General features: G+C 71.8%; 50 protein-coding genes and 1 tRNA gene. 28 read left to right on the forward strand and 23 right to left on the reverse strand.

The genetic code is table 11. The annotated features are described in order from the left end of the window. Window positions 1–60: 60 nt before the first annotated feature. On the reverse strand, window positions 61–1,029 hold the full coding sequence (dapD, locus tag ITJ54_RS12605; protein WP_194628822.1) for a 2,3,4,5-tetrahydropyridine-2,6-dicarboxylate N-succinyltransferase: 969 nt from the start codon (window positions 1,027–1,029) through the stop codon (window positions 61–63). Window positions 1,030–1,070: 41 nt separating this feature from the next. Here dapD and dapE point away from each other — a divergent pair, with 41 nt between their 5' ends. Continuing rightward, window positions 1,071–2,153, forward strand: a complete 1,083-nt coding sequence (gene dapE, locus ITJ54_RS12610) for a succinyl-diaminopimelate desuccinylase (RefSeq protein ID WP_194628825.1) — start codon at window positions 1,071–1,073, stop codon at window positions 2,151–2,153. Next, window positions 2,138–3,442, forward strand: a complete 1,305-nt coding sequence (locus ITJ54_RS12615) for a hypothetical protein (RefSeq protein ID WP_323741708.1) — start codon at window positions 2,138–2,140, stop codon at window positions 3,440–3,442. Before dapE ends, ITJ54_RS12615 begins: the two co-directional genes overlap by 16 nt. Here the strand turns inward: ITJ54_RS12615 and ITJ54_RS12620 are convergent. Then, window positions 3,421–4,650, reverse strand: a complete 1,230-nt coding sequence (locus tag ITJ54_RS12620; RefSeq protein WP_194628828.1) for an AI-2E family transporter — start codon at window positions 4,648–4,650, stop codon at window positions 3,421–3,423. The two genes, ITJ54_RS12615 and ITJ54_RS12620, sit on opposite strands and share 22 nt — an antisense overlap. A 127-nt stretch (window positions 4,651–4,777) precedes the next feature. Here ITJ54_RS12620 and ITJ54_RS12625 point away from each other — a divergent pair, with 127 nt between their 5' ends. Next, on the forward strand, window positions 4,778–4,948 hold the full coding sequence (locus ITJ54_RS12625; protein WP_017887054.1) for a DUF3117 domain-containing protein: 171 nt from the start codon (window positions 4,778–4,780) through the stop codon (window positions 4,946–4,948). Between the two features lie 137 nt (window positions 4,949–5,085). Next, window positions 5,086–5,841, forward strand: coding sequence for an AAA family ATPase (locus ITJ54_RS12630; RefSeq protein ID WP_323741709.1), 756 nt, complete (start codon window positions 5,086–5,088; stop codon window positions 5,839–5,841). A 14-nt stretch (window positions 5,842–5,855) separates the two neighbouring features. Here ITJ54_RS12630 and ITJ54_RS12635 read toward each other — a convergent pair whose 3' ends face one another. Continuing rightward, window positions 5,856–6,488, reverse strand: coding sequence for an O-methyltransferase (locus tag ITJ54_RS12635; protein WP_071271693.1), 633 nt, complete (start codon window positions 6,486–6,488; stop codon window positions 5,856–5,858). Between the two features lie 60 nt (window positions 6,489–6,548). Between ITJ54_RS12635 and ITJ54_RS12640 the strand changes: the two genes are divergently transcribed. Next, window positions 6,549–6,923 (forward strand): twin-arginine translocase TatA/TatE family subunit, encoded by a 375-nt coding sequence (locus ITJ54_RS12640; protein WP_194628830.1) that lies wholly within the window; start codon window positions 6,549–6,551, stop codon window positions 6,921–6,923. Between the two features lie 77 nt (window positions 6,924–7,000). Here ITJ54_RS12640 and ITJ54_RS12645 read toward each other — a convergent pair whose 3' ends face one another. The 4 genes from ITJ54_RS12645 to ITJ54_RS12660 all read right to left on the reverse strand — a co-directional run bounded on the left by ITJ54_RS12645 (window position 7,001) and on the right by ITJ54_RS12660 (window position 11,488). Continuing rightward, entirely contained in the window at window positions 7,001–8,308 is a 1,308-nt protein-coding gene (locus ITJ54_RS12645; protein WP_228509398.1) for a carbohydrate-binding protein, read from the reverse strand. 160 nt (window positions 8,309–8,468) lie between these two features. Further along, window positions 8,469–9,635, reverse strand: a complete 1,167-nt coding sequence (locus ITJ54_RS12650) for an Mrp/NBP35 family ATP-binding protein (protein ID WP_323741710.1) — start codon at window positions 9,633–9,635, stop codon at window positions 8,469–8,471. Beyond that, the gene (locus tag ITJ54_RS12655) at window positions 9,628–10,125 is read right to left on the reverse strand and encodes a DUF1003 domain-containing protein (RefSeq protein WP_071272063.1); all 498 of its coding nucleotides are present in this window, start codon (window positions 10,123–10,125) and stop codon (window positions 9,628–9,630) included. Before ITJ54_RS12655 ends, ITJ54_RS12650 begins: the two co-directional genes overlap by 8 nt. Window positions 10,126–10,171: 46 nt before the next feature. Continuing rightward, on the reverse strand, window positions 10,172–11,488 hold the full coding sequence (locus tag ITJ54_RS12660) for a magnesium transporter MgtE N-terminal domain-containing protein (protein ID WP_194628832.1): 1,317 nt from the start codon (window positions 11,486–11,488) through the stop codon (window positions 10,172–10,174). Between the two features lie 80 nt (window positions 11,489–11,568). Here ITJ54_RS12660 and ITJ54_RS12665 point away from each other — a divergent pair, with 80 nt between their 5' ends. Then, a complete protein-coding gene (locus ITJ54_RS12665; RefSeq protein ID WP_194628834.1) occupies window positions 11,569–12,486 on the forward strand; it encodes a general stress protein in 918 nt (305 codons plus the stop codon). A gap of 100 nt (window positions 12,487–12,586) precedes the next feature. On the opposite strand, the gene ITJ54_RS12670 is transcribed toward ITJ54_RS12665, so the two are convergent. Continuing rightward, entirely contained in the window at window positions 12,587–13,063 is a 477-nt protein-coding gene (locus ITJ54_RS12670; RefSeq protein WP_194628836.1) for a GNAT family N-acetyltransferase, read from the reverse strand. Next, a complete protein-coding gene (locus tag ITJ54_RS12675; RefSeq protein WP_194628838.1) occupies window positions 13,060–14,556 on the reverse strand; it encodes an aminopeptidase P family protein in 1,497 nt (498 codons plus the stop codon). Before ITJ54_RS12675 ends, ITJ54_RS12670 begins: the two co-directional genes overlap by 4 nt. Before the next feature lie 69 nt (window positions 14,557–14,625). Between ITJ54_RS12675 and ITJ54_RS12680 the strand changes: the two genes are divergently transcribed. Further along, on the forward strand, window positions 14,626–15,498 hold the full coding sequence (locus ITJ54_RS12680) for a PHP domain-containing protein (protein ID WP_194628839.1): 873 nt from the start codon (window positions 14,626–14,628) through the stop codon (window positions 15,496–15,498). 163 nt (window positions 15,499–15,661) lie between these two features. Here the strand turns inward: ITJ54_RS12680 and ITJ54_RS12685 are convergent, their stop codons facing one another. Beyond that, window positions 15,662–17,152, reverse strand: coding sequence for a DEAD/DEAH box helicase (locus ITJ54_RS12685; protein WP_194628841.1), 1,491 nt, complete (start codon window positions 17,150–17,152; stop codon window positions 15,662–15,664). Between the two features lie 83 nt (window positions 17,153–17,235). Between ITJ54_RS12685 and ITJ54_RS12690 the strand changes: the two genes are divergently transcribed. After that, window positions 17,236–17,952, forward strand: a complete 717-nt coding sequence (locus tag ITJ54_RS12690) for a ferritin-like fold-containing protein (protein ID WP_323741711.1) — start codon at window positions 17,236–17,238, stop codon at window positions 17,950–17,952. A gap of 45 nt (window positions 17,953–17,997) precedes the next feature. Here the strand turns inward: ITJ54_RS12690 and ITJ54_RS12695 are convergent, their stop codons facing one another. Both ITJ54_RS12695 and ITJ54_RS12700 read right to left on the reverse strand, forming a co-directional pair. Beyond that, window positions 17,998–18,303, reverse strand: coding sequence for a hypothetical protein (locus ITJ54_RS12695; RefSeq protein WP_194628843.1), 306 nt, complete (start codon window positions 18,301–18,303; stop codon window positions 17,998–18,000). Between the two features lie 17 nt (window positions 18,304–18,320). Beyond that, on the reverse strand, window positions 18,321–18,542 hold the full coding sequence (locus tag ITJ54_RS12700) for a DUF3107 domain-containing protein (protein ID WP_071271723.1): 222 nt from the start codon (window positions 18,540–18,542) through the stop codon (window positions 18,321–18,323). 124 nt (window positions 18,543–18,666) lie between these two features. Between ITJ54_RS12700 and ITJ54_RS12705 the strand changes: the two genes are divergently transcribed. Together ITJ54_RS12705 and ITJ54_RS12710 are read left to right on the forward strand one after the other, a co-directional pair. Next, window positions 18,667–21,822, forward strand: a complete 3,156-nt coding sequence (locus ITJ54_RS12705) for an ATP-dependent helicase (RefSeq protein WP_194628845.1) — start codon at window positions 18,667–18,669, stop codon at window positions 21,820–21,822. 14 nt (window positions 21,823–21,836) lie between these two features. Then, complete coding sequence (locus tag ITJ54_RS12710) at window positions 21,837–25,064, forward strand: ATP-dependent DNA helicase (protein WP_323741712.1); 3,228 nt, start codon at window positions 21,837–21,839, stop codon at window positions 25,062–25,064. Between the two features lie 124 nt (window positions 25,065–25,188). Here ITJ54_RS12710 and ITJ54_RS12715 read toward each other — a convergent pair whose 3' ends face one another. Further along, on the reverse strand, window positions 25,189–26,187 hold the full coding sequence (locus ITJ54_RS12715; protein ID WP_194628849.1) for a phosphotransferase: 999 nt from the start codon (window positions 26,185–26,187) through the stop codon (window positions 25,189–25,191). Window positions 26,188–26,306: 119 nt separating this feature from the next. Here ITJ54_RS12715 and nudC point away from each other — a divergent pair, with 119 nt between their 5' ends. Both nudC and ITJ54_RS12725 read left to right on the forward strand, forming a co-directional pair. Beyond that, the gene (gene nudC / locus ITJ54_RS12720; protein WP_194628851.1) at window positions 26,307–27,242 is read left to right on the forward strand and encodes an NAD(+) diphosphatase; all 936 of its coding nucleotides are present in this window, start codon (window positions 26,307–26,309) and stop codon (window positions 27,240–27,242) included. Next, window positions 27,239–29,002 (forward strand): ATP-dependent helicase, encoded by a 1,764-nt coding sequence (locus ITJ54_RS12725; RefSeq protein WP_323741713.1) that lies wholly within the window; start codon window positions 27,239–27,241, stop codon window positions 29,000–29,002. The genes nudC and ITJ54_RS12725 overlap by 4 nt, the downstream gene beginning before the upstream one ends. On the opposite strand, the gene ITJ54_RS12730 is transcribed toward ITJ54_RS12725, so the two are convergent. Together ITJ54_RS12730 and ITJ54_RS12735 are read right to left on the reverse strand one after the other, a co-directional pair. Next, window positions 28,893–29,750: a TOMM precursor leader peptide-binding protein gene (locus tag ITJ54_RS12730; RefSeq protein WP_194628853.1), complete on the reverse strand. Its 858-nt coding sequence runs from the start codon at window positions 29,748–29,750 to the stop codon at window positions 28,893–28,895. The genes ITJ54_RS12725 and ITJ54_RS12730 overlap by 110 nt on opposite strands. 111 nt (window positions 29,751–29,861) lie before the next feature. Then, the gene (locus ITJ54_RS12735; RefSeq protein WP_194628855.1) at window positions 29,862–31,277 is read right to left on the reverse strand and encodes a zinc-dependent metalloprotease; all 1,416 of its coding nucleotides are present in this window, start codon (window positions 31,275–31,277) and stop codon (window positions 29,862–29,864) included. Window positions 31,278–31,378: 101 nt separating this feature from the next. On the opposite strand from ITJ54_RS12735, the gene ITJ54_RS12740 reads away from it, so the two are divergent. The 3 genes from ITJ54_RS12740 (at window position 31,379) to ITJ54_RS12750 (ending at window position 35,863) form a co-directional block, all read left to right on the forward strand. Beyond that, window positions 31,379–32,488, forward strand: coding sequence for a PDZ domain-containing protein (locus ITJ54_RS12740; protein WP_194628857.1), 1,110 nt, complete (start codon window positions 31,379–31,381; stop codon window positions 32,486–32,488). Window positions 32,489–32,745: 257 nt separating this feature from the next. Continuing rightward, window positions 32,746–35,724, forward strand: a complete 2,979-nt coding sequence (locus tag ITJ54_RS12745) for a UPF0182 family protein (RefSeq protein WP_194628859.1) — start codon at window positions 32,746–32,748, stop codon at window positions 35,722–35,724. Window positions 35,725–35,786: 62 nt separating this feature from the next. After that, a tRNA-Met gene (locus tag ITJ54_RS12750) sits at window positions 35,787–35,863 on the forward strand. A gap of 166 nt (window positions 35,864–36,029) precedes the next feature. On the opposite strand, the gene ITJ54_RS12755 is transcribed toward ITJ54_RS12750, so the two are convergent. Then, on the reverse strand, window positions 36,030–36,968 hold the full coding sequence (locus tag ITJ54_RS12755; protein WP_194628862.1) for an aldo/keto reductase: 939 nt from the start codon (window positions 36,966–36,968) through the stop codon (window positions 36,030–36,032). 116 nt (window positions 36,969–37,084) lie between these two features. Between ITJ54_RS12755 and ITJ54_RS12760 the strand changes: the two genes are divergently transcribed. Both ITJ54_RS12760 and ITJ54_RS12765 read left to right on the forward strand, forming a co-directional pair. Beyond that, window positions 37,085–37,702, forward strand: coding sequence for a TetR family transcriptional regulator (locus ITJ54_RS12760; protein ID WP_194628864.1), 618 nt, complete (start codon window positions 37,085–37,087; stop codon window positions 37,700–37,702). Window positions 37,703–37,751: 49 nt separating this feature from the next. Further along, window positions 37,752–38,627 carry a carbon-nitrogen hydrolase family protein gene (locus ITJ54_RS12765; RefSeq protein ID WP_194628866.1) on the forward strand — a complete coding sequence of 292 codons (876 nt, stop codon included), beginning with the start codon at window positions 37,752–37,754 and terminating at the stop codon, window positions 38,625–38,627. Here the strand turns inward: ITJ54_RS12765 and ITJ54_RS12770 are convergent. After that, window positions 38,614–39,858 (reverse strand): aminotransferase class I/II-fold pyridoxal phosphate-dependent enzyme, encoded by a 1,245-nt coding sequence (locus tag ITJ54_RS12770; RefSeq protein WP_194628868.1) that lies wholly within the window; start codon window positions 39,856–39,858, stop codon window positions 38,614–38,616. The two genes, ITJ54_RS12765 and ITJ54_RS12770, sit on opposite strands and share 14 nt — an antisense overlap. A gap of 182 nt (window positions 39,859–40,040) precedes the next feature. On the opposite strand from ITJ54_RS12770, the gene ITJ54_RS12775 reads away from it, so the two are divergent. The 5 genes from ITJ54_RS12775 to ITJ54_RS12795 all read left to right on the forward strand — a co-directional run bounded on the left by ITJ54_RS12775 (window position 40,041) and on the right by ITJ54_RS12795 (window position 46,575). Next, window positions 40,041–42,050 (forward strand): S1C family serine protease, encoded by a 2,010-nt coding sequence (locus ITJ54_RS12775; RefSeq protein ID WP_194628870.1) that lies wholly within the window; start codon window positions 40,041–40,043, stop codon window positions 42,048–42,050. A gap of 467 nt (window positions 42,051–42,517) precedes the next feature. Next, on the forward strand, window positions 42,518–43,561 hold the full coding sequence (locus ITJ54_RS12780; protein WP_194628872.1) for a glycosyltransferase family 2 protein: 1,044 nt from the start codon (window positions 42,518–42,520) through the stop codon (window positions 43,559–43,561). 5 nt (window positions 43,562–43,566) lie between these two features. After that, window positions 43,567–44,394 (forward strand): CDP-alcohol phosphatidyltransferase family protein, encoded by an 828-nt coding sequence (locus ITJ54_RS12785; protein WP_194628874.1) that lies wholly within the window; start codon window positions 43,567–43,569, stop codon window positions 44,392–44,394. Then, window positions 44,391–45,299, forward strand: a complete 909-nt coding sequence (locus ITJ54_RS12790; RefSeq protein WP_194628876.1) for a glycosyltransferase family 2 protein — start codon at window positions 44,391–44,393, stop codon at window positions 45,297–45,299. The genes ITJ54_RS12785 and ITJ54_RS12790 overlap by 4 nt, the downstream gene beginning before the upstream one ends. A 43-nt stretch (window positions 45,300–45,342) precedes the next feature. After that, window positions 45,343–46,575 carry a CDP-glycerol glycerophosphotransferase family protein gene (locus ITJ54_RS12795; protein ID WP_194628878.1) on the forward strand — a complete coding sequence of 411 codons (1,233 nt, stop codon included), beginning with the start codon at window positions 45,343–45,345 and terminating at the stop codon, window positions 46,573–46,575. Between the two features lie 40 nt (window positions 46,576–46,615). Here ITJ54_RS12795 and ITJ54_RS12800 read toward each other — a convergent pair whose 3' ends face one another. From ITJ54_RS12800 to ITJ54_RS12815, 4 genes are all read right to left on the reverse strand, one after another. Beyond that, window positions 46,616–46,918 carry a hypothetical protein gene (locus ITJ54_RS12800; protein WP_071271762.1) on the reverse strand — a complete coding sequence of 101 codons (303 nt, stop codon included), beginning with the start codon at window positions 46,916–46,918 and terminating at the stop codon, window positions 46,616–46,618. A 120-nt stretch (window positions 46,919–47,038) separates the two neighbouring features. After that, entirely contained in the window at window positions 47,039–47,809 is a 771-nt protein-coding gene (locus ITJ54_RS12805) for an ABC transporter ATP-binding protein (protein WP_194628880.1), read from the reverse strand. Then, entirely contained in the window at window positions 47,809–48,633 is an 825-nt protein-coding gene (locus ITJ54_RS12810; protein WP_194628882.1) for an ABC transporter permease, read from the reverse strand. Before ITJ54_RS12810 ends, ITJ54_RS12805 begins: the two co-directional genes overlap by 1 nt. A 40-nt stretch (window positions 48,634–48,673) precedes the next feature. Beyond that, window positions 48,674–49,369, reverse strand: coding sequence for an NTP transferase domain-containing protein (locus ITJ54_RS12815; RefSeq protein WP_194628884.1), 696 nt, complete (start codon window positions 49,367–49,369; stop codon window positions 48,674–48,676). 339 nt (window positions 49,370–49,708) lie between these two features. Here ITJ54_RS12815 and ITJ54_RS12820 point away from each other — a divergent pair, with 339 nt between their 5' ends. Genes ITJ54_RS12820 through ITJ54_RS12830 form a run of 3 tightly spaced genes read left to right on the forward strand, consistent with a single transcriptional unit; the run spans window position 49,709 to window position 52,889 of the window. After that, window positions 49,709–51,040 carry an ABC transporter ATP-binding protein gene (locus tag ITJ54_RS12820; RefSeq protein WP_228509400.1) on the forward strand — a complete coding sequence of 444 codons (1,332 nt, stop codon included), beginning with the start codon at window positions 49,709–49,711 and terminating at the stop codon, window positions 51,038–51,040. Beyond that, entirely contained in the window at window positions 51,016–52,590 is a 1,575-nt protein-coding gene (locus ITJ54_RS12825) for an ABC transporter permease (RefSeq protein WP_194628887.1), read from the forward strand. Before ITJ54_RS12820 ends, ITJ54_RS12825 begins: the two co-directional genes overlap by 25 nt. Window positions 52,591–52,625: 35 nt before the next feature. Beyond that, window positions 52,626–52,889: a DUF3039 domain-containing protein gene (locus tag ITJ54_RS12830; RefSeq protein ID WP_194628889.1), complete on the forward strand. Its 264-nt coding sequence runs from the start codon at window positions 52,626–52,628 to the stop codon at window positions 52,887–52,889. Between the two features lie 4 nt (window positions 52,890–52,893). Here the strand turns inward: ITJ54_RS12830 and ITJ54_RS12835 are convergent, their stop codons facing one another. Further along, window positions 52,894–54,180, reverse strand: coding sequence for a nicotinate phosphoribosyltransferase (locus tag ITJ54_RS12835; protein ID WP_194628891.1), 1,287 nt, complete (start codon window positions 54,178–54,180; stop codon window positions 52,894–52,896). Between the two features lie 83 nt (window positions 54,181–54,263). Between ITJ54_RS12835 and murI the strand changes: the two genes are divergently transcribed. From murI to rdgB, 3 genes are all read left to right on the forward strand, one after another. Continuing rightward, on the forward strand, window positions 54,264–55,121 hold the full coding sequence (gene murI / locus ITJ54_RS12840; RefSeq protein ID WP_194628893.1) for a glutamate racemase: 858 nt from the start codon (window positions 54,264–54,266) through the stop codon (window positions 55,119–55,121). A gap of 74 nt (window positions 55,122–55,195) precedes the next feature. Next, the gene (gene rph / locus ITJ54_RS12845) at window positions 55,196–55,927 is read left to right on the forward strand and encodes a ribonuclease PH (protein ID WP_194628895.1); all 732 of its coding nucleotides are present in this window, start codon (window positions 55,196–55,198) and stop codon (window positions 55,925–55,927) included. Next, window positions 55,924–56,514 carry an RdgB/HAM1 family non-canonical purine NTP pyrophosphatase gene (rdgB, locus tag ITJ54_RS12850; RefSeq protein WP_194628897.1) on the forward strand — a complete coding sequence of 197 codons (591 nt, stop codon included), beginning with the start codon at window positions 55,924–55,926 and terminating at the stop codon, window positions 56,512–56,514. Before rph ends, rdgB begins: the two co-directional genes overlap by 4 nt. A 114-nt stretch (window positions 56,515–56,628) precedes the next feature. On the opposite strand, the gene ITJ54_RS12855 is transcribed toward rdgB, so the two are convergent. Then, complete coding sequence (locus ITJ54_RS12855) at window positions 56,629–57,315, reverse strand: DedA family protein (protein ID WP_194628899.1); 687 nt, start codon at window positions 57,313–57,315, stop codon at window positions 56,629–56,631. Between the last annotated feature and the right edge of the window lie 84 nt (window positions 57,316–57,399).

Raw genomic sequence — 57,399 nt, forward strand, 5'->3', positions numbered from 1 at the left:
CCCGGTGCCGGTCTCGTGGACCGGCACCGGGCCTCCAGGGAGTGCTCTGGGCGGCTCCCGCTACGCGTGGAGCGCGGTGTTGAGCTGGATGCCCTCGCCCTGGCGCTGCAAGGCCTCGACCGCGCCGGTCAGGCTGTTGCGGCGGAACAGGACGTTCGGGGTGCCGGAGAGCTCGACGGCCTTGACCGTGCGCGGGGTGCCGTCGGGGTTCGGGGCCGCGCCGACGAGGACGACCTTCGTGCCGGCGGTGACGTAGAGGCCGGACTCGACCACGGAGTCGTCGCCGAGGGAGATGCCGAGGCCGGCGTTCGCCCCGAGGAGCGCGCGCTCGCCGAGGGAGACACGGTGCGTGCCACCGCCGGAGAGCGTGCCCATGATCGACGCGCCGCCGCCGATGTCGGTGCCGGCTCCGACGACGACGCCCTGCGAGATGCGGCCCTCGACCATCGCGTCGCCGAGGGTGCCGGCGTTGAAGTTCACGAAGCCCTCGTGCATGACGGTGGTGCCGGGTGCCAGGTGCGCGCCGAGCCGGACCCGGTTGGCGTCGCCGATGCGCACCCGGTCGGGGACGACGTAGTCGACGAGCCGGGGGAACTTGTCGATCGCGTGGACGGCGATGCCCGCGCGCTGCAGCGACGGTCGGAGCCGGGCGAGGTCGTCGGGGTGCACGGGGCCGGCGTTGGTCCACGCGACGATCGGCAGATGTGCGAAGACCCCGTCCAGGTTGACCTCGTTCGGGCGCACGTGCAGGTGGCTGAGCAGGTGCAGGCGGAGGTAGGCGTCCGGGGTGCTCGTCGGGGCGGCGTCGATGGTGACCTCGGTGGTGACGGCCTCGATCCGGACCCCGCGGCGGGTGTCCTCACCGAGGTGCTCGAGCAGCGCGAGCGGGAACTCGGCGTCGGCGGGGAGCTCGCCGAGGTGGGTTTCGGGGTACCAGGTGTCGAGTTCCGCGCCGTCGGCGGTGACGGTCGCGAGGCCGTGGCCCCAGGCGTGGGTCGGGCGGGCGGAGGCAGCGGTCGTGTCGGTCACCGGACCAGGGTAGCGAGGCGTCGGGCGGTAGGCTTCAGCGCATGCCGGAGCAGCTCGACCTCACCGCCTCGTCCATCGACATCACCCGCGCCATCTGCGACATCGAGTCGGTGTCGGGCAACGAAGCCGCACTCGCGGACGCGATCGAGGCGGTGCTCGCACCGCTGCCGCACCTCGAGGTCGTCCGCGACGGCGACGCGATCGTGGCGCGGACGCACCTCGGGCGGGACCGCCGGGTGGTCATCGCCGGGCACATCGACACCGTGCCGCTGAACAGCAACCTGCCGACCGAGTTCCGCACCGCCGAGGACGGCACCGAGATCCTCTGGGGTCGCGGCACCGTGGACATGAAGGCGGGGTGTGCCGTGCAGCTCAAGCTCGCGTACGACCTCACCGACCCCTCCGTCGACGTGACGTGGGTCTGGTACGACCACGAGGAGGTGTCGGACGCGCTGAACGGCCTCGGTCGGCTCGCCCGCACCCGTCCGGAACTGCTCGCGGCCGACTTCGCGATCCTCGGGGAGCCCTCGGGTGCCCAGATCGAGGGCGGCTGCAACGGCAACCTCCGCGCCGAGATCCGCACGTACGGCAAGCGGTCCCACAGTGCGCGCAGCTGGATCGGCGACAACGCCATCCACAAGACCGCGCCGATCCTCGCAACGCTGGCGGCCTACGAGCCCCGCACGGTCGAGGTCGACGGGCTCGAGTACCGCGAGGGCCTGAACGCCGTCGGGATCAGCGGCGGTATCGCCGGCAACATCATCCCCGACGAGGCGATGGTGCACGTCAACTACCGCTTCGCCCCCTCGCGCTCCGCGGACGAGGCCGTCGCGCACATCCGCGAGCTGTTCGACGGCTACCAGGTGGACATCGTCGACCTGGCAGCCGGTGCCCGCCCCGGGCTGGACGCCCCGCTCGCCCAGGACTTCGTCGCCGCGGTCGGTGGCCCCGAGCCCCGCCCGAAGTACGGCTGGACCGACGTCGCCCGGTTCTCCGCACTCGGCGTCCCGGCCGTCAACTACGGCCCGGGCGAGCCCGTCTTCGCGCACCACGACGACGAGCAGGTCCCCGTCGCGCAGATCACCGCGGTCGAGGACGGTCTCCGCCGGTGGCTGACGGCCTGACGACGGCCGGGGCGGGGTCCCCGGACACCGGGTCCTCGCCGACGCTGCCCGCGGGGCGCCGGTCGTCCGGCGGTCGCGGGTCCTCTGCGGCCGTCACCCGGTGGCGCGCGCGGTACCGGCTGGTGCCGTGGTGGGTCCGCATCACCGTCGTGTACGTCCTCGCGCGGGTCGTCACGGGCGCGATGATGGGTGTCTACGCCGCCATGGAGACGGCGAACTCCTTCACCGGGCAGCATCCGCGGTACCTGGCGTTCGCGTCGATCTGGGACGGCGCCTGGTACCGCGTGATCGCCACCGCCGGCTACCCCTCGACGCTCCCCGTCGACGCCGCCGGCCACGTCACCGAGAACGCGTGGGCGTTCATGCCGGCGTACCCGTTCCTGGTGCGGGCGCTGATGACCGTCTCCGGGGCGTCGTTCGAGCTCGTCGCCGTGTCGGTCTCGCTCGTCGCCGGGTGGGGCGCCGCCCTGGTCTTCCGACGGCTGATGGGACGCTTCCTCGACCCGACCCGCGCGACCTTCGCCACGGTGCTGTTCTGCGTCGCGCCGGTCTCGGCGATGTTCCAGGTCGCCTACGCCGAGTCGATGGGCCTGTTCCTGCTCCTCGTCGCCCTGCTGCTGCTGGTCGAGCGGCGCTTCTGGACGATGCTGCCCGTGGTGCTGCTGCTCGGGATGACCCGGCCGACCGGACTCGCCTTCGCGCTGCTGATGGGCGCCTTCGTCGTGGTCTGGGTCGCCCGGCCGGCCTGGCTCCGGCACGACCACCGCCCGACGGTCCGCCAACTCGTTCCGCCGGTCGTCGTCGCCGCGGTGTCCGGCGTCGTCGGGCTGGCGTGGCCGGCCATCGCCTGGGCCGTGACCGGTGTGCCGCGGGCGTACACGGACACCGAGCTCGCGTGGCGGTCCTCGTACATCGGGTGGAAGGACCTGGTCCCCTTCGCGCCGTGGGTGCAGGGCTTCGGGTGGTGGTTCCGCCAGCCGGCTGGCAGCGTCCTGTTGGTGGTCGTGTTGGTGGGGTTCGTCGCGTTCGTGGTCATGCCGGCGTCGCGGCGCCTCGGCCTCGAGCTGCGGCTGTGGGCAGTCGCCTACCTCGTGTACCTGCTCGCCGTGTTCTTCCCGCAGTCGAGCACATGGCGGATCCTGCTGCCCATCGCACCGCTGCTCGGGATCGTGGCGCTGCCGCGGTCGCGGCTGTACCGGGTCGTCATCGTGGTGCTCTTCCTGGTGCTGCAGTGGGTGTGGCTCGACTGGTGCTGGTGGGTCGACGGCTACGACTGGACCCCGCCGTGATCGACGCCCCGCGCGGGGTCCGCCCGGCCTGACGCCGGCGTCGACGTCGACGTCGACGTAGCGACCGCCGAGGTGCTGGTCGTGGTCGCGACTGCGTCCCCGACTCCGTCCTCGGGGCGCCACTGCGCCGCGGCGAGCACCATCGCGTTGACCGTCGCGATGAACGGCACCGCGAAGAACGCCCCGACGACCCCGGCGAGCGTGGTGCCCGCGACGACCCCGAGCGCGACACCGAGCGGGTGCACCTTCACCGCGCTGCCGGTGAGGAACGGGTGCAGCACGTGGCTCTCGATCTGCTGCACCACGACCACGATGCCCAGCATGAACAGCGCGGTCACCCACCCGTTGAAGACGAGCGCGACGACGACGGCCACGGTCCCGGCGACGATCGCACCGACCACGGGGACGAATGCGCCGAGGAAGACGATCACGGCGATGGGCACCGCGAGCGGGACCTGCAGCGCGAGCGCGCCGATCGCCACGCCGAGGGCGTCGGTCACGGCGACGATGAGCTGGACGCGGATGAAGCTGGTGAGGGTGTGCCAGCCGGCGTCACCGGCGACACCGATCCGCGCGCGGGCTCGGCGGGGGAACAGCCGGACGACCCAGCCCCAGATGCGGCGACCGTCGATGAGGACGAACAGGGTCGTGAAGACCACGATGAACAGGCCCTCGAGGACGTGCACCGCGCCGGACCCGGCGGCCTGGAACCCGGACAGGATCGACGAGGCGTGCGCCTGCAGGTAGTCGGTGCCCTTCGACACCCACGAGTTCACGTCATGCACGGTGATGCCGAACGGCTGGCTGTCGAGCAGGGTCTGCAGTGACAGGACGCTCCGGTGCAGGCGGTGTTCCAGTGACGGCAGGTCGTAGCGGATCTGCGCGGTGACGACGAGCGCGAGGGTCCCGATCGCCAGGACCAGGACCACCAGGCTCGAGAGCACCGCGGTCCACTTCGGCCAGCGGTGCCGCTGCAGGAACGCCGAGATCGGGGCGAGCAGCGCGCACAGCAGCAGCGCGATGAGGAACGGCACGACGATGTCCTGCAGCACCACGACGAGCGCGACGACCACGGCGAGTGCGGCGGCGACGATGAGCAGCCGCCAGGAGAACGACGCCGCGATCCGCAGGCCCACCGGGACGGCGTCGGGCCCCTCTGGACGGGCCTCCTGAGGGCTCGGACGAGGCGTGGAGCGGATGATCGGCACGCGCACAGGCTAGGAAGTCGAACCGCGAGAACGACCCGATCCAGGCCCCTCGACCTGGGCGGTTTCGCAGATGACCCCTCCGTACGGGATAATGGGCGCGCATGTACTGCGCGAAAGGGGACATCTGATGGCAGCCATGAAGCCGAGGACCGGTGACGGGCCGATGGAGGCTGTTAAGGAGGGTCGACTCATCATCGTGCGGGTTCCGCTCGAAGGAGGAGGCCGCCTGGTCGTCTCGGTCAACGACGCCGAGGCCAAGGAACTCCACGACGCACTCGCCGAGGTCGTCTCGGCCTAGAGAAGTCGACGCTCCACAGCACCACGGCACGACAAGCACCACGCACCACAAGCACCACACGCACCAAGCACCACGGAAGAGGCCCGGGACATCATCGTTCCGGGCCTCTTGTCGTCCGTCGCCGCCATGATGGAGCCGTGCCCCGACCCCGCCGCCCTGTCCGCCGCGTCGAGGAGTACATCGCCGACCCGATGCCCCGCGACGTCTGGCCAGCGACGCTCGCTCCGGTGGCACAGCTGCTCGACCACGGTCTCGACCTCGACACGGTGACGGTCTTCGTCGGGGAGAACGGCGCGGGGAAGTCCACGCTCGTCGAGGCGATCGCGCTGGCGTTCGGCATGGGCCCGGAGGGCGGATCGACCAAGTCCGGCCACAGCACCCGGCCGAGTGAGTCGCCGCTGTGGGAGCACCTCGCGCTGCACCGCGAGCCCGGGGCGCCGAAGAGCGGCTTCTTCCTGCGGGCAGAGACCATGCACGGCCTGTTCACGTTCCTCGAGCAGCACCCCGGTGCCCGTCCCGAGCCGGTCTTCCACGAGCGCAGCCACGGGGAGTCGTTCCTCGACTTCGTCATCGACCGGTCGCAGTGGCCCGGCCTCTGGATCCTCGACGAACCCGAGTCGGCGCTGTCCTTCCAGGGCTGCCTGGCGCTCATCGGGCTGTTGCAGGCCATCGTCGACGACGGCCTCGGGCAGGTGGTCCTGTCGACGCACTCGCCCGTGCTGGCGGCGTTCCCCGGCGCGACGATCCACGAGGTCGGCGAGTGGGGGCTCCGGCGCAGCGCCTGGGCCGACCTGGACCTGGTGCGGAACCAGCGGGCCTTCCTGACGGCGCCGGAGCAGTACCTGCGCCACCTCGACGGCGACGCCGACGGCACGCAGCCGCCGACGCGCTGACGAGCGGCAGTCGCCTACGCGGTGACCTTCGTCATCTGCAACAGTCCGTCACCGGCGGGCGACAGGCTGCTGATGACCGCTCCGGACGTGGAGACCTCGGTCAGGAGCAGCCGGAAGTCCGTCGTGGCACGGTCGCGCTTCACCGGGTCCGCGACGCGTCCGCGCCACAGGGCGTGGGGGACGAGCACCGTCCCGCCGAGGCGCGCGAGCCGCAGCCCGTGCTCGACGTACTCGATGACGTGTTCGGGGTCGGCGTCGACGAGGACGACGTCGTAGGAGGCCTCGTTCATCCGGGGGAGCACCTGGTTCGCACGGCCCGGGATCAGCCGGACACGTGAGGGGGCGGTGCCGGCGGCGATGAAGGCGTCACGCGCGTACTGCTGGTGGTCCACCTCGACGTCGATCGTCGTCAGCGTCGCCTTCGGCGCCCCGCCGAGCAGGTACAGCCCGGAGACGCCCAGACCGGTCCCGATCTCGATGATGCCCGTGGCCCGCGAGGCCGCCGCGATGACACCGATCTGCGCACCGATCGCCGGCGAGATCGCCTCGACGCCCAGCTCCAGGGAGTGTTCCCGCGCTCGGGCGATCGCCTCGGACTCGGAGACGATGTCCTCCGCGAACTTCCAGTTCGACTCTTTCTCTGACACGCACACTCCTCGGTGCACAACTCTAGGTGAGCGTGCGGTGTCAGGCGTTACGCTCGGTGCGTGTCCATCGACTTCAACAAGATCCTGATCATCGGGATCATCGCGGTGCTGCTGCTCGGACCGCAGCGCCTGCCGATGTACGCACAGAAGCTCGCGGAGTTCGTCAAGGCCGTCCGTCGGTTCGCCGACACCGCGAAGGACCGCATGCGCGACGAGATGGGTCCGGACTTCGACGACGTCGACTGGCAGAAGCTCGACCCGCGCCAGTACGACCCGCGGCGCATCATCCGCGACGCCCTCATCGACTCCGCCACCGGCTCCGGCATGGCCGACGCCGCCCCGACGCAGGTCACCGCCAGCAAGGTGCGCGCACCGTCCCCGGTGGTGCCGCTCGCCGCCGGCGAAGCCGCGCCCTTCGACGTCGAGGCCACCTGACGCGCGTCACCTGAGCACAGGACGGACAGGAGGCTCGGTGCCAGCTGGCACCGGGCCTCCTGTCCGCATCCGGGCCGCTACTTCAGGTCGGCGAGGAACCGGTCGGTCCAGGCCAGCGCAGCGGTGCCGCTGACGGAGCTGCACGTCGCCGACGCGGTGCTCGTCGGGGTGGCGCAGGGAGTGTCGCGGTCGAGCGACCAGGTGTGCACGCCGGCCAGCCCGTGCGACTTCGCGTACGTGGAGACCGTGTCGACGTCGGCGAGGGTGAAGACCTCGTCGGAGGCGTCGTTCACACCGAGCATCGGCGTGACCTCGATCTTCGCGGAGGCGATGCCGTACGTGTGCTGCAGGTTCGTGACGGCCTGGATCGTCGACTGGCCCATCTGGCAGGTCGAGCCGACGATGACGCAGTTCGCCGAGGTGGCCCGGCCGAAGTCCATCGTCATGAGGTTGACGGTGTAGTTCGTCAGGGTGGAGGCCTTGATCGCCTTCACGGTGACGTCACCGGTGCTGTTCAGCCCGCCGTACGAGCCGTCCGACGCCGCGAGGGTCGCCAGCGTGAACGAGAACCGCAGGCCCGGGTACTTCGCCTGTGCCAGTGCTGCCGCGTTCACGAGGTTCTGCACGTCGGCCGCGGACTGCCCGCTCTCGATGTCGAAGTCGACGCCGATCATGTGCGGGCTGGCGTAGCGGGCGATGAAGCTCTGCAGCGCGGTGCCGGAGCACTTGAACTGGCCGGCGGCTCCGCCCGTGCTGACGATGTAGTTCACCCCGGCTGCGTCGAGCTTCGGGATGTTGGCACTCGCGAAGGCGTCGGCGGCGACCCCGCCCCAGTTCTCGCTGCCGCAGGTGCCGGTCGCGAAGGCGAGCGTGATGGCCTTGAGTCCGGGCTCGCGCGTGGACACCAGGCTGTTGCTGGACCCGACGACCGGGATCCGGCTGCCGGTGACCGCGGTGTTCATCACGTTCGTGTTCCAGTCGAGGTTCACGGTGACGTCCTTGTACGGGCTGAAGACCAGGCCGCTCGCGGTGCCGGTGCTCCCGTTGCCGGGTGTCGTCGTCCCGCCGCCTGTGCCGCCACCACCGGTGCCGCCACCGCCCGTGCTGCCACCGGTGCACGCGCCCGTCGAGGTCCACGGCTGTCCGCTGCCGGTCGCTCCCGAGTGCGTCGCTGGCTCGTCGCCCTGCGTCCACCAGTTGGCGGTGTAGTTCGTGCCGTTCTCGCTGACCGAGGTGCCGCCGTTGTAGGTGGAGCTCGATGCCCACGGGGTGGCACACGTCGTCGCTGCCTGCGCGGTGACTGGTGCGGCGATGATCGTCCCGCCGACGATCGCTGCCACAGCGGCGCCGACGGCGCCGATCCTGATCCGGGTGGTCCTGTTCACGCGGTTCTCCTGTTCCTCGCCCGGCGTCGTTGCCGAGAGGGTGGAACTCCTGCGCCCTGATTCCGCAGGAGCATTGTGCAATTACCTTGCATAATGCTCGCGACCAGGGAGCAGCGTCTATGAGGGAACGTACAGGAAGCGCCGACCGGACGGGGCCGGGTCAGGAGGGGGAGAGCCCGAGCTTCCGACCCGCGAGGCCCCGGCCCATCGCCGTGACCCGGTCGGCGACGGCGACGAGTGCGGCCGCAGCCGGGTCCGACGGCGCACCGAGCACGACGGGGACGCCGGAGTCGCCGCCCTCGCGCAGGGGGACCGAGAGCGGCACGCTGCCGAGGACGGGGACGGGGACGTCCTGCCCGCGGGACAGCCGCCGTGCGGTCTCGTCCCCACCGCCCTCGCCGAAGAGGTGCAGCACGGAGCCGTCCGGCTGCACGAGCCCGGACATGTTCTCGATGACGCCGATGACCCGCTGGCCGGTCTGTCGAGCGACGATGCCGCTGCGCTCGGCGACGTCGGCCGCGGCGGCCTGGGGGGTGGTCACGACGAGGACCTCGGCGTGGGGGAGCAGCTGTCCGACGGAGATGGCAACGTCGCCGGTGCCCGGCGGCATGTCGAGCAGGAGCACGTCGAGGTCGCCGAACCACACGTCCGACAGGAACTGGTTCACCGTGCGGTGCAGCATCGGCCCGCGCCATGACACCGCGGTCGAGGCGTCGTCGACGAACATCCCGATCGAGATGACCTTCACGTCGTGGGCGACCGGCGGCAGGATCATGCTGTCGACCCGGGTGGGGCGGGGGGCGACGCCGTGCTCGTCGGTCAGGCCCATCAGCCCGGGCACGCTGAAACCGTGCACGTCGACGTCGACGACCCCGACCCGCATCCCGCGGCGGGCCAGCGCGACGGCCAGGTTGACCGTGACGGTGGACTTGCCGACGCCGCCCTTGCCGCTCGTGACCGCGATGACCCGGGTCAGCGAGTCCGGCGTGAACTGGACGCCCTGGGGCCGGCCCTCGCGGAGTCGCTCCGTCAGGGCGCGGCGAACGGCGGGGTCCATCACGGAGACGTCGACGTCCACGGTCGTCACGCCCGCGACGGAGCCGGCGGCGGCGCGGACGTCGCGCTCGATGGTGTCGGCGGCCGGGCACCCGACGATCGTGAGCTGCAGGTCGACCCGCACCGTGCCTCCTGGCCGGACGTCGACACCACGGATCATGTCGAGCTCCGTGACGGGCCGACGGATCTCGGGGTCGATCACGCGGCCGAGCGCGACGAGGACCGCGGCGCCGAGCGCTTCGTCGTCCACGGGGCGCGTGGCGTCAGCCACGGAGGTCCGCCGTGCGCTCCGGGTCACCGTCGTCGATGGCGTCGCGGCGGTCCAGCTCCTCGAGCAGGGACCGGAGCTCGGCGCGGATGAAGTCCTTCGAGGCCATGTCGCGCATCGCCAGGCGGAGTGCCACGACCTCGCGCGCCAGGTACTCGGTGTCGGCGAGGTTGCGTTCGGCGCGCTGGCGGTCCTGCTCGAACTGCACGCGGTCGCGGTCGTCCTGCCGGTTCTGCGCGAGCAGGATCAGCGGGGCGGCGTACGAGGCCTGCAGCGAGAGCACGAGCGTCAGGGCGGTGAAGCCGATCGCTGCCGAGTCGAACTGCAGTGCCTTCGGGGTGAGGATGTTCCAGGCCATCCACACCACGCAGAAGAGCGTCAGGCCGACCAGGAACCAGGGCGTTCCCATTGCACGTGCAATGCCTTCGGTCGCGCGACCGAAGGTGTCGCCGCGGCCGTTGCGCCGGCGTGTGGGGAGCACGCGCGTGCGCATGCCCTTCGGGGAGTCGAGCCGTTCGTCGGGCCGCTCTCGTCGGTTCTCATCCGTTCGTGCCACGGGTCGTCCTCCTTCCCGTCGTCATCGGGGTCCTGCGGCTGCGGGTCCGCAGCCGTGCGGGTTCACCGTCGCTCTGACTTCGCCAGTCGTCGGGCAGGACGTGGTCGAGCACGTCGTCGATCGTCACCACCCCGACCAGGCGGTGGGCGTCGTCGACCACGGGGACGGACACGAGGTTGTAGGTCGCCATGACGCGCGTGACCTCGGCGGCGCTGGCGTCCACGCGCACCGGTTCGGTCTGCTGGTCGATGAGCGTGCCGAGGCGTTCGTTCGGCGGGTAGCGCAGCATCCGCTGGAAGTGCACGAGCCCGAGGAACCGACCGGTCGGCGGCTCGTACGGGGGCAGCGTCACGCAGACGCTCGCGCCGAGGGCAGGCGCGAGCTCGTGCCGACGGATCAGGGCGAGGCCCTCGGCGACGGTGGCGTCCGCCGAGACGATCACGGGCTCGGTCGTCATGAGACCACCGGCCGTGTCGGGCTCGTACTCCAGGAGCATGCGGACGTCCTGCGCCTCTTCCGGCTCCATGAGCTGCAGGAGGGCCTCGCTCCGCTCGTCCGAGAGCTCGGCGAGCAGGTCGGCGGCGTCGTCGGGCTGCATCTGGTCGAGGACGTCGGCGGCGCGGGCGTCCTCGAGCGAGGACAGGATCTCGACGCGGTCCTGGTCGGGCATCTCCTCGAGCACGTCGGCGAGCCGGTCGTCGGGGAGCTCCTCGGCGACCTCGAGCCGCCGTTCGACGGGCAGGTCGAGCAGCGTCGACGCCAGGTCGGCGGCGACGAGGTCCGAGTACGCCGCGATGACGTGCTCGGCGGACTGCGACTCACCGGGGAGCTCGTCCTCGGTGACCTCGTTCCACGTCGCGAACGTGGTCGGGCCCTTGCCGAACGGGGACGGCGTGGTCTTGGGCTTGCGCAGGAACAGCTGCGCCACTTCCCAGTCGCCCTGCCCGCGGTCCTCGATCGCGATGTCCTCGATGGTGGCGCGGATGCGGTCACGGGTGATGAGGACCTTGCGCCCCAGCATCTCCGCGATGACCCGCACCTCGCCGCCGCGCTGGACGAAGCGACGCATGTTCACGAGGCCGGTGGTGATGACCTGCCCGGCACCGATCGAGGTGATGCGGCCGACCGACACGAAGATGCGGCGCTTGCCGGGGACCTCGACGATCAGCCCGACGACGTGCGGGGGGTCCGCCCGTCGGTAGACGACCAGGACGTCCCGGACCTTGCCGACGCGGTCGCCGGCGGGGTCGAAGACGGAGCACCCGGCCAGGCGGGCGACGAATACCTTCGTGGCGCTCACCCGACCAGCGTAGCCGTTCGCACGGGCCCTTCCCTGGCGGCTCTCGTGCGATCGCAAGGGGAACGGTGGAAGATCATTGTGTGAGCACTCAGAGCCCCTTCCGCGGCCGCACGGCGCAGGTCTTCCCCACGTTGCCCCGCGGCGACGTCCTCGGCACCTTCGACAGCTACCCGGACGCCCAGGCGGTGGTCGCGAAGCTCGCCGAGTCCGACTTCCCGGTGAACAAGCTCTCGATCGTCGGCAACGAGCTCAAGACCGTCGAGCGGGTCACCGGCAAGATGACCTACGGCCGCGCCGCCCTCGCAGGCGCCCTCTCCGGGCTCTGGCTCGGGTTCTTCTTCGGCATCGTCCTGACGCTGTTCTCGCCCACCGCGAGCGGCCTGATCTTCGCCGCCGCCCTGATCGGTGCCGCGTTCGGCGTGCTCTACGGCGTCGTCTCCTTCGCGATCACCAAGCGCCAGCGCGACTTCACCAGCGTGCACCAGGTGCTCGCCACGAACTACCAGATCATCGTCGACCCGCAGCTCGTCGGCCAGGCGCAGCGGATCCTCGGGCAGTTCGGGGCCACCCCGCACGCCGCGTGGAACCCCGGCCAGTCCTCCGGCGCCCCCTTCCAGGGGCGTCCGCCCCAGCAGCAGGCCCCCCAGCAGCAGCAGCAGCAGTGGCGACCGGGTCCGGACCAGGGCTCGCCCTACGGTGGGCACGCCACACCGCACAACCAGCCAGGAGGCTCGTCCCAGCCCGGACCGTCGGCTCCCGCCCCGGGGACCCAGCCGCAGTCGCAGCCGCGCTACGGCACCAACGACGGCCCGCGCTACGGCGAGGTGAGCCAGCCGGGTCAGCGCCCGCCGCAGCAGCCGGCCGCGCCGACCGCCGCCCCCGCCCCGCGTGCGGACGAGCCACCCCGCTACGGCGAGCGGGTCCCCGGTGCCACGCCTCCGGCCCCCACGTCGGACGATGCTCCCGAGCGACGTCAGGACGACGACCAGCGTTCCTGACGCTGACCACCACGAACACCGAACGGCCACGGAGCGTCGCCCGCTGAACAGGGGGTGGACTTTTCGTGGCCGTTCGTCGTCGCGGCGTGTGCCGCCGGTGTCAGAGGAGCTTCGAGAAGCAGACCGACAGGGGAGCGCCCTCGTAGGGGCCGAAGTTCGCGATGCGGGTGAAGCCCTCCCGCTCGTAGAACCGGATCGCCCGGGTCTGCGCAGGACCGGTCTCGAGCACGACGGCGGGCGACCCGAGGTCGAGCGCGGCTTCCTCGAGGCGGCGGAGGATGTCCGTCGCGACACCGGCGCCCCGGGACTCACGTCGGACGTACATCCGCTTGATCTCCGTGATGCCGTCGTCGACGAGTCGCAGACCGCCGCACCCGAGCGGGGTGCCGTCCTGGTCGCGGGCCACGAAGAACACCACCATGGACTCGGCGGTCGGCTTGCGCCCGGGTTCGGTGTCGCCCCCGTAGGTGCTGTCGATCTCGATGCGCTGGGCGGCACGCAGCCGCTGGGCGTCGGGCGAGTCGAAGTGCTCGACGTCGATCGTGACGCTCTGCGGGGTGACCTCGGGGGTGCTCACCCGTTCAGGCTAGCGCCGGAGCGGGCAATCCACCCCTCCACGTCCGAGGGGGTCCTGGGGATGCCGACCGACAGGTTCTCGGCCCCGTCGGCCGTCACCAGGACGTCGTCCTCGATGCGGACGCCGATGCCGCGGAACTCCTCGGGCACGGTGAGGTCGTCCTGCTGGAAGTACAGCCCGGGCTCGATCGTGAAGACCATGCCCTCCTGCACGACGCCGTCGATGTAGAGCTCACGTCGGGCCTTCGCGCAGTCGTGGACGTCGAGCCCGAGGTGGTGGCTCGTGCCGTGCACCATGTAGCGGCGGTGGAGCTGGTTGTCCGGCTGCAGGGACTCCTCGGCGGAGACGGGCAGGAAGCCCCACTCGGCGGTCTTCCGCGCGATGACCTCCATCGCGGTGGCGTGGACCTGGCGGAAGGTGATGCCGGGCTTCACGATCGCGAAGGCGGCGTCGGCGGCTTCGAGCACGGCGTCGTAGACCATGCGCTGCACGGGGGTGAACGTCCCGCTGACGGGCAGCGTGCGGGTGATGTCGGCGGTGTAGAACGAGTCGACTTCCACCCCGGCGTCGATGAGGATGAGGTCACCGGGCTGCACGGCGCCGTCGTTCCGCGTCCAGTGCAGGATGCACGCGTGGTGGCCCGAGGCCGCGATCGTGTCGTACCCGACCGTGTTGCCGTCGGCCCGTGCGCGGCGGTTGAAGGTGCCCTCGACGATGCGCTCGCCGCGGGGGTGCGCCAGCACGGCGTCGAAGTCGGCGATGACGTCTGCGAACCCGTGCTCGGTGGCGTCGACGGCCTTGCGGAGCTCGTTGACCTCGTACGCGTCCTTGACCAGGCGGAGTTCGGAGAGGTCGCGGGACAGGACGTCGTCCGTCGCGGCGACCCCGTCGGTCTCGCCGGCGCCACCGACGGGCGAGCCGAGGCGCAGGTCGAGCGAGCGGGTGAGCTCGACGTCGGCGTCACGGACGAGGAGCGCCGTGTCGTCGAGGGCGTCGAGGACGGCGGGGAGGTCCCCGAGGTCGGCGGTCGCCAGACCGAGGTCCGCCGCGACCTCGTCCAGGGAGGGACGCGGACCGACCCAGAACTCACCGATCTCGGGGTTGGCGTAGAACTCCTCGGAGTCGCGGCCGGCGGTGGCGCGGAAGTACACGGTGGCGTCGTGCCCGTCGTCGGTCGGCGTCATCACGAGCACGGAGCCGACGACGGTGTCGGTGCCCCAGCCGGTGAGGTGCGCGAACGTGGAGTGCGGGCGGAACGGGTAGTCGCAGTCGTTCGAGCGGACCTTGGCGGTGCCGGCGGGCACGACGACCGTGCGGCCGGGGTGCAGTTCGGAGACCCGGGCCCGCCGTGCGGCGGCGAAGGGCGCCTGCTCGCGCTGTGCGGGCACGGGGCGGTCGTGCTCGGCCCACTGGGACCCGATGAAGTCCTTGAACGTGGCGGATCCGGGAGTGGTGGAGCGGTTGCTCGTCGCGCGGGGAGTGGTGTCGGCCATGCCCCCATCATCGCATCGCGGTCGACCGACGGTCCGAGCGTCCGCCGACCTGTGGATAGGATCAGCGACGTGCCTGATCCGTTCATCGACCTGCACACGCACTCGAGTGTCTCCGACGGCACCGAACCGCCCGCAGCACTCGTCCGGGCCGCCGCCGCCGCCGGACTCGACGGCGTGGCGCTCACCGACCACGACACCACGTCGGGGTGGGACGAAGCCGTCGCCGCAGTGCGCGAACTGCCCCTGACGCTCGTCCCGGGCCTCGAGCTCAGCACCCGCGTCGGCTACCGCAGCGTGCACGTCCTCGGCTACCTCGTCGATCCGGCGGACCCCGGCCTGGTCGCGGAGACCGGACGCATCCGCGAGGGTCGGCTCTCGCGCGCGCGACGCATGGTCGACCGCATCGGGCAGGACCACCCGATCACGTGGGAGGACGTCCTGGCTCAGGCTCGCAGGGGCGCGACCATCGGCCGTCCCCACATCGCCGACGCCCTCGTCGCCCGCGGGCTCGAGTCCGACAGGAGCGCGGCGTTCCGCGGCATCCTGCACCCGGCCTCCGGGTACTACGAGCCGCACGACGCCCCCTCACCCCTGCGCGGCGTCGAACTCATCCGCGCTGCCGGGGGCGTCCCCGTGATCGCGCACCCCGCGGCGTCGTCCCGCGGGGTCGTCATGGACGAGGACGACCTCCGCGAGCTCGTCGACGCCGGCCTCGGCGGTGTCGAGGTCGACCACCGCGAGAACGTCGCCCACGGCAAGCGCACGCTCCTCGAGTGGGCCGACCGCTACGGCCTGTTCGTCACCGGGTCGAGCGACTACCACGGCACCGGCAAGCCCAACCGGCTCGGTGAACACCGCACGGCCCGGCACGCGTTCGACGCCATCGTCACGCAGGCCACCGGCAGCGCGCCCGTGGTCGGCCCCGGCTCGCGCCTGTCCTGACGGGCGCGTTGCGCCGCGCTGCGACGAGGCTCGTCCTCCGCGACAGGCCGTGCACTCCTCATCGTGAGGACCGTCGCGGAGCGTGAGCCTCGTGCAGCGACGAAGCGGATGGGGACGACGAAGGGCCCGTCGCGTCAGCGACGGGCCCTTGTGCCGGGAGGCGCTACTCGCCGTCCGACGCCGGCTGCGGCGACGAGGCGGTCGCCTCGCCCCCTGCACCGGCACCGCGACGGCGGCGGCGGCGACGCCGCTTGGTGGCGGCTGCCTCGCCGTCCGTGCTGTCCGGACCGGTGCTCTGGGCTTCGGGCTTGGACTCCGGAGCCGACGCTGCGGGCCGGTCAGAGCCTCCTGGGCGGGTACGACGACGCGGACGCGAGTCGCTCGACTCACGCGACTCGCGCGGTTCCCGGGGCGGCCGTGCGCTGCCGCTGCGCTGGGCGGATGCGCCGGCGGTCGCGGCGTGCGACGAGGTGCCGGGCAGGCGACCCTTGGTGCCGGCGGGGATGTCGAGCTCCTCGAAGAGGTGCGGCGACGACGAGTAGGTCTCGACGGGCTCGGGGATGCCGAACTCGAGGGCCTTGTCGATCAGGGTCCACTTGTGCAGGTCGTCCCAGTCGACGAACGTGACCGCGATGCCCGTCTTGCCGGCGCGGCCCGTGCGACCGGCGCGGTGCAGGTACGTGTCGGGGTCGTCCGGGATCGTGTGGTTGATGACGTGGGTGACGTCGTCCACGTCGATGCCGCGGGCGGCGACGTCGGTCGCGATCAGCACGTCGTGCTTGCCGGCCTTGAACGCGGCCATGGCCCGCTCGCGCTGCTCCTGGTTCAGGTCGCCGTGGACGGCTGCGGCGTTGAAGCCGCGGTCCTTCAGCTCCTCGACCAGCTTCGCCGCCGCACGCTTGGTGCGGGTGAAGATCACGGTCTTGCCGCGGCCCTCGGCCTGCAGGATGCGGGCGATGACCTCGTCCTTGTCGAGCGAGTGCGCCCGGAAGACGAGGTGCTTGATGTTGGCCTGCATGAGGCCCTCGTCCGGGTCCGTCGCGCGGATGTGCACCGGACGCGACATGAACCGGCGGGCGAGCGCGACGATCGGCGCCGGCATCGTGGCCGAGAACAGCATCGTGTGGCGCACCTCGGGCACGGCCTGGAAGATCCGCTCGATGTCCGAGAGGAAGCCGAGGTCGAGCATGCGGTCGGCCTCGTCGAGGACGATCTCCTGCACGTGGGAGAGGTCGAGCAGCCGCTGGCGCTGCAGGTCGATGAGGCGCCCGGGGGTGCCCACCACGATCTGCGCGCCGGCCTTGAGCTGTTCGACCTGGCCTTCGTAGGCCTTGCCGCCGTAGATCGCGGCGACCGTCGTCGGGCGGTTCGAGGTCGCGAGTTCGAGGTCCTCGGCCACCTGCACCGCGAGTTCGCGGGTCGGGACCACGACGAGGGCCTTGACGCCGTGCGCGGGGTCGGCGCCGAGGCGCTGGATGAGGGGGAGGCCGAACCCGAGGGTCTTGCCGGTACCGGTCTTGGCCTGGCCGATGATGTCCTGGCCGGTGAGGGCGAGCGGGATCGTCTGCTCCTGGATCGGGAAGGGCTCGATGATGCCCTTGCCGGCCAGGGCATCGACGATGTCCTGCTCGATGTTGAGGTCTGAGAAAGTCAAAAAGGTCACCCTGTCCTATCGGGGAGTCCCGGGCAGTCTACCGGCGCGCAGAGCCCTCCGGTCGTTCCCCCTATGCTGGTGGCGTGGTGTCGTGGTGGAACCGGAAGCGCGCGGCGCAGCTCGCGGCCGCGTGGCTGGCATCGCGGAACCCGAAGAACGCTTCCCAGGTGGAGCGCCTGCAGCTCGACGACGTCAGCCCGGAGCTCGACGTCTTCCTCGGCCAGGCCGCCTACCTGCAGCTCTCGCTCTACGAGACGATGGGCCGCGCCGGAGCCGGCGCCCCGACGCTCTCCGGCCGCCTGGTCACCGGCGTGCTCGCGACCACGGCGCTCGAGCGGCACCGGTCGATCGTCGCCGAGATCGCGCAGATGGGGCAGGACCCCGCCGAGCTGATGGCACCCCACCGGGAAGCCATCGACCGCTTCCTCGAGCGGACGAGCGGCGCGGACTGGTACGAGTCGATGCTGACCGGGTACGTCACGGCGGGCATCCTGAACGACCTGTTCGCCAACCTGCTGCGCTCGTTGCCGGCGGACGTCCGCCAGCGCCTGCGTACGGTGTTCGACTCGCGCGAGGCCGCCGCCGTGGTCGAGGAGCTCAGCGCTCGCATCGACGAGGAGCCCCAGGTGGCGTCGCGGCTGGCGATGTGGGGCCGACGGCTGGTCGGCGACACGCTGCTCGTCGCCCGTTCGGCCCTGGCGTCGCACGCTCGAGAGGACCAGGAGCGGCTCGAGCCCGTCTGGACCGAGCTCATCGCGGCACACACACGGCGGATGGACGCCCTCGGGCTCACTGCCTGACCGACAGCCGGGGCCTGTGTCTGTGCTCGGCTGGTGCCGGGGCCGTCAGACGGTGCGCGCCCCGCGGGCCTTGGCAGCCTCGTAGTACGCGACGTCAGCGGCGGTGCGACGACGGCCGAGCAGCCACTCCGCTGCGAGCGCGACGGCACCGGCGCCGACGAGCGCCACGACCCAGATCCAGGTGGCGTCGTACCGCCACCCCGCCCAGGTCAGGACCTCCCAGAGGACGGCGGCCGTGATGCCGCCGACCACCGGGCCGAGCAGCTGTCCGCGCGTCGAGTGCCACGGCAGCACGAGGTGCGCGACGGCACCGCAGATCACGCCACCGAGGACGGCGAAGAGGAGTTCCATGGGTCAGGCGAGCTCGGTCAGGCGACGAAGCCGATGCGGCGGGCCTCTTCCGAGCCGAACTCGACGTAGGCGAGGGCTGCGGCGGCCACGACGTACTTGCGGCCCTTCTCGTCCTGGAGGGCCAGGTGCGTCTGGGAGGTGAGCGCCTCGGAGACGGCCTTCTCGATCTCCTCAGCGGTCTGCTTCGACTCGAAGGCGATCTCGCGGGGGCTGTTGATGATGCCGATCTTGATGTCCACGTGCTCACCATATCCGAGCACCTCACGACGGGTCCCGCACGTTCGCCGCGGGCGCACGGCAGGGGGCGGTCCGGCCGTGGCGCGGTGCCCGGGAGATGTCGGTCGCGCTCGGTACCGTACGCACGTGCCCACGACCACGCTGACGCCAGCTCCCGCGCCGACGCAGGTGTCGCGCGCGCTGGTCGACGACCCCGCGCAGGCCGAGGTGCTCGCACTGCCCGACGGCGTCCACGCGGCGGTCATCGGCGCACCGGGGACGGGCAAGACCTCGACGCTCGCGCGGCTGGTCGCCGCCCGGCTCCGTCGTCCGGACGCCGTCAGCGCCGACGGGCACGCGACCGTGCTCGCGCTGACGTCCTCGCGCACCGCGGCCACCGGGCTCCGCGACCGCCTCGCCGCCACGGTCGAGCGCGTGACCCCCGGCGCCCTGGCCCGCACCGTCAACTCCCTGGCATTCCAGATCGTCACCCACGCCGCCGCCCAGCAGGGGCAGCCGGCGCCGACCCTCCTGACCGGTGGTGAGCAGGACCGGATCCTCGGCGACCTGCTCGCGGGGCACGACGCCGACGGCACCGGACCGCACTGGCCGGACCCGATCACCGCGGTGGTGCGCGAACGAGCCGGCTTCCGCACGGCGCTCCGCGACGTCATGATGCGCGCCGTCGCGGCCGGGGTCGAGCCGGACGACATGCGGGAGCTCGCGGACGACCACGGCCGGCCCGAGTGGCGTGCCGTCGGGGACCTCGTCGACGAGTACCGCGCCACGCTCACGGCGTTCCGGACGACCAGCCTCGACGCCGCCGAACTCGTCGCCTTCGCGACCGCCGCGGTGCTCCGAGGCGAGCTCCCGCCGGCCGTCGCCGCACTGCGGCTGCTCGTGGTGGACGACACCCAGGAACTCGTCGAGGGCGAGGTCGCGCTCCTCGGGGCACTGGCCCGCGCCGGGGTGCAGGTCGTGGCGTTCGGCGACCCGGACATCGCGGCCTCGGCCTTCCGCGGCGCCGAGCCGGACGTGCTCGGTCGGCTGGCGTCCCGCCTCGGCGTCGACCGCGTGCAGGACGTCGTGCTCGGCACCGTGCACCGGCACCCCGCCCCCGTCCGTGCACTCGTCACGGGCATCACCGGCCGTGTGGGCGCGGCGGCGGCGGGTCGGCAGCGCACCGCGGTCGCCAGCCGGACCGACGGCCGCGGGGACTCCGTCCTGCACCTCGAGGGCGGCAGCCGTTCGGCGCTCGTCGTGGCGGTGGCCCGGCGGCTCCGCGAACACCACCTGCTCGACGGCGTCCCGTGGCACGAGATGGTCGTCGTCACCCGCAGCGGTGCGGCGATCCCGGAACTCGTCCGGGCGCTGTCCGTGGCCGAGGTCCCCGCCACCGCCGGAGCCGCCCCCACGCGACCCCGCGACGACTCCGCCGCGCGGTCGCTCCTCGACGCCGCCGGGGTCGCACTCGGGGTGCTGCCCCTCGACGCCGACCTGGCCACCGCGTTCGCGACGGGGCCGCTCGGGGGGCTCGACACCCTCGCGATGCGCCGACTCCGGCTCGCCCTGCGGCGGGAGGAACTCGCGGGCGGGGGCACCAGGACCGCCGACGACCTGCTCGTCGACGCGCTCGGCGCCCCGGAACGGCTCGCCACGGTCGACGCCGCCTTCGCCCGCCGGGCCACCCGGCTGGCGCGCAGCCTCGTGCAGGCCAGGACGGACGCCGAGGCCGGCGCGAGCATCGAGGAGATCCTCTGGGGGCTCTGGGAGCGCAGCGGCCTGGCGAAGGTCTGGGGCGGGCAGTCGCTCGCCGGCGGGGTCGGCGCCGCCGAGGCCGACCGACACCTCGACGCCGTCGTCGGGCTGTTCACCGCGGCGAAGCGGTTCGTCGAGCGCACGCCGGATTCTCCCGCCCGGGTGTTCGTCGACGACCTGCTCGGCGCCGACCTGGCCGAGGACAGCATCGGACCCGACCGGACGGCCGGACGGGTCCGCGTGCTGACGCCCTCCGCGACCATCGGCGTCGAGTGCGACGTCGTCGTGGTGATGGGGCTGCAGGACGGCGTCTGGCCGAACACCCGCGTGCGCGGCAGCCTGCTCGACCCGGACGGCCTGGTCCGTGCCGCCGACGGGCTCGAGCAGACCCCGGTGGACGACCGCGCAGCCGTCGTCGCCGACGAGCTCCGGCTCTTCGCCCGCGCCGTGTCCCGCGCCACCACCCAGGTCGTCATCGGCACGATCGCGAACGACGACGAGAGCCCGTCGCCGTTCGTCCGCCTGGTTCCCGTCCCGCCGGACCGACAGCCGTCCGCCCACCCGCTCTCGCTCCGCGGGCTCGCGGGCACCCTGCGCCGACGTGTCGTGACCAGCGGGGACCACGAAGCGGCCTCGGCCCTCGCCCGGTTGGCAGCCGAGGACGTCCCCGGTGCCGCGCCCGACGACTGGTACGGCATCGCGGAGCCCACGACCGAGGACCCGCTCGTCGACCTGACCGCCGACCCCGAGCCGGACCCCGTCACCGGAGAGGACGTCGCCCCGACCGTCTCCGTGTCGCCGTCGCGGATCGGCACGTTCGAGGAGTGCCCCGTGCACTGGTTCGTGCAGACCTTCGGCGGCGGTGCCCCGAGCCCGGCGATGGGCATCGGCACGATCGTGCACGAGGCCATGGAGCACGCGACCGAGGTCGACGTCGAGTCCCTCTGGGAGCGCGTGGAGTCCCGCTGGGGCGAGCTGACGTTCGAGTCGCCGTGGATCGCCGACCGCGAGCGCGCCAGGACCCGGCGGATGATCGAGGGCCTGAGCGACTACCTCCGCACCTTCGCCAGCGTCGGGCGTCGGCTGCTCGGTGCGGAGACCTCGTTCGCGCTCGTCACCGGCCCCGCCCGGATGCGCGGCAGCATCGACCGGATCGAGATCGACCCCGAGGGCCGCGTGAGCGTCGTCGACCTGAAGACCGGTCGCGGCATGCCGAGCGAGAAGAACGACATGCCCGAGCACCCGCAGCTCGGGGCGTACCAGCTCGCGGTCGAGGACGGCGCGGTGGAGGGCGTCCCCGCCGGGTCCCCGATGGCCGATGCCCGCCTGGTGTTCGTGCAGAACCCGAAGGGCGGCCACGCCTACTCGGAGCGCACCCAGCAGGCGTTCGACCCCGACGCGCGCCAGGCCTACCGCGAGCGCCTGCACGGGGTCGCCCGGGGCATGGCCGACCGCACCTTCATCGCCAACGTCGACGACCACTGCGAGAAGGCCCGTACCGGCGTCGAGTGCCGGATCCACGTCGTCGGAGAGGTCACCTGGTGAACGAGGACCTGGTCGTGACCGACACCGACACCGCGACGCAGCCGGCCAGGCCGCCCGAGCGTGACGCGGACACCATCGCCGACGCCCTCGGCCGGCCCCGTCCGACCGCGCAGCAGCGGGCCGTGATCGAGTCGCCCCTGGCACCGGCGCTCGTCGTCGCCGGAGCGGGCAGCGGCAAGACGGAGACGATGGCCTCGCGCGTCGTGTGGCTGCTCGCGAACGGCCTGGTCCGCCCCGACCAGGTCCTCGGGCTGACGTTCACCCGCAAGGCCGCCGGCGAGCTCTCGATCCGCATCAACGACCGCATCCGCGCGCTCGAGGACGCCGGCCTGATCGCCCCCGGCGACGCCTTCGAAGCGCCGACGGTCTCCACGTACAACGCCTTCGCGAACAGCGTCTTCCGGGAGAACGCGCTGCTCGTCGGCCGTGACGGCGAGTCCCAGGTGCTCACCGAGCCGTCGGCGTGGCAGCTCGCCCGTCGTGTGGTCGTGGCGGCACGGGACGACCGCCTCGCCGGACTCGACCGGAACGTCGACACGATCACCGCGGCGGTCGTGGCGCTCGCCGGTGCCGCGTCGGAGCACCTCGTCGAACCCGAGCAGCTGCGCCGGTTCGCGATCGAGTTCTCCGAGCTGCTCGAGCTGCCGGGCAACCGCGGCAAGCCCTACGCCGCCGTCACCGCTGCCGTCTCGGCCATCGGCGCGCTCGAGCCCCTGACCGACCTGGTCGCCGAGTTCCGGCGGCAGAAGGTCGACCGGGGCTTCGTCGAGTTCTCCGACCAGATCGCCCTCGCCCTCGCCGCTGCCGAGGCGGCCCCGCGCGTCGTGTCGGACCTGCGGCAGCGTTTCCGCGTCGTGCTCCTCGACGAGTACCAGGACACCTCGGTCGTGCAGACCCGGTTCCTCGCCCGGCTCTTCCGCGAGCACGCGGTGATGGCGGTCGGCGACCCGCACCAGTCGATCTACGGCTTCCGTGGGGCGAGCGCCGCGAACCTCGCCCGGTTCCCGCGTGACTTCGGCGGCGACGGGGAGCAGACAGCGCACACGTTCGCGCTGTCGACGAGCTGGCGCAACCCGGTCGACGTCCTCGCCGCCGCGAACGCCGTCGTGTCGCCGCTGTCCGAGGCCTCCGAGGTCGACGTCGAACGGTTGTCCCCGCGGCCGGGTGCCGACGCCGGAACGGTCGACGTGGTCTTCACCGAGACGCTCCCGGAAGAGGCGATCGCGGTGGCCGCGTGGTTCGAGGACCACCGGCGGCGCAACCCGTCCGGGTCGATGGCGCTCCTGCTGCGGGCGCGGAAGGACCTGGCCGCCTTCACCGCGGCGTTCACCCACCGCGGCGTGCCGTTCCACGTGCTGGGCACCGGCGGGCTGCTGCAGCGGCCGGAGATCGTGGACCTGGTGGCGTGCCTGCGGGTGCTCCACGACCCGGCCGCCGGCAACGACCTCATCCGGCTGCTCGCCGGTGCCCGGTGGCGCGTCGGCGCTGCTGACGTGGCCGCGCTGCACGCGCTCGCGAGCTGGCTGTTCAAGCGGGACCACACCCAGCAGCGCCTCGACGACGACGTGACCGCTGCGTTCCGGGCCTCGGTCGCGGCGGGGGAGCACGGCTCGGTGGTCGACGCGCTCGACTTCGTCGCCGTCGCCCCCGACGACCACGGCGCCCTGCAGGGCATCACGGACGCCGGGCGGGACCGCATGCGTCGGCTCGGGCAGCAGCTCGCGGCGCTCCGCTCCCGCGCGGCCGGGGACCTCGTCGACTTCGTGACGCTCGTCATCCAGGAGATGCACCTCGACATCGAGGTCGCGGCGCACGAGCAGGGCAGCAGCGCCTACCTCGACGCCTTCGTGGACGAACTCGCCGGGTTCGTCGGCACCGACGACCGGGCGGACCTCGGCGCCTTCCTCGGCTGGGTCGACGCCGCCGCACGCCGTGACGACATGGGTCCTCGGTCGGAGGAGCCCGAGGGCGGGACCGTGCAGATCCTGACCATCCACGGGTCGAAGGGCCTGGAATGGGACGCCGTCGCGGTGCCCCGGATGGTCGAGGGCGCGCTGCCCGCCCGGCCGCAGGAGGGCTCCTCGGGCTGGATCGGCTTCGGACGCCTGCCCTACGAGTTCCGCGGCGACGCCGACGAGCTCCCGCGCCTGGCCTGGCGCGGGCACGACTCGCAGAAGGACGTCACCCTCGCGATCGAGGCCTTCAAGGACGAGGTCAAGGCCCGCAACGAGGACGAGGAACGTCGGCTGACCTACGTCGCCCTGACCCGATCACGGCACGAGCTCCTGGTGAGCGGCTCGTTCTGGGCGGGTGGCGTGAAGCCCATGATGCCCAGCCGGTACCTCGCCGACCTGGTCGAGGCCGACGTGCTGCCGGCCGCGGCGATCCCGGAGACGACGTCCCACGAGGCCAACCCCCTCGGGGACGCTGGTGCCACGCAGTCCTGGCCGCACGTGCCCTTCGGCGACCGGGCACCGCGGGTGCTGGCAGCCGCCGACCGGGTGCGCAACGCGAACCCCGGCGCCTCGGGCCGGTACGCGGCGGACATCGACCTGCTGCTCGCCGAACGCCGGGCTGCACGGTCGGCCAGGTACCGGGTCGTCGTGCCGCACCGTGTCCCGGCGTCCGGCTTCAAGGACTACCTCACCGCACCGGACGCGGTGGCCGAGCGACTCCGGCGTCCGATGCCCGAGCGGCCCTACCGCGCCACCCGTCTCGGAACGCTGTTCCACCAGTGGGTCGAGACCCGCGGTCGGTCCGGCGGTGCGCTCGAGACCCTCGACGTCTGGGACGGCGAACTCGACCTCGACCCGGACGAGGGCCCGACGACCCCGACGGACGCGGTCGTCAGCGATGACGACGCCCAGCGGCTCGGCGCCTTCCAGGCCACGTTCGCCCGGTCGCGCTGGGCGGAGCTGACGCCGGTGGAGGTCGAGCGCGAGATCCACATCCCGTTCCTCGGGCACAGCGTCGTCTGCAAGCTCGACGCCGTGTACGAGATCGACGGCCGCATCGAGGTCGTCGACTGGAAGACGGGCAAGGCACCGTCGGGGGCGGCCGACCTCGAGCAGCGGCAGCTGCAGCTGGCGCTGTACCGGGTGGCGTACGCCGAGTTCACCGGACGTCCGATCGACCAGGTCGACGCCGTGTTCTACTTCGTGGCCGACGACCTCGAGGTCCGGCCCCGGGAACTGCTCGACCGTGCCGGACTCGAGCGGGCCTGGCAGCGGGCCGTGGGCTGACGTGAGCAGCGGGGCGGACGCGCCCCGGGCCTCCAGGCCGTGTCAGCCGAACGGACCGTGCCAGCCGAACAGACCGTGTCAGCCGGACCGACCGGGTCAACCGACCGAACCGAGTCAGCCGTGTCTAGCCGTGCCGACGTTCCGTCGACGTCAGCAGCTGCTCGACCTCACCGATCTCCATCGTCTCCGGCGAGACCGACTGCAGCGGGGCCGCCGAAGGGGCGTGCACCGCGTCGACCAGCCGGTGCATCATCGCGACGGCGTCGTCGACGACTTCCGTGCTCTTGGCCTGCACTCCGTGCAGCAGCCACTGCGCGGTCTCGAGCTCGTGGTACACCCGCGCCCGCTGGGCGAGCTGGCGGTCACGACCGCCACCGTTCGCCTCGTACGCGCTGAGGACGGTGTCGAAGGCCTCGTGCCGGCCGGGGAGCACCCAGGCCAGGTCCTTGGCCGGGTCGCCGAGCCGCAGCTCGCCCCAGCCGAGCACGCCGGTGACGTCGTCGCCGTCGACGAGCAGGGCCTCGGTGCCGAGGGCGCCGTGCACGACGGTCGGGGTGAACTGCCAGAGCTGCTGGTCGCGCGCGGCACCCTCCCAGCGCTCCTGCAGGGCGGCGGGGACGAGCTTCGTCGCGACCGCACGGTCCATCACGGACACGGCGGACCGCAGGACCTCGAACGGGGTCAGGGACGGCAGACCGGCGTCGGTCACGAAGCTCGTGGGCAGCACGTGGACGGCGGCGATGGCGCGTCCGACGCTGGTGGCCAGCTCCGGACGCTCGGCGAGCGTGCCGAGGGCGGGGTGCGCGCCGGGGACGTAGGTCGTGAGGATGGCGCGGGTCGACCCGACGGGCGCCTGTCCGCGGTACTCCGGGACGGCGAACGGGAGGCGCGACCTGATCCCGGCGCTCAGCGCCCGGATCGCGAGGAGGTCGGCCGACTGCCGGGCCTCCGCCCGCTGGTTGCGCGGTCGCCGGATCACCGACTCGCGTCCCTCGGAGTCGTGGAGGAGCGCCGACTCGTAGTCGCCGGAGGCGACCGAGCCGAGCGTGCGTGTGCCCGTGACCTCGAGTCCGGGGACGGTCGTCGTCGCCAACGCCGCTAGAGTGAACTGGGATCCCGCCATGCCCCACAGGGTAGGTCCGCTGGCGTCGCGAACGGTGCGCGCCACGCTGACCCGACCGGATGCCCGCCGTCGGCTCGCCGAGTGCGAGCCGCATCGATCCCGACCCGAGGAGTCACCCTGTGACCGAGGAGTTCGCCGCCCGGCTGCCGCTCGCCCGCAACGAGCTCGACCGCGATGCCGAGTACCGCAGCACCCCCGACCTCGGACGGGTCCTGCGCGACGACCCCTCGACGCGGTTCCTGCCCGTGCATGGCGCCGCGATGCTGCGGAACGCCGACGGCACGCTGCGCTTCGTCCCCGCCGAGTCCGTCCTGCAGTCCGCGCCGTTGATCTACCTCGGACGCTCCCTGTCCGACGCGGCCGACGCCCCGGCGGGCACCCGCTTCGTCGCGGCCCTCGTCGACGCCGACACCGCTGGCCGCATCGAACCGGACGCGGACGCCTGGGAGAACCTGCGCATGTTCGGCACGGAGCTGTCCGCTCGTGACCAGGGCCTGGCGGTCGAGGCCGTGGCGATGGCGAACTGGCACGCGGTGCACGGGTTCTCGCCCCGCACCGGCTCCGACACCGAGGTGGTCACCGGCGGCTGGGTCCGCCGCGACGACCAGGGCCACGAGCTCTTCCCGCGCACCGACGCCGCGGTGATCGTCGGCGTGACCGACCGCGACGACCGCATCCTGCTCGGGTCGAACGCGGCGTGGGACGACGACCGCTACTCGTTGCTCGCCGGGTTCGTCGAACCGGGGGAGTCGCTCGAGGACGCCGTCCGCCGCGAGGTCCACGAGGAGTCCGGCGTGCACGTCGAGGAACCCGAGTACCTCGGCTCGCAGCCCTGGCCGTTCCCGGCGTCGCTCATGGTCGGCTTCCGCGCCAGGGCACTCGACGGCGACCCGTCGACCGTCCGGCCCGACGGTGTCGAGATCCTCGACGTCCGGTGGTTCTCACGAGAGGACATCCGCGAACGTGCCGGGACCACCCTGATGCTGCCCGGTCGGACCTCCATCGCGCGGGCCATCATCGAGGAGTGGTACGGCGCCCCGCTGGACCTGCCGTGACGCCAGGCCAGCAGAGCGCCGAGCCGCAGCCGCGACCCCCGGTGCAGCCGCCGTCGCCCGAAGCGCTGCTCGCCGCCCTCGACGCTGAGCAGCGCACGGTCGCGACGACCCTGCTCGGCCCGGTCGCGGTGCTCGCGGGTGCGGGGACCGGCAAGACCCGCGCCATCACGCACCGGATCGCGTACGGCGTGGCCACCGGCACCTACTCGCCGAACCACGTCCTCGCGCTGACCTTCACGACCCGCGCCGCCGGTGAACTGCGCTCGCGCCTGCGGGCCCTCGGTGCCGGCGCGGTGCAGGCACGCACGTTCCACGCCGCGGCGATGTCGCAGCTGAGCTACTTCTGGCCGGACACGGTCGGCGGGCACGCCCCGAAGATCGTCGAGTCGAAGGCGCGGATCATCGCCCACGCGGCGGACACCGTCGGCATGCGCGTCGACAAGCCCGTGCTGCGCGACCTGGCGGGGGAGGTCGAGTGGCGCAAGGTGCAGCGCCTGACCTACGACGAGTACGAGGCCGCCGCCGCCGACCGGGCCATGCCCCGCGAGACCTCGCCGTCCCGGGTCATCGACCTGATGCGCGCGTACGAGCGGCTGAAGGACGACCGCCGGCAGCTCGACTTCGAGGACGTGCTGCTCGCGACGCTCGGGATGGTCGAGTCCGAACCGCGGGTCGCCAGCTACGTCCGGCAGCAGTACCGGTTCTTCGTGGTCGACGAGTACCAGGACGTCTCGCCCGTGCAGCACGACCTGCTCCGCGCCTGGCTCGGCGACCGGCAGGACCTCTGCGTCGTCGGGGACGCCAGCCAGACCATCTACTCGTTCGCGGGGGCGTCGAGTCGGTACCTGCTGGGCTTCGGCTCCGAGTTCCCGCGCGGGTCCGTCCTGCGCCTGGAACGGAACTACCGCTCGACACGGGAGGTCGTGCACGCCGCCAACGCCCTGATGCGCGGACGTCCCGGTGCGCTCGACCTCGCGGCGCAGCAGACCGAGCCCGGCCCGGCGCCCGTCGTCCTGCCGTGCGTGCACGACGGCGACGAGGCGGCCACGGTCTCCCGGCAGATCACCGAGCTCGTGCAGGCCGGGTCGGCCTACGGTGACTGCGCGGTGCTGTTCCGCGTCGGCGCACAGTCCGCCGCGCTCGAGGCAGCACTCGGTCGCGCCGGGATCCCGTACCGCGTGCAGGGCGGCACCCGGTTCTTCGACCGGCCGGAGGTGAAGCTCGCCGTGCACCACATGCGCGGCGAGGCGATCCGGCAGACCGATGACGAACTGACCCGGCGCGTCGGCCTGGTGCTGCAGGTCAGCGGATGGACCCCCACCGCTCCCGAGGGCACCGGCGCGGTCCGCGAGCAGTGGGAAGCCCTGCAGGCGATCATGGGCCTCGCCGAGGACGCCCCCGCCGGCACGAGCATGCAGGAGTTCACGCAGGACCTGGTCGACCGCGCCGCGACCCACCACGAGCCCGAGCTCGACGCCGTCACGCTGGCGACGCTGCACTCGTCCAAGGGCCTGGAGTGGCAGAACGTGATGATCGTCGGTGCCGCGGAGGGCCTGCTGCCGATCTCGCACGCGACCACCGAGGACGAGGTCGACGAGGAACGGCGGTTGTTCTACGTCGGACTGACCCGAGCGCGGCGCAGCGTGACCGTCATGTGGTCACGGCAGGGGTCGTCGCGCGGGGGTGCCCGCGCGCCGAGTCGGTTCCTGGCAGCCCTCGACACGCACACCGCGGGTGCGGCCGCACCGGTCGTCGGCTGACCGACAGGTCGTCCCGCTCGAACACGAGCTGGTCGGTCCCCGGCGCGACGGTGGTGCGCGGCAGGAGCTCGACCACCGACCGTGCGACGGCCGCGGCGACCGCGCCGGTGCGCCACGGTGAGAGCGGCGCCGCGGGACGTCCCCACACCTGGGCGGCGATCGCGGGCCACGCGGGGTCGTCGTCGACGTGCGCGTACTCCAGGCACTGCAGGCACGGGCCGCTGCCCGGCACGACGAGCGGCCCGACGCGGACCCGGCCGTCGCCCACGACGACCGGCAGGTGCGGTGTGCCGCGGCGCGTCCACGCCGAGCGGAGCGCCGGGTCGACGACGTGGTCCGCGACGACGACGGCGATGCGGGGGTCCGGGTCCGGCAGCGCGACGGGGCCGCCGCGGGGAGCCGTGGTGCGGACGACGGTGATGCCCTCGCCCGTCAGGAAGGCGTCCAGCGTCGACGCGAGGGCGCCGGTGCCGTGGACCTCGACCCGGGTGAGCGGCTCCGGCAGCATGTCGAGCACCGCCGGGGACGCCGCCCCGAGCACCTGCGCCGCCACCTCGGGGCGACACCGGACGCTCGCCGCGAGGCCGGACAGGGCGTCGCGGCTGGTCTCCCGCCGGAGGGCGCAGAGGAAGCGTTCCTCGGCCGTGGTCGGCACCCCGATCACGGCGCGCGGCGGGTCGACGCCGAGCTGGACGGTCGCCGGGTCACGCCAGACGAACTCGAGCGACGGATCGATGCGGATGCCCATGCGTCCACCGTGGCGGACGCGCGGAGCGGACGGGCGGTCGCCGGGGGATCTGTGGAGAACCCGCCGGACCGCCGGCCGCGCGCCGGGGCCGACCCGGGCCTCCCGGTCGGGTCAGCGCGGGCCGGCGTCCGGTGCCGGACCGGTCGCGTCGGGACCGTCGCCGGGCTCGTCGTCGATCCCACCGGACTCGTCCTCACGCGGCCGCGAGCCGGTGGCGTCGTTCAGCAGGTCCTCGAGCGCCCGGTCGAACTCGTCGTCCTCCTGGGTGTGCCCGGGGTTCCGGAGCCGTGCGACCAGCGCGTCCGGGGCGTCGACGTCCTCGGACGTCGGCACCAGGTCGAAGTGCTCCCACAGGGCGTCCCGCTGCTCGGCGCCGAGCTCGTCGGTGACGCGCTGCCACATCGCTGCGGCCTCGCGCAGGCGACGGGGGCGGAGTTCGAGGCCGACGAGCGTGGCGAACGCCGACTCGGCCGGTCCGCCGGCTGCCCGTCGACGACGGACGGTCTCGGCGATCGCACCGGACCGGGGCAGGCGTGCGGTGGCCGCGGCGGTGACGGTGTCGACCCAGCCCTCCACCAGGGCGAGCATCGTCTCGAGGCGCGCCAGGGCGGCGTCCTGCTCGGGGGTGCGCGGCGGGATCAGCGCACCGGACGCGAGGGCGTCGCGGAGCTGCTCCTGGTCCGTGGGGTCGATGTCGGCAGCGAGTTCCTCGACCCGGTCGAACGGGATGTGGATGCCGCGGGCGTACTCCGTGATCGAGGAGATGATGTGCAGCCGCAGCCAGCGCGCCGAGCGGAACAGCCGCGCGTGGGCGAGCTCGCGGACGGCGAGGTAGATGCGGACCTCGTCCACGGGGACGTCGAGGCCCTCGGCGAACTCGGCGACGTTCTGCGGCAGGAGTGCGGCGACCTGCTCGTCGAGGAGGGGGACGCCGACGTCGCCGCCCGACACGACCTCCTTCGAGAGCTGTCCGACGACCTGGCCGAGCTGGATCGCGAAGAGTGCTCCACCCACCCCGCGCATGGCCTTCGAGACGTCACCGAGCATCGCCTTGAGCTCCTCGGGTGCGCGCTGGTCGATCGCCTCGGTCAGGGCACCGGCGATGCTCGCGGCCACGGGTTCGGCGATCTGCGTCCACACGGGCGCGGTCGCCTTCGCCCACTGCTCGCGGGTGTACAGGCTCGGCGTGGCGGTGAGCTCGGCCACGGTGGTGACCTCGTCGAGCCACAGTGCCGCGACCTGGAAGGCCTGGTCGCTCGCCTGGCTGGTCGCCGGGTCGATGCCGTGGGCGCCGTCCTTCGCGATCGCCGTCGCGCGTTCGGCCGTCACCGTGAAGTCGATGCCGTCGCCGCCGCTCTGCGCCGCACGCTGCAGCTGGCTCATCAGGTTGGCCACGAAGGCCGGGTCGTTCGGCAGGCCAGCGGCGCCCGCGAGCTGCGACGGGTCGATCTGGCCCTCTCCGGCGAGGAGCTTGCGGAGCATCTCCTGGAAGTCGTCGTCCGGCCCCGGCTGCGGTTCATCAGGCATGCCGACTACGCTAATCGCTGCTCGTGGGGCCGCGCCTGGGACGGCCCCGTGGGATCGCTCCTCCGGGTGCGCCCAGGGCGAACAGCGCCGGAAGGACCCCGTTGACCATCTTCGCGACCGCCCCCCGCCGCCGCTCCCGCCGTCGGACCGTCGGGTGGACGTTCGTCGTCGGCGCCGTCGTCCTGGCGATCGTGGCGAGCGTGCTGCCGAGCCCGTACGTCATCGAGCTGCCCGGCCCGGTGTTCAACACCATCGGCACGCAGAAGCAGGGCACCGGCAAGGACGCCAAGGACGTCGAGCTCATCGAGATCGACGGCCACCAGACCTACCCGACCGCCGGTGCGCTCGACATGCTGACCGTCAGCGTCCAGGGCACCGCGACGCAGCGACCGCCGTGGACGAGCGTCATCCGGGCGCTCTTCACGAAGTCGCAGGCCGTGGTCCCCGCCTCGGCGATCTACCCACCCGGCACGACGACCGAGCAGGTGGACAAGCAGGACGCCGCCGACATGACGAACTCCCAGCAGTCAGCCGTCGCCGCCGCACTCATCCAGCAGGGGGAGCGGATCCCCACCACGCTCGAGGTCGGCACCGTCGCGAAGGGCTCCCCGGCGGACGGCGAGATCCGCACGGGCGACGTCATCACCGCCTTCGACGGCAAGTCCCTCACGACGAACGCGGACGCCACCACGCTGCGCGGGCTCGTCGCCGACCACGGCACGTCCAGCCCGGCGACCGTCACGATCCGCCGGGGCGACGCCACCCGCCAGGTCCGGGCCACCCCGGTCGACCAGGACGGCACGGCCCTGCTCGGGGTCGGCGTCGTGGAGAAGTACGACTTCCCGTTCGACGTGTCGATCAAGCTGCAGGACGTCGGCGGCCCGAGTGCCGGCATGATGTTCGCTCTCGGGATCATCGACGAGATCACCCCGGGCAAGCTCAACGGCGGCAAGCACGTCGCCGGCACCGGCACGATCACCGCCGGCGGCGAGGTCGGCCCCATCGGCGGCATCCGCCAGAAGCTCTACGGCGCGAAGGCGGCGGGAGCGACCGTGTTCCTCGCCCCGGCGTCGAACTGCGACGAGGTCGTCGGTCACGTCCCCGACGGACTCGACGTCTACGCCGTGAAGACCCTGGACCAGGCGGTCTCCGACCTCGGCACGATCGCGAGCGGGAAGAGCACGGCCGGCCTCGCCACCTGCGGTCGCTGACCGGCGGTTCCCGACCGCCTGTCCCGTCGACGGGACCGGCGTCGGTGACCTGCACCGAGCCTCCAGTCCGGTCTGGAGGCTCGGGGGCGCTTCCTGAGATCGGGTACAGCTTCACTGTCGGCGGCGTCCCATAGGATCGTGGGACTGACGGCCCGGTGCGCCGGGCCGGCCGGTCCGACACGTCTGGAGCACATCACGTGACGACAACCTCGTCCACCTCGTCCACTGCGGGCCGGCGTTCGCCGCGTGTCCCGATCGTGGTCACGATCATCGTGCTGGCCGCACTGGTGATCGCCTTCTTCATCTTCGCCAGCCTGTACACCGACTACGCGTGGTTCGCGCAGCTCGGCTTCCAGCAGGTGCTGACCACGCGGTGGATCGCGGGGGCGGTGATGTTCTTCGCCGGCTTCCTCGGCATGGCCGTGCCGGTCTACCTGAGCATCCTGTTCGCGTTCCGGTTCCGACCGGTCTACGCCAAGCTCGGGTCACAGCTCGACCGCTACCAGCAGGTCATCGAGCCGCTCCGCCGGGTCGTGATGATCGGCATCCCGGTCGTCCTCGGCATCTTCGCCGGACTCGCGACGGCACCCCGCTGGAGCATGGTCCTGGAGTACTTCAACCGGACCCCCTTCGGCAAGAAGGACCCGCAGTTCGGACTGGACATCGGCTTCTACGTCTTCGAGCTGCCGTTCTGGCGCTCGGTCGTGGCCTACTCGTCCGCGGTGGTCCTCATCGCCGGGCTCGCCGCGCTCGCCGCGTGCTACCTCTACGGCGCCATGCGGTTCGGTGGGCGAGAGGTCCGGATCTCCCGTGCCGCCCGCGTGCAGCTCGCGATCACGGCCGCGCTCTACATCGCCCTGCAGGCCGTCAGCCTGTGGCTCGACCAGTACGCGGCGCTGACCAAGAACAACTCGCTGATCACCGGTGCGCAGTACACCGAGGTCAACGCCACGATCCCCGGTCGCGAGATCATGGCGGGCATCGCGGCGATCGTCGCACTGCTCTTCATCGTCACCGCGGTCATCGGCCGCTGGCGGATCTCGATCGTCGGCACCGGGCTGCTGCTCGTCTCCGCGATCGTCATCGGCGGCATCTACCCGTGGATCGTCCAGCGCCTGCAGGTCGCCCCGAGTGAGCGGTCGTTCGAGTCCGCGTACATCCAGCGGAACATCGACGCCACCAGGGACGCCTACGACGTGTCCGGGGTGAAGGAGTCGAACTACGACGCCACCACGTCGCCGTCCACCGGTGCCCTGGCGCAGGACGCCCAGACCACGGCGAACATCCGCCTGATCGACCCGAAGATCGTGTCCGACACGTTCAGCCAGCTGCAGCAGTCGCGGCAGTACTACAAGTTCCCGTCCGAGCTCGACGTCGACCGCTACGACATCAAGGGCAAGACCGAGGACACCGTGATCGCGGTCCGCGACATCGACCTCGACGGCCTGAGCGCCAAGGCGAACACGCAGTACAACCGCACGTTCGTCTACACGCACGGCTACGGCGTCGCTGCGGCCTACGGCAACCAGCGCGCCAGCGACGGCAAGCCGGTGTTCCTTGAGTCCGGCATCCCGACCACCGGCGCCCTCGGTGACTACCAGCAGCGCGTGTACTTCGGCGAGACCTCGCCCGGCTACTCCATCGTCGGTGCACCCGAGGGCTCCAAGAACGTGGAGCTCGACTACCCGTCCGGCTCGGACGACGACAACGGCGGCAACGCGACGACGACCTACAAGGGCGACGGCGGACCGACGATCGGCAACTTCTTCAACCGGCTGGTCTACGCCGCGAAGTTCCAGTCGGAGCAGATCCTGCTCTCGAACGCGGTCAACAAGGACTCGCAGATCCTGTACGACCGCAACCCGATCACCCGCGTCCAGAAGGTCGCGCCGTACCTGACGCTGGACAGCGACGCCTACCCGGCGATCGTGAACCACCGCCTGCAGTGGATCGTCGACGGCTACTCGACCTCGGACGCGTACCCGTACTCGCAGAGCCAGAGCCTCGCCGACAGCATCAACGGCACCGAGTCCTCGACGTTCCGCACGGACCAGGTCAACTACATCCGCAACTCGGTGAAGGCCACGGTCGACGCCTACACGGGCAAGGTGACCCTCTACACGTGGGACACGAAGGACCCGGTGCTGAAGACCTGGCAGAAGGTCTTCCCGACGTCGCTGAAGCCGGTCTCCGCCATGAGCGCCGACCTGCTCGACCACGTCCGGTACCCGACCGACCTGTTCAAGGTGCAGCGCTCGATCCTCGGCACGTACCACGTGACCAACGCCAACTCGTTCTACTCGGGTGACGACGCCTGGACGACGCCGACCGAGCCGACGAGCGGGTCGAACGACGCCGACACGACGGCGGCGAACACCACCACGACGACGACCGCACTGGGCACCCAGACGTCAGCGGCACGGGCGAACCTGCAGGACCCGTACTACCTGACGATGAAGGTGCCGGGGCAGGGGACCGCGTACTCGCTCTACACGACGTACATCCCGCAGCAGACGGGGTCGAACGCGCGGAACGTGCTGACCGGGTACCTCGCCGTCGACTCCGACGCAGGGGGCTCCGGCAAGGGCAAGCGGGCGTCCGGCTACGGCAAGCTCACGTTGCTGACGATCCCGAAGACCGACAACATCCCCGGTCCGCTGCAGGTGCAGAACCTGTTCAACTCGGACACCACGGTGTCGCAAGAGCTGAACATCCTGAAGCGCGGCAACAGCACCGTCAAGCAGGGCAACCTGCTGACGCTGCCGGTCGGCGGTGGGTTCCTCTACGTGCAGCCCGTCTACGTGCAGTCCACCTCGAGCGGCTCCTACCCGCTGCTGCAGAAGGTCCTGGTGGCCTTCGGGGACAAGATCGCGTTCGAGGACACCCTCGACGAGGCCCTCAACCAGCTGTTCGGTGGTGACTCCGGCGCTGCCGCAGGTGACCAGGGTGCCGCCGCGGGCGGATCCGACACCGGGACGGACAACGGCTCGGACAACGGGACGGCTGACTCCGGCTCGGACGCCGGGACCGGCAGCGGTTCGACCGGCGGCTCGTCGTCCGACTCGGACGACCCCGCCGTGCAGAAGGCCCTCGCTGACGCCAGTGCGGCCCTGCAGGACCGCCAGCAGGCCTACGCGGACAACGACCTCGTCGCTGCCGCCGAGGCTGACCAGCGTCTGCAGGACGCCATCCGGGCCGCGGTCGAGGCCGAGGAGTCGGCCAGCTCCAGCAAGTGACGACACGGGCGGGGTGGCCGATTTGGCACCCCGCCCGTTGCCGTGTAAGCTTCTAAACGTGCCGCGGGGTGGAGCAGTTCGGTAGCTCGCTGGGCTCATAACCCAGAGGTCGTAGGTTCAAATCCTGCCCCCGCAACCAACGCGACACAAGAAGCCCCGGTCCTCACGGACCGGGGCTTCTTCGTGTTCTGGGCGCGTTCCGTCCGGACCCCGTTCCGGACCCCGTTCCGGACAGGAGGCTGATCACCAGCTGGTGGGGAGCCTCCCGTCCGTCTCCTGGTGGCGACGCGACCCGGCCTGCTGGCTCAACCCGTCGCGCGCTTGCCGCGGACCCCGTGCCCGAGCGTTGTGATCCGCTCGAGTTCCGACGGGGTGAAGGACACGGCTGCTGCGGCGACGTTCTCGGCGACACGTCGGGGGCTCCGCGATCCCGGGATCGGCACGATGTCGTCGCGCTGCGCGAGGATCCAGGCGAGCGCGAGCTGCGAGAGCGAGATGCCCTTCGCCTCCGCCAGCTCCGTCAGGCCGGCGACGACCGCGGTGTTCGCGTCCCAGTGCTCGGGAGCCCACCACTCCAGCCACTGCCGGATGTCGTCCTCCGCGTAGGCGGACCGGGGCTGGACGGCGCCACTGAGGAAGCCGCGCGCCAGTGGTGAGTACGCGACGAGTCCGATGCCGAGTTCGTCGACGACGGGGAAGAGCTCCTCGGACTCGCGCGCGAAGACCGAGTACTCGGTCTGCAGGACGGAGATCGGGTGGACCGCGTTCGCCCGCCGGATGTTCTCGGCGTCCGTGTTCGACAGGCCGAGGTAGCGGACCTTGCCGGCCTCGACGAACTCCTGCATGACGCCGACGACGTCCTCGATCGGGACCTGCGGGTCGTGGACGTGCTGGTAGAGCAGGTCGATCGAGTCGGTCCCGAGGTTGCGGAGGCTGGTGTCGACGACCTGACGGATGTGGTCCGGCCGCGAGTCCTGGCCGTAGGTGTCGGTGAAGCCGAACTTGGTGGCGATCGTGACCTCGTCGCGGATGGGCGCGAGGGCGGCGCCGAGGAGTCGCTCGCCCGAGCCCCAGCCGTAGAGCTCCGCGGTGTCGAAGTGCGTGACGCCGAGGTCGTGGGCGTGGCGGATCGCGGCGATCGACTCCGTGTCGTCGCCGGGGCCGTACGCGAAGGTCGTGCCCATCGCGCCGTAGCCGATGGCGCTGACGACGAGGCCCTGTCGTCCGAGTGTGCGGTGTTGCATGGTCGTCCTTCCGAGGGGTGATGTGCGTGCGAGTGGCACTGTACGCCAGATATGGCAGAGGCTGTCAAGTATGGCGGGAACTGTCGAAGCGGGTCGCCCGACGATAGGCTCGGTGCATGAGCGAGACGACGGCGGGGAGCCGACCAGGACTGCGGGACCTCACCCGCGACGCTGTCCGCGCCCGCATCGCTGCCGTCGCCATGGCGCGGTTCGACGCCGACGGGTTCGACCGGGTCACCGTCGAGCAGGTCGCGGCCGAGGCGGGGATCTCTGCCAGGAGCTTCCACCGGTACTTCCCGGCGAAGGAGGACGCCGTCATCGGCGACCCGGCGCGGCACAGTGAGGTGCTCGCGGCGGCCTTCCGTGACCGGCCGACCGACGAGCCGGTCTGGAGCGCGCTGCGCGAGGCCTTCGCGACGATGCTCCTGCGCGGCGACGGCGGCGATCCCGTGACGGCTCGGCGGTCGGTCCGGGTGATGACGAGCACGCCGTCGCTCCGGGCGCGGAACCTCGAGAAGCACCATGCGTGGGCCGAGGTGCTCGTGCCGCTGGTCGCCCGACGGCTCGGCGGTGGGGAGCGGCTCGGCGGTGCTGATGTCGATCTACGTGCGCGGACGGTCGTGCAGGCGGCGCTGGGGTGCTTCGACGTGTCGATCACGGCGTGGGCGACCGGTGACGACGCTGACGTGACGGGGATCCTCCGGCGGTCGTTCGACGTGCTCGACGTGCGGTAGCGGGTTCGCTGCTGGCGCGCGCCGGTACGGCGGCGGTTAGCCTGGCCCCGTGACGACACTGACCATCGCCGCGGCCCAGTTCGCCCCCGTGGACGACCCCGCCGCGAACCTCGAGACCGTGCGGGCGGCGGCGGAGGACGCGGCGGCCCGCGGCGCCCAGCTCCTGGTCACGCCCGAGTACACGTCGTACTTCACGGCGGACATCGACGACCGGTTCGTCGCGGCAGCGCAGCCGCTCGACGGGCCCTTCGCCACCGGGCTCCGACGGATCGCCCGGAGCACCGGGGTGGCGCTCGTGGTCGGGGTGGCCGAGGCCGGCTCCGATGGCTCGCGGTTCCGGAACACGCTCGTCGCGATCGGTCCCGACGGGGCGCTCGTGTGCACGTACCGCAAGGTGCACCTCTACGACGCGTTCGGCGCACGTGAGTCCGACCGGATCGAGCCGGGGGACCCCGAGCAGCTGCCGGTGTTCGAGCTCGGCGGTCTGCGTGTCGGCCTCGAGACCTGCTACGACCTGCGGTTCCCGGAGGTCACGCGGCGGCTCGCCGCCGGTCCGGCCACCGCGGGTCCGGCCACCGCGGGTCCGGCCGGTGCCGACGTCGTGCTCGTGCCGGCGGAGTGGGTGCGCGGGCCGGGGAAGGAACACCACTGGCGGACGCTGCTCACGGCGCGTGCGATCGAGAACACCGTGTGGGTGGTCGGTGTCGGCCAGGCGCCGCCGATCGGCATCGGGGCGTCGGTCGCACTCGACCCGTCCGGTGTCGCCGTCGCCGCGCTCGGAGCGGCCCCTGGGCTCCTCGTCACCACGGTGGACACCGACGTCACGGACGCGGTGCGGCGTACGAACCCCTCGCTCGCCCTGCGGCGGTACGACGTGACGGTCCGGGGCGACGGCGCGGGCGCCGCCGACCTCACGCCCCGCTGAGGGTCGCGAGCCGCGCGGCCGCGTCCTCGAGCACGGACTTCCGCTTGCAGAACGCGAAGCGCACCAGCGACCGGTAGCCAGCGGCGTGGTCCGGGCGGACGAACGCCGACACCGGGACGCCCACGACCCCGGCCCGGTGCGGCAGCTCGAGGCAGAAGGCCCGCGCGTCCTCGTACCCGAGCGGCGCGGTGTCCGCGATGACGAAGTAGCCGCCGTCTGGCCGGTGCACCCCGAAGCCCGCCGCGGTGAGGCCCGCCGCCAGCACGGCGTGCTTGGCTGCGAGGTCCGCCGCGATCCCGGTGAAGACCGCATCCGGCAGGCGGAGCCCGACGGCGACGGCCGGCTGGAACGGCGCGCCGTTGACGAAGGTCAGGTACTGCTTGACGGTGGTGATCGCCGTGACGAGCGCCGGGGGAGCGGTGAGCCAGCCGACCTTCCAGCCGGTGGTGCTGAAGGTCTTCCCGGCGCTCGACACCGTGACGGTCCGCTCGCGGGCGCCGGGCAGCGTGGCGATCGGAACGTGCGGCGCGTGCGGCACGTGCGTCTCGTTCGCCGGGTTCTCCGGGTTCTCGGTGTCGAAGGTCAGGTGCTCGTAGACCTCGTCGGTGATGATCACCGCGTCGTGGCGTTCGGCGAGCTCGACGACGACGCGCAGGACCTCGGTCGGCAGCACTCGTCCGGTGGGGTTGTGCGGGGTGTTGACGAGGACGGCGCGCGTCCGGTCCGAGAACGCCGCGCGGAGCGTGGACTCGTCGGGCAGGAAGTCGGGCGCGGTGAGTGGCACCGTGACGTGGGTCGCGCCGGCCAGACGGATCAGGGCACCGTAGGCGTCGTAGAACGGCTCGAACGTGACCACCTCGTCGCCCGGCTCGACCAGTGCGAGGAGCGTGGCCGCGAGCGCTTCGGTCGCGCCGGCGGTCACGAGGACCTCCTGGTCGGGATCGACCTCGAGTCCGTACCAGTGTCGTTGATGCTCGGCGATCGCCAGGCGCAGGCCGGGGGTCCCACGCCCCGGCGGGTACTGGTTCACGCCGTCGCGGATGGCTTGGACCGCCGCGTCGAGGACCTCGGCGGGGCCGTCCTCGTCGGGGAAGCCCTGCCCGAGGTTGAGCGCTCCGGTGCTCGCTGCCAGGGCGCTCATCTCGGCGAACACGGTGGGGGCCGGGACGCCGTCGGGGCCGAGGAGCATCGCGCCCTCCGCCGCTCGCAGCCAGGGTCCGGTGTGCCGCATGGGGTTCCCTCCGACGGGCGCTCGCGCTGGACGGTCCCCAACCTAGTGCGTCCGCTCCGTCCCTCTGGGGAGTGCGTCCACAGGTGACGCATAAGCTCGCCTCAAGGCACTTGCAGGGTCGTCATCAGGACTCCCCAGGCTCGTGCGACAGACTGCACGAGCTTGAAAGGAGCACGTCCAGCATGACCGACACCACGCCCAACGGGCACGGCGACGACATCCGTCCGGACGACACGACCCATGGGGTCACCGCCGACGATGCCGCGCAGCAGACGGGCGACGACGGCGCGTCGACGCCGAACGACGCACCGACCAGCGCGAGCGGGCAGGAGGCCCCGGGCGCGAGCACGGATGCCGACCACACCGACGTGATCCACCCAGCTTCCTCGGCCGGCGACACCGACCAGTACACGGCGCCGTACCCCACGGCGCAGTACGGCAGCGACCAGCAGTACGGCTCGGGACAGCAGTACGGGACGGACCAGCAGTACGGGCAGGGCCAGTCCGGCCAGCAGTCGCCGTACGGCCAGGGCGACTCGGGCCAGTACGGCCAGCAGTCGCAGTACGGCCAGCAGAGCCAGTACGGCCAGAGCCAGTACGGGCAGGACCAGTACGGCTCTGGCCAGTCCGGGTACGGCCAGCAGTCGCAGTACGGCCAGCAGAGCCAGGACCAGTACGGCCAGCAGGGCCAGTCCGGCCAGCAGGACCGCCCCCGCTACGGCGAGTACGCCCAGGGCTCCGCGCAGGCCCCGACCTCGGCGCACGAGCAGCCGACGAGCCAGTACGGCTCCAGCCAGTCCGGGTACGGCCAGTACGGGTCGAGCCAGTACGGCTCCGGCCAGTCCGCGTTCGGCCAGTCGGCGCAGGCGCCCACCTCGAGTGCCTACGGCGACCAGGACGGCGCTCCGCGCAACGGCCACTACTTCTCCGGCTCCACCGCGGCCGGCGCGTCCGGCGCAGCGGCGGGGACGTCCACCACGTCGAAGGGCCGGTCGCGCCTCGTGCTCCCGCTCATCGGAGCCCTCATCGTCGGCGCGCTCGTCGGCGGCGCTGCCGGCGGCGGTTGGGTGGCAGCCACGTCCAACGGCGGCTCCGTCGTCAGCTCGTCGGGCTCCGGCGGCGGCAACCTGACGGTCAACGACTACAACTCGGCGACCGTGGTCACCGCTGTTGCCGCGGCAGCCACACCGTCGGTCGTCACGATCAACGTCTCCGCGTCCAGCGAGGCCGGCACCGGCTCCGGCGTCGTCCTCACCAAGGACGGCTACATCGTCACGAACACCCACGTGGTGACCCTCGACGGCGACAGCTCCGGCGGCACCATCAAGGTGACGACCTCGAACGGCGAGATCTACTCCGGCAAGCTCGTCGGCACCGACCCCACGGTCGACCTCGCGGTGATCAAGATCGACGCCACCGACCTGAAGCCGATGGCCTTCGCGGACTCGTCGAACCTCAACGTCGGTGACACCGCCGTCGCGATCGGTGCCCCGCTCGGGCTCTCCAACACGGTGACGGACGGCATCGTGTCGACCCTGAACCGCAGCATCCAGGTCACGTCGAGCGACCCCAAGGCCGGCGGCGACTCGAACGAGGGCCAGGGCAACAACGGCAACGGCCCGTTCGACTTCTGGGGCAACGGCGACAACGGCTCGAGCTCCGGCGCCTCCGCGACCGTCTCGCTCCCGGTCATCCAGACCGACGCGTCGATCAACCCCGGCAACTCGGGTGGTGCGCTCCTGGACTCCAAGGGCAAGCTGATCGGGATCAACGTCGCGATCGCCAGCGCCGGAGCCTCGGACTCGTCCGGCTCGCAGGCCGGCAGCATCGGCGTCGGGTTCTCGATCCCGTCGAACCTGGTCAAGCGCGTCGCGAACGAGATCATCGACAAGGGCTCCGCCACGCACGGCCTGCTCGGCGCGACGGTCGGCGACGCGAACGAGGACGCCAAGGCGACCCAGATGGGCGCCCTCATCAAGTCGGTGTCGTCCGGCGGTGCCGCCGCCGGTGCCGGTCTGCAGAAGGGCGACGTCGTCACCAAGATCGGTGACGCCACCGTCGCCGACGCGACCGACCTCACCGCGCAGGTCCGGTTCTTCGCCGGAGGCGCGAAGACCACCATCACCTACGTCCGCAACGGCGACACCCGCCAGGCCGACGTGACCCTCGGGACGTACGACAGCAAGAGCTGACGCGACCCACCACAGACGGGAGGCACGGTATCAGCTGGCACCGTGCCTCCCGTCTGTGCGCGCTCACCCGTCCCACCCAGCGCGAGCGGGCGGGACACCCGCGTGCCCGGCTGCCCTGACCCCGCGCTTGCGCCCGCTCGCGCTCAGAACGCCGAGCGGGCGAAATGCCCGCGTACCTGGCGGACTCGACCTCGCGTTTCCGCCCGCTCGCGCTCGCAACGCCGAGCGGGCGGTATGCCCGCGTGCCCAACGGACCCGACCCGACGTTTCCGCCCGCTCGCGCTCACAACGCCGAGCGGGCGGAATGCCGGCGTGCGGGGCGGGCACGACCACGGTGTTCTGCCCGCTCGGCCAGGGGGAGCGGGGACGAGGGTGCGGGGGATCGGGCGCGCAGGGGGACGACAGGTGGGGGTGTCCGGGGATTGATAGGCTGCAGGTCGCTCACCGCCAGGACCCCGAGGGATCGCATGCAGACAGACGGACAGCGCCTGCCGGGCGTCTCGTACGTGATGCCCGTCCTGAACGAGGTCACCGAGGTGCGCGCTGCCGTCGCGAGTCTCCTCGACCAGGACTACGCGGGGCCGTTCGAGGTCGTGCTGGCGCTCGGTCCCTCCATCGACGGCACGAACGAACTCGTCGCCGAGATGAGCGCCGCCGACCCCCGCATCCGCGCGGTCGACAACCCGGTGGGCTCCACGCCCGCCGGCCTCAACGTGGCGATCCGCGCATCGGAGCACCCCGTCGTGGTCCGGGTGGACGCGCACTCCGTCCTGCCGCCGGACTACACGCGCATCGCCGTCAGGACCCTGACCGAGTCCGGCGCGGACAACGTCGGCGGGATCATGCGGGCCGAGGGCCGGACGCCGTTCGAGAAAGCGGTGGCGCTCGCCTACGGCAGCCGCGTCGGCCTCGGCGGGACCCCGCACCACGTCGGCGGACAGGCCGGACCGGCCGAGACCGCCTACCTCGGTGTCTTCCGGCGCGACCGTCTGTTCGCGGTCGGGCTGTTCGACGAGGGCATCAAGCGTGGCCAGGACTGGGAGCTGAACCGGCGGTTGCGGACCACCGGCGGCACCGTCTGGTTCACGCCGGAGCTCGTCGTGACCTACCGGCCGCGACCGAGCCTGAAGCGGCTGATCCGGCAGTTCGTCGCCACGGGGCTGTGGCGGGGCGAGCTCGCCAGACGGTTCCCGGCGGGTAACGGCCTGCGGTACTTCGTGCCTCCGGTCATGGTGGCGGGGCTCGGCCTCGGGCTCATCGCCGGGATCGTCGGTGTCATCGGCGCAGCACTCGGCAGTGCTGCCGCGTGGGCGCTGCTCGGGTTCGTCGTCCCCGCGGTCTACCTGGTGTTCGTCGTCGTCGGCGCACTGGCGGTCTCCCGTCGCTCCGACGCGGCCACACGGGCGTGGCTGCTCGTCGTCCTGCCCTGCATCCACATCGGCTGGGGGGTCGGGTTCATCGTCGGGTTCCTGACGCGGACCTCCGAGCTGACCACCCACACCGGACGGTGACGCACGTGAGCGACTCCCAACACGACCGTGGCGAACGCGGCTACGCCCACCCCACCTCCATCGCCGAGCTGCGGGCGGTGGCGCAGCCGGACGAGGTCCGAGCGCGCGCCAACGCCGAGCACTGGACCGCGTCGCTGTACCTCCGGGACATCTCGCCGTACCTGACCTGGGTGCTGCTGAAGACCCGCGTCAGCGCGAACCAGGTGACCGGCCTGATGATCCTGGTCGGGTGGTCGGTCGCCGCGGCACTGCTCATCCCGGGGTTCTGGGGCGCCGCACTGGCGCTCGTGCTCGGGCAGCTGCAGATGCTCGTCGACTGCTCGGACGGCGAGGTCGCCCGGTGGCGCGGCACCCGGTCACCCGCCGGGGTCTTCCTCGACAAGGTCGGGCACTACACGACCGAAGGACTCATCCCCATCGCTCTCGGCGTCCGTGCCGCGACGTGGCCGATCCACGGGGCGGACTGGATGTGGACGACGATCGGGTGCGCGCTCGGCCTGGTCATCGTGCTGAACAAGGCGTTGAACGACATGGTCCACGTGGCGCGCGCCAACTCCGGTCTCGAGAAGCTCGTCGACCGTCGAGACGCCTCGACGGCACCGTCGGGCCGACGACTCGCCTCGCTGCGCAAGGTCGCCCGCTTCCTGCCGTTCCACCGGCTGTACCACTCGGTCGAGCTCTCCATCCTGGCGTTCGTCTTCGCGCTGATCGGGCTCGTCGTCGGCCACCCGCTGGTGGACCGGGTCCTGGTCGGGGCGCTCCTGCCGCTGGCGGTCATCGCCACCGCCGGGCACTTCCTGGCGATCATCTCGTCGAAGCGGGTCCGCGCGTGACCCCGTCCACCGCCAGGCGTCACGCGGTCCCACACCGCGACCGTCCGCGCATCGCCGTCGTGAGCCTGTCCCAGGGCACCCGCCCGGACGACCTGCGTCGGGGACTCGACAGCGTGCTCGCCCAGCAGGGCGTCGAGCTCGACGTCGTCTGCGTCGGCAACGGCTGGCAGCCGACGGGGCTGCCGGAGGGTGTCCGGTCGCTGGCGCTCCCGGAGAACGTCGGGATCCCAGCTGGGCGGAACGCGGGCGCCGAGGTCGTCGACGGCGACTACGTGTTCTTCCTCGACGACGACGCCTCGATCCCGTCGGAGACGTTCCTGCGGGACGCCGTCGCGCTGTTCGAGCGGGACCCGTCCCTCGGGCTCGTGCAGCCCCGGGTGGTCGACCCGTCCGGCGCGACGAACCCGCTGCGGTGGGTGCCGCGCATCCGGAAGGGCGACCCGACCGAGTCGTCACCCGTCTTCTCCGTGTGGGAGGGCGCCGTCGTGCTGCCCATGGACGTGTACCGCGCCGTCGGTGGGTGGGGTGCGCCGTACTTCTACGCGCACGAGGGCATCGAGCTCGCCTGGCGCGTCTGGGACGCCGGCCGTCGGACCTGGTACGCCGGGGACCTCGTCGCGCACCACCCGGCGATCGACCCGTCCCGGCACAGCGAGTACATCCGGTTGAACGCCCGGAACCGCGTCTGGCTCGCGCGGCGCAACCTGCCGGCTCCGCTCCGCTCCGTGTACGTCGGGTCGTGGGCCGTGATCCAGGTCCTGCGCTGGTGGCAGCACCCGCGCCGCCTGCGGGTCTGGTTCGCCGGTGTCCGTGAGGGCTGGACGAGCGACTGCGGTCCGGCCCGACCCATCGGCTGGCTCACCATCGGCCGGATGACCCTGGCCGGCCGCCCGCCCGTCGTCTGACCCGGTCCCGATCCCGACCCGCACCACGAGAGAGCAGCGCAGCATGTCGATCCTCAGCGACGCCCGCACTGCCGTCCGGCTCGTCCGACGGCTCCTGCGATCCCGATCGAGCCGGCAGGCCCTTGCGCGCCGACTCCCCACGCAGGAGCGGTTGGCACCGGGGAGCATCGAGGTCGCGGTGTACTTCGCGGACGGGCCCGTGAACATGTACCAGGTGCGGCAGTGGTACGAGCCGCTCGCCGAGCTCTCGCGGACGCACCCGGTCGCGATCATCTCGCGGAACCCGGGCACGATGCTCACACTGCTCGACGAGGCGCCCGTCACCGCGGTCTACGCCCGCCAGGTCGTCGACCTGGAACGCTTCGTCGACGAGCAGGCGCCGAAGCTGGTGCTCTACGTGAACCAGAACGCCCGCAACTTCCAGATGATGCGGTACGGGCGCACGTGGCACGTCTTCGTCAACCACGGCGAGAGCGACAAGATGTACATGACGACGAACCAGTTCAAGGCGTACGACTACGCCCTGATCGCCGGTGAGGCCGCTCGTGACCGCCTGTCCGAAGCGCTCTGGGACTACGACGTCGAGCACCGGGCGATCGCGATCGGGCGTCCGCAGGCGGACCACTTCGCCGGGAAGCCGCCGTACCCGGCCGACGACCGCACCGTCGTGCTCTACGCCCCGACCTGGGAGGGGGACCGCGAGGCGGCCGCCTACGGGTCGATCGCGAGTCACGGCACGACCATCGCGGACCGGGTGCTCGCGTCGCCCCGACACCGTCTGGTCTACCGCCCGCACCCGCGCAGCGGCGTCGTGGACGCGGCGTACCGTGCCGCGCACGAGCGCATCGTCGCAGCGATCGCGGCCGCCAACACCGCGGACCCGTCGGCGCACCACGTGTACGACGACGGGCCCGGGCTGGGCTGGCAGCTCGCCGACGCGGACGTGGCGATCACGGACATCAGCGCGATGATCTACGACCGGCTCGCCGTCGGGAAGCCCCTGATCGTCACGCGCCCGGTCGCGGCCGGCGCGGACGTCGACGAGCGCGGCTACCTGACCGCGGCGAACTGGCTGCTGGCCGCGGACGCCGACCAGGTGGTCGCCCGTGTGGACGCTGCGGCACACGACGCGAGTCAGCTGGCAGACCTGCGCCGGTGGGTGGAGCGGTACTTCGGGGACACGACGCCCGGCGCCGCGACGGCCCGCTTCCACGACGCCGTCGAACGGCTCGTCGCGCGCTGGCACGAGGTCGACCGGGACCACGGCACGGCCTGACCCGCCGCGAGTGGCGCGCCGCCCGCGGGCTCGGACGTCGTCAGGGTGCCATGCCCGGCCCGACGAGCGACATGCGCCACAGGTACTCGGAGCGGTCGGGGCGCCGCCACCGGACGATGACCACGCCGGTCTCGTCAGGAGCGGCGCCGAAGACCGCGATGCCGAGGCTGCGACCGGGGTCGAGTCGGCGGACGACGAGCGGTGGGCAGTACCCGGTGCCGAGGTGGGTCAGGCTGAGGCCGTCGACGGGTTCGTCCCCGATGTTGACGAGGTCGTAGCGGCGGGGTGCGGCCGTGCGGTCGACGGCGAAGGGGACAGCGTAGGCGGTTGGTGTGGTGGGCATGTGGGGAGGTTAGGGGGAGGGTCCGACGGTGGGGGCGCGGGAACAGCCCCGGGGGCGTGGGGCTGTGGAGGGGGTGCGGGGTGGGCGGGTTGTGGTGGGGAGGGGAGGCCGCAGCCTCGCTCAGATCCCGTAGTCCGCCGCGTAGCGCGCCAGAGCGTCCTCGATCGGGCCGTCCAGCTGCAGACGTCCCTTGTCCAGGTACAGCCCGCGGTCACAGAAGCGTCGGAGGTCCTTGTCGCTGTGGGACACGAAGAACAGCGTCCGACCGCCGGCGAGCAGCTCCTCGATGCGCTTGTAGCACTTCTCGCGGAACGCCTTGTCGCCGACCGCCAGGACCTCGTCGACGAGGATCACCGGTTCGTCCAGCCGGGAGATCACGGCGAACGCGATCCGCACCTTCATGCCGCTCGACAGGTGCTTGTACGGGGTGTCGACGAAGTCGCCGATCTCGGCGAACTCGATGATCTCGTCGAAGTCGGCGCGGATCTCGGCCCGGGTCATGCCGTGCAGCCCGGCCGTCAGGTAGACGTTGTCCCGCACCGAGAGATCGCCGACGAACCCGCCGGTGATCTCGATGAGCGGTGCCACGCCCGCGCCGACGTGGACCCGGCCCTCGTCCGGCAACATCACCTGGGCGACGAGCTTCAGCAGGGTCGACTTGCCCTGCCCGTTGCGTCCCACGACCCCGATCGCCTCTCCGGGCCGGACGTCGAACGAGACGTGGCGCAGCGCCCAGAACTCGTCCCCGCGCTTGCGTCGTGTCCGACCGCCGAACAGGTCCTTGAAGCTGCGGCTGGCCCGCCGGTTGCGCTTGAACCGGATGCCGGCGTCGCGGACGGAGATGACCGGGGCCGCCGCCGTGGCCGACGGACTGGACTGGGTGGCGGTCATCACAGCTCCTTGAGGACGCGGTGTTCGCTGCGCCGGAAGACGACGAGGCCCACGGTGACCACGACCGCCGTGATGACGACCGAGACGAGGACCTCGAACCAGTCGAGCTGGCTCGGGAAGAACGCCGAACGGTAGATCCCGAAGATGCCCGTCAGCGGGTTCACCGCCGCGAGGTCGTGCAGGGAGTCGGGGAGCGCCTGGGTGCTGTAGATGATGGGGGAGGCGTAGAACGCGAACCGGAGCACCAGCTTCACCGCACGCTCGAGGTCGCGGAAGAAGACGACGAGCGGCGCCACGATGAGCCCGAGGCCGTAGACGAGTGCGCACTGCAGGACGATCGCCAGTGGGTAGAGCACGACCTGCCAGTGCAGGTGGGCGCCGGTCGCGATCACGAAGACCGCCAGCACCGGGATGCTCAGGAGGAACTCGATGGCCTTCGACGCGACGATCCTGGCGACCCAGATGCTCCGCGGGATCGTGGTCGAGCGGATGAGCTTCGACTCCTTGATGAACGCCCGCGTGGAGTCGGACACGCTGCCCGTGAACCACATCCAGGGCAACAGGGCAGCCAGGAGGAACACGATGTACGGCTCTTCGCCGACTGACCCGCGGTGGAACACCTGGGTGAAGACGAACCAGTAGATCCCCGACATCACGAGCGGGTCGAGGATCGACCAGAAGTACCCGAGCGCGGACGTCGAGTACCGCACCCGCAGGTCGCGCTTGGTCAGCAACCAGAGCGCATGACGGTAGCGCCGACCGGCTCCGCGTGACGCCGGCGGAGCGGCGGTCACCGGTGCGGTCGGCGCACTCGCTGTCGTCATGGGGTCCTTCCGGCCGGGATCACCGAGAGGAGACCGATGCTCAGGCGAACAGCTCGTTCGCGCGCTCGAGGTCCTCGGCGAAGTCGATCTCGACCGCGTAGAGGTCGGAGATGTCGATCGGCGTCCAGCGTAGACCGTCCTCGGCGATGGCTGCCTCGATGCCGCCCTCGAAGTACTCCTGGTCGTCGACCCGGCCGAGCTGGTGGATCAGGGCCTGCTTGTCCGCTGCGGCGACGTAGTTGATGCCGACGGCCTCGCCGAGCCCACCGACGACCTGCTTCGAGAGCTTCTGGATGAAGCCCTCGGCGTCGACGGTGTACTTGACCTCTTCGTCGGAGACCTTCTCGGTGTTGACGCTGACGAAGGACCGCTTCTGGTCCATCATGTCGGCGGCACGGACGAGCGCACGCGGGTCGAAGACGACGTCTCCGTTCATCCAGAGGACGCCGTCCTTGCCCGTGGCCTTGAGCGCACGGAGCAGGCTCTTCGACGTGTTGGTGGAGTCGTAGGACTCGTTGTGCACGAAGGAGGCCTCCGGGAAGGCCTCGATGATGTACTCGGACTTGTAGCCGACGACGACGGTCACCTTGGCGCGCGATCCGAACGCGGCGCGGATGTTGTCGAACTGCTGCTGCATGATGGTGCGGCCGTCGCGGAGCTCCGTGAGCGGCTTCGGCAGGCTGCGCCCGAGGCGGCTGCCCATCCCCGCTGCGAGGATGACGATCTGCGTGGTCATGGTGTCCCTTCCGGTGTCCGCCCGCGCGCCCTGGGGCACGGGCGGGCCTCGTCGAGTCTGCTCCGGGTGCATCCGAATTGTCCGAGAGTCGCGCCGGACGGTACGTCAGGCGGCTGGACGGGAACGGAACCGAGCAGGTTTCCAAGTGGTGAACACTCCGTCGTGCCCCGGTGAATCATACGGAAAGTCCTGCCCAGAGCGGCCTTCTGCGGTCGATCGTGGTCATTTCGTGACACTGGGGAGTCCGCTTCGTCGATGTCGGTCCGGCGTTGGTACGGTTGGCGCGTGGTGGCTGCTGGGGACGACGGGGACGTGTACGCGACGTCGGATGCTGCCTGGATGACGGAGACGACCGAGATCGACGACGCGGCCGACGCCGCCGAGGCAGCGGCTGACCGAGAGGCCGCCGGGGACCTGGCGGACGACGACGCGGCGGGGGACGACCCGGCCGAGCACGACACCGGGGAGAACGACACGGGGGAGAACGATGCGGGGGACCGCCCTGGACAGGACGGCATGACCGACGACGACGCTGCGGCGGCCGTCCGCGAGCCGGCGGTCCTGCCGGCCGTGGTCGCTCCGAGCACGAAGGGGAAGCCCAGGGGGAAACGCCCCGGGCGCGCGACGCGACCCCAGGGGTCGGCAGCGACGAGACCGACGCCGGACACGGACGCGGCCACGGACACGGCGGGGGCCGATGCGGGCAGTCGTGCCGAGCCTCCCGTCCGCGACGCAGCCGGCGGTCCCGACGACGCGACGCGCGATGCCGGGAGGCCCGGTGACGGTCCGCGGGACCAGCGCGCGCCCGGCGGCGCGGCGCGACCCACCAAGAAGGCGACCGGCGCCCCCGCGAAGAAGCGCGCCCCGCGGCAGACGCCCACCCAGCGAGCCGGCACGTCCGCGCCGCAGCAGCCCGTCGTGCTCCGCGCGGACGGCCTGGTGAAGCGGTACGGGCAGACCCTCGCGGTCGACGCCGTGGACCTCGAGATCCGCCGCGGTTCGATCTTCGGCGTCGTCGGTCCGAACGGCGCCGGCAAGACCACCACGCTCTCGATGCTCACCGGCCTGCTGCGTCCGGACGCCGGCACCGCGACCGTGCTCGACCACGACGTGTGGGCAGACCCCGTCGCCGCGAAGCGCAGCATGGGCGTGCTGCCCGACCGGCTGCGCCTGTTCGACCGGCTCACCGGCGCGCAGCTCCTCTACTACTCGGCGACGCTCCGCGGGCTCGACGGCAGGACCGCCCGCGCGCGGAGCGCCGACCTCGCCGAGGCCTTCGGGCTCGGGGACGCGCTCGGGCGGCAGGTCGCGGACTACTCCGTCGGCATGGCGAAGAAGATCGCCCTCGCCGCCACGCTGATCCATTCGCCGCGCGTGCTCGTGCTCGACGAACCGTTCGAGTCCGTCGACCCGGTCAGCTCGGCCACCATCGTCGAGATCCTCCGTCGGTACACACAGGGCGGCGGCACCGTCGTGCTGTCGAGTCACTCCATGGAGCTCGTCCAGCGCACGTGCGACTCCGTGGCGATCATCGTCGGCGGGAAGGTGCTGGCGTCGGGGACGATGCCGGCGGTCCGTGGACGGAAGAGCCTCGAGGACAAGTTCGTCGAGCTCGCCGGTGGGCGCGTCGTCGCAGAGAGCATGGAATGGTTGCACAGCTTCTCCGGCTGAGGGCCGACCTGCTCGCGGGCGAGGTCCGCGGCGGTGCGGGACGCTCCGTGCTCGTGGTCCTCGGCAGCCTCGTCGGGCTCCTCGTCGCCGTGCTGGTGGCGATGGCCGTCATCGACCTCCGCACCGCCGACCCCGCCGCTGCACGCGCCGTCGTCGTCCCGGTCGGCATGCTCGTCACGCTCGGGTTCACCTTCGTCCCGTTCGCCCTCGGGGGCGCTGACCAGCTCGACCCGCGCCGGTTCGCGGTCTTCGGGGTGAGTCGACGCGACCTGACCATCGGGCTCGCCCTGGCCGGACTGCTCGGTGTGCCGGTCGTCGGCGTCGCGGTCGTGGCGGTGGCGCAGTCGGCTGCCTGGATGCGCGGTGCCGGCAGCGGCGTGGTCGGCGTCGTCGCGGCGCTGCTCGTCGTCGCCACGTGCGGGCTGCTCGTCCGCGTCGGGTGCACGCTCGGCGCCTGGCTGATCGGCGCACACCGGCCGGGCCGAGACGCCGGTTGGTTCGTGGCGTTCGTCGTGGTCGTGCTGCTCGTGTCGGCCGTCCCCCTGCTGCTCGGCGCGGACTGGCTCGACCCGCGGAGCGCCGAGCTCCAGCGCATCGCGGACGTCGCCGGGTGGACGCCGTGGGGTGCCGCATGGGCAGCACCGGCCGACATCGCCGCCGGACGCGTCGGGCGGGGCGTGGTGGAGCTCCTGATCGCGATCGCGGTCGTCGGTCTGCTCGCATGGGCGTGGTGGGGACTCGTCGGGCGCCTGACCAGCACCGTCGACGACCGCCCGACGACGCGCACGCACCGCACGCTGGGCTGGTTCGACCGCCTGGGTTCGACGCCGGTCGCCGCCGTCGCGGCCCGCGCACTGACGTACTGGGGCCGTGACCCGCGCTACCGCACGTCCTACGTGATCCTGCTGTTCGTGCCGATCGTCGTCGTCCCGCTCGGGGTCGCCGGCGTCCCCTGGCACTGGACGGCGCTCGTCCCGCTGCCGCTCATGGCGGTGATCGCGGGCTTCCTGCCGCACAACGACGTCGCGTACGACAACACGGCCGTGTGGCTGCACGTCGCGTCCGGGGCTCCGGGGTGGAGCGACCGGCTCGGGCGGCTCACCCCGTTGCTCGTCGTTGGGGTCCCCCTCGTGGTGGCCGGGTCGTGGCTGTCCGCGTGGCTCTTCGGCGACCTGGCGGCGTTCCCGGTGCTGGTCGGCGTGTGCGTGGGGGCGCTGCTGATCGGGCTCGGCATCTCCAGCGTGGTGTCCGTCCTGCTGTCCTACCCGACCGTGCGACCGGGTGACCGACCGTTCCAGCAGCCGCAGGCCGCCGGGGTCACCTCGACGGTGTCGCAGTCCGTGACGGTCATCGGGATCCTGCTGTTCTCGGTGCCGGCCGGCTGGCTCGCCGTGCTGGCGTTCATGGACGACTCCCGGTCCTCCGGCGTGCTCACCCTCGTCGTCGGACTCGCCGTCGGGGTCGTCGTGCTCGTGGTCGGCGTGTTCGCCGGCGGGCGGGCCTTCGACCGGCGCGGGCCCGACCTGCTCGCGGCGGCGCTCCGCAACTAGCGACGCGCCACGCACGACCGTCGTACTCTTGACCCATGAGCATGACGGAACCCGGCGGCGGCGGACTCGACGTGATGGACCGCGAGCTCGAGAAGCTCCTCGAGGAAGAGGCGATCGAGCCCGGCGACCACGAGCGGTTCTCGCACTACGTCAAGAAGGACAAGATCCTGCAGTCGGCCCTGAGCGGCAAGCCCGTCAAGGCCCTGTGCGGCAAGAAGTGGATCCCGGGGCGTGACCCGGAGAAGTTCCCGGTCTGCCCCGACTGCAAGGCCATCTACGAGAAGATGAAGTCCGAGTAGCAGCTCAGACGATCAGCGTCGGGATCGCCGAGTCACCCCGGCCGATCCGGGCCGCGTCCGCGGGCAGCTCCGCCTTCGCACCCTTGTGGTGGGCACGAGCGGCCTCGACACCGCGTTCGCCGAGGAACGCCGGGTCGACCTCCCCGTGGGTGACGACGGGCACCATCAGCGCCCGCTCGTCCGCGCCGAGTGCGCCGGAGGTGCGGACGACCTCGGCCGTGGCGATGCCGTTGCGGAGTCGGCGTCCGGCGTCCTTCCGGCCGCCGACTGACGCTTTCTCGGCGGACTTCTTCGCGACGGACACCCACTCGCCGGCGTCGGTCTGGTGCGCGACGAGCTTGAACACCATGCCGGCGGCCGGGTGCCCGGAGCCCGAGACGACCGACGTGCCGACGCCGTAGGAGTCGACCGGGGCCGCCCGGAGCGCCGCGATCGTGTACTCGTCGAGGTCGTTCGTCACGGTGATCTTGGTGCCCGTCGCCCCGAGCCGGTCGAGCTGTGCACGGACGGCGGCCACGACGGAGGGCAGGTCGCCGCTGTCGATCCGGACGGCCCCGAGCCGGCCGGAGGTCAGGCGGACGGCGGTGTCGACCGCGGCCTCGATGTCGTAGGTGTCGACGAGCAGCGTGGTGCCGTCCCCGAGGGCGTCGAGCTGCGACCGGAAGGCCGTCTCCTCGGAGTCGTGCAGCAGCGTGAACGCGTGCGCGGCGGTCCCCATGGTCGGGATGCCCCAGGTGCGTCCGGCCTCGAGGTTGCTCGTCGCCCCGAACCCGGCGATGTACGCGGCGCGGGCGGCGGCGACCGCGTTCCACTCCCCGGTGCGGCGGGAACCCATCTCGGCGAGCGGGCGCCGGTCGGCCGCCGACACCATGCGCGCTGCGGCGGAGGCGATGGCGGAGTCGGCGTTGAAGATCGACAGCGCGAGGGTCTCGAGCAGCACGGACTCAGCGAACGTGCCCTCGATCTGCAGCACGGGGGAGTTCGGGAAGAACACCTCGCCCTCGCGGTACGCCCGGACGTCGCCGGTGAACCGGTAGTCGGCCAGCCACGACGCGGTGCCGCCGTCGATGACGCCGCGACCCTGCAGGAAGGCGATCTCGTCGTCGCCGAACCGGAACTCGGTCAGCGCGGTCAGGAAGCGTCCCAGCCCCGCCGCGACCCCGTACCGTCGCCCGTCCGGCAGCCGCCTGGCGAACACCTCGAAGACGCAGCGCCGGTCAGCGGTGCCGTCCTTCAGGGCGGCGTCGACCATGGTGAGTTCGTACTGGTCCGTCAGGAGCGCGGTGGTCACCTCCCCGACACTACAGAAACCCGGACGGTGGGGAGGCTCGGGGGACGCCCGCGACGTCGGCGCACGTCGGTACGCTGGTCACCGTGACGGATGCACCGATCGGAGTCTTCGACAGTGGCGTCGGCGGCCTGACGGTCGCCCGCGCGATCATCGACCAGCTCCCACGCGAGAGCATCCGGTACGTGGGCGACACACTGCACTCCCCGTACGGCCCGAAGCCGATCGCCGACGTCCGCCGCTACGCGCTGCAGGTCATGGACGACCTGGTCGAGCAGGGCGTGAAGGCCCTCGTCATCGCGTGCAACACGGCGTCCTCCGCCGTGCTCCGTGACGCGCGCGAACGCTACGAGCAGGCGTACGGCATCCCCGTGGTCGAGGTCATCCAGCCCGCAGCCCGTGCCGCCGTCAAGCAGACCAGGACCGGCCGGATCGGGGTCATCGGCACGGTCGGCACCATCGCGTCCCGCTCGTACGAGGATGCCTTCGCGGTCGCCGCCGACGTCACGCTGACCCTCGCCGCCTGCCCGCGCTTCGTCGAGTTCGTCGAGGCCGGGGACACCTCCTCGCCCGAGCTGCGCGAGGTCGCGGCCGGCTACCTCGCGCCGATCCGGGCCGCCGACGTCGACACCCTCGTGCTCGGGTGCACCCACTACCCGCTGATGTCCGCCGCGATCCAGTACGTGATGGGGCCGGACGTCACGCTGGTCTCGAGCGCCGAGGAGACCGCCAACGACGTCTACCGTCGCCTGGTCGAACACGGCCTGGAACGCACCACCACCGAGCCACCGAGCTACGCGTTCGAGGCCACCGGCGTCGACGAGGACGCCTTCCTGCGGCTCGCCCGCCGGTTCCTCGGCCCCGAGATCGTCAACGTCGGCCACCTCGAGACCGCCAGCATCCCGGTACAACCCAGTGTCACCCTGCCCAGAGGGCGTGCCTGAGCGGCGACCAGCCGCCGGACGCGACCCACCCCGACCACCCGCACCGAGCCTCCAGGCCGGACCGAGAGGACCACATGACCACCCGCATCGACGGTCGATCCACGACCGAACACCGTCCCGTCACGATCGAACGCGGCTGGAGCACCCAGGCCGAGGGCAGCGCGCTCATCTCGTTCGGCAACACCAGGGTGCTCTGCACCGCGTCCTTCACCAACGGCGTGCCGCGCTGGATGGCCGGCAAGGGCAGCGGCTGGGTCACCGCCGAGTACTCGATGCTGCCGCGCTCCACGAACGAGCGCATGCAGCGCGAGTCGATCAAGGGCAAGGTCGGCGGGCGCACGCACGAGATCTCGCGGCTCATCGGTCGGTCGCTCCGCGCGGTCGTCGACATGAAGGCGCTCGGCGAGAACACCCTGGTGCTCGACTGCGACGTGCTGCAGGCCGACGGCGGCACCCGCACCGCGTCGATCACCGGGGCCTACGTGGCCATGGCCGACGCGATCGAGTGGGGCCGCGGCAAGGGGTTCATCGCGAAGAAGGCGACGCCGCTGACCGACAGCGTGCAGGCCATCTCCGTGGGGATCGTCAAGGGCGAGCCGATGCTCGACCTGGCGTACACCGAGGACTCGGCCGCCGACACCGACATGAACATCGTCACGACCGGGTCGGGCACGTTCATCGAGGTGCAGGGCACTGCCGAGCACGCGCCCTTCGACCGGGACGAGCTGAACGTGCTGCTCGACCTCGGGCTCGCCGGCAACCGCTCGCTCGCGGCCGTCCAGAAGACCGCGCTGGGGATCGCGTGAGCCGCGCCGTCGTCCTGGCCACCCACAACCAGGGCAAGGTCGTCGAGCTGCGGGACATCCTCGGCGACGCCCTGGGCACCGGGGTGGAGCTGCAGGGGTACGACGGCCCGGAGCCCGTCGAGGACGGCGACACCTACGCCGCGAACGCGCTGATCAAGGCACGGGCAGCAGTCGCGCACACGGGGCTGCCCGCGCTGGCGGACGACTCCGGCATCGCGGTCGACGCCCTCGGGGGAGCGCCGGGCATCCACTCGGCGCGGTACGCGGGCCCCCGCTCGGACGCGGACAACATCGCGTTGCTGCTGACGAACCTCGAGGGCGTCGTGGAGCGCACGGCCGCGTTCGTCTGCGCCGCCGCGTTCGTCACGCCCGCCGGGGTCGAGCACGTCATCGAGGCCGTGTGGAACGGCGAGGTCCTGACCGCGCCCGTGGGTGACGGCGGCCACGGGTACGACCCGGTCTTCCAGCCGGACGACGCGGAGAAGTCCTCGGCGGAGCTGACGCGTGCCGAGAAGAACGCGCTCTCGCACCGGGCGAAGGCGTTCCGGGGGATCGCGCCGATCGTGCGGGAGTACTTCGCCGAGTAGGGCGGTGCGTCTCGGCGCCGTCGTGGCGTCGGCTGGCTCCGCACAACGGAAACCGCCTCGCACCACGGAAGTCCGTGGTGCGAGGCGGTTTCTGTGGTGCGGGGTCGACTCGCGCTACTCGGCCGTCGAGATCCCCTGCTCGTGCTTCTTCGCCTTGCGCACGTTCCGGACGTAGGTGAGCACCATCGGGACGACCGTCACGACGACGGCGGCGAGCAGGATCACGTCGATGTACTCGCGGACGATGTGCGCCACGAACGGGATGTGGCCGATGAAGTACCCGAGGAACGTCACGCCGACACCCCAGATGACCGCGCCGATCGCGTTGTACAGCGAGTACTTCCGGTAGTTCATCCGACCGACGCCGGCGGCGATCGGGGCGAACGTCCGGACGACGGGCACGAAGCGCGCGAGGATGACGGCGAGGGCGCCGAAGCGGTGGAAGAAGGCGTTCGTGCGGTCGACGTTGGCCTTGGAGAACAGACCGCTCTCCTTGCGCTCGAAGATCGGTGGACCGGCCTTCTTGCCGATGAGGTAGCCGAGCTCACCACCGAGGAACGCGGACGCGCCGATCATCAGCGCGGCGACCCAGATCGGGATCCCGCCGATCTCCCCGCCGCGGTCGAACGCGAACAGGCCGGTGATGACGAGCAGGCTGTCGCCCGGGAACACGAAGCCGATCAGCAGGCCGGTCTCGGCGAACACGATGGCGCAGACCACGAGCACGGCCACGGCCCCGAAGTGGTCGAGGATGTACTGCGGATCCAGCCATGGGATCAGGGCGAGTGCGACGCTGTGCATGCTTCTTCCGGTCGTGCTGGTGCGGAGACGGGAGGGTCACCCGCAGGACGAGGGTACAGCGCGGGTGTGTCCGGCCCGTCCTCC

It is taken from the genome of Curtobacterium sp. VKM Ac-2865, from assembly GCF_015350905.1.
Lineage (GTDB): Bacteria > Actinomycetota > Actinomycetes > Actinomycetales > Microbacteriaceae > Curtobacterium.

Excerpts from the sequence above, each read along its gene's own strand:
- dapE (WP_194628825.1), top strand. The coding sequence starts at position 1,071 with ATGCCGGAGCAGCTCGACCTCACCGCCTCGTCCATCGACATCACCCGC.
- ITJ54_RS12625 (WP_017887054.1), top strand. The coding sequence starts at position 4,778 with ATGGCAGCCATGAAGCCGAGGACCGGTGACGGGCCGATGGAGGCTGTT.
- ITJ54_RS12655 (WP_071272063.1), bottom strand. The coding sequence starts at position 10,125 with ATGCGCACGCGCGTGCTCCCCACACGCCGGCGCAACGGCCGCGGCGAC.
- ITJ54_RS12675 (WP_194628838.1), bottom strand. The coding sequence starts at position 14,556 with ATGGCCGACACCACTCCCCGCGCGACGAGCAACCGCTCCACCACTCCC.
- ITJ54_RS12695 (WP_194628843.1), bottom strand. The coding sequence starts at position 18,303 with ATGGAACTCCTCTTCGCCGTCCTCGGTGGCGTGATCTGCGGTGCCGTC.
- ITJ54_RS12715 (WP_194628849.1), bottom strand. The coding sequence starts at position 26,187 with ATGGCGGGATCCCAGTTCACTCTAGCGGCGTTGGCGACGACGACCGTC.
- ITJ54_RS12730 (WP_194628853.1), bottom strand. The coding sequence starts at position 29,750 with ATGGGCATCCGCATCGATCCGTCGCTCGAGTTCGTCTGGCGTGACCCG.
- ITJ54_RS12735 (WP_194628855.1), bottom strand. The coding sequence starts at position 31,277 with ATGCCTGATGAACCGCAGCCGGGGCCGGACGACGACTTCCAGGAGATG.
- ITJ54_RS12755 (WP_194628862.1), bottom strand. The coding sequence starts at position 36,968 with ATGCAACACCGCACACTCGGACGACAGGGCCTCGTCGTCAGCGCCATC.
- ITJ54_RS12760 (WP_194628864.1), top strand. The coding sequence starts at position 37,085 with ATGAGCGAGACGACGGCGGGGAGCCGACCAGGACTGCGGGACCTCACC.
- ITJ54_RS12770 (WP_194628868.1), bottom strand. The coding sequence starts at position 39,858 with ATGCGGCACACCGGACCCTGGCTGCGAGCGGCGGAGGGCGCGATGCTC.
- ITJ54_RS12775 (WP_194628870.1), top strand. The coding sequence starts at position 40,041 with ATGACCGACACCACGCCCAACGGGCACGGCGACGACATCCGTCCGGAC.
- ITJ54_RS12780 (WP_194628872.1), top strand. The coding sequence starts at position 42,518 with ATGCAGACAGACGGACAGCGCCTGCCGGGCGTCTCGTACGTGATGCCC.
- ITJ54_RS12795 (WP_194628878.1), top strand. The coding sequence starts at position 45,343 with ATGTCGATCCTCAGCGACGCCCGCACTGCCGTCCGGCTCGTCCGACGG.
- ITJ54_RS12800 (WP_071271762.1), bottom strand. The coding sequence starts at position 46,918 with ATGCCCACCACACCAACCGCCTACGCTGTCCCCTTCGCCGTCGACCGC.
- ITJ54_RS12805 (WP_194628880.1), bottom strand. The coding sequence starts at position 47,809 with ATGACCGCCACCCAGTCCAGTCCGTCGGCCACGGCGGCGGCCCCGGTC.
- ITJ54_RS12810 (WP_194628882.1), bottom strand. The coding sequence starts at position 48,633 with ATGACGACAGCGAGTGCGCCGACCGCACCGGTGACCGCCGCTCCGCCG.
- ITJ54_RS12815 (WP_194628884.1), bottom strand. The coding sequence starts at position 49,369 with ATGACCACGCAGATCGTCATCCTCGCAGCGGGGATGGGCAGCCGCCTC.
- ITJ54_RS12820 (WP_228509400.1), top strand. The coding sequence starts at position 49,709 with ATGACGGAGACGACCGAGATCGACGACGCGGCCGACGCCGCCGAGGCA.
- ITJ54_RS12825 (WP_194628887.1), top strand. The coding sequence starts at position 51,016 with ATGGTTGCACAGCTTCTCCGGCTGAGGGCCGACCTGCTCGCGGGCGAG.
- ITJ54_RS12830 (WP_194628889.1), top strand. The coding sequence starts at position 52,626 with ATGAGCATGACGGAACCCGGCGGCGGCGGACTCGACGTGATGGACCGC.
- rph (WP_194628895.1), top strand. The coding sequence starts at position 55,196 with ATGACCACCCGCATCGACGGTCGATCCACGACCGAACACCGTCCCGTC.
- ITJ54_RS12855 (WP_194628899.1), bottom strand. The coding sequence starts at position 57,315 with ATGCACAGCGTCGCACTCGCCCTGATCCCATGGCTGGATCCGCAGTAC.